This window comes from Actinomadura livida (assembly GCF_014648675.1).
Taxonomy (GTDB): Bacteria; Actinomycetota; Actinomycetes; order Streptosporangiales; family Streptosporangiaceae; genus Spirillospora; species Spirillospora livida.
This window is the reverse complement of the sequence record NZ_BMRO01000012.1, coordinates 132419-189419: the sequence shown is the minus strand read 5'-3', so window position 1 is coordinate 189419 and position 57001 is coordinate 132419. Positions and strand designations below refer to the sequence as shown.

General features: G+C 71.5%; 45 protein-coding genes, 2 tRNA genes and 2 pseudogenes (1 of these 49 only partly in view). 20 read left to right on the top strand and 29 right to left on the bottom strand.

The genetic code is table 11. The features are described from left to right. Nucleotides 1-171, bottom strand: the 5' end (the start) of a protein-coding gene (locus IEZ03_RS27235) for an alpha/beta hydrolase (RefSeq protein WP_184879824.1). Its footprint begins 675 nt before the window's first position; the window shows 171 of its 846 coding nt (coding positions 1-171); its start codon is at nucleotides 169-171; the stop codon falls past the left edge of the window. Then, nucleotides 171-983 carry an SDR family NAD(P)-dependent oxidoreductase gene (locus IEZ03_RS27230; RefSeq protein WP_221480541.1) on the bottom strand — a complete coding sequence of 271 codons (813 nt, stop codon included), beginning with the start codon at nucleotides 981-983 and terminating at the stop codon, nucleotides 171-173. The genes IEZ03_RS27235 and IEZ03_RS27230 overlap by 1 nt, the downstream gene beginning before the upstream one ends. A 197-nt stretch (nucleotides 984-1180) precedes the next feature. On the opposite strand from IEZ03_RS27230, the gene IEZ03_RS27225 reads away from it, so the two are divergent. Next, nucleotides 1181-1957 carry a tryptophan 2,3-dioxygenase gene (locus tag IEZ03_RS27225; protein WP_229808612.1) on the top strand — a complete coding sequence of 259 codons (777 nt, stop codon included), beginning with the start codon at nucleotides 1181-1183 and terminating at the stop codon, nucleotides 1955-1957. Between the two features lie 85 nt (nucleotides 1958-2042). Here the strand turns inward: IEZ03_RS27225 and IEZ03_RS27220 are convergent, their stop codons facing one another. Then, nucleotides 2043-2507, bottom strand: coding sequence for a peroxiredoxin (locus tag IEZ03_RS27220; RefSeq protein WP_184879828.1), 465 nt, complete (start codon nucleotides 2505-2507; stop codon nucleotides 2043-2045). 218 nt (nucleotides 2508-2725) lie between these two features. Between IEZ03_RS27220 and IEZ03_RS27215 the strand changes: the two genes are divergently transcribed. Next, the gene (locus IEZ03_RS27215) at nucleotides 2726-3907 is read left to right on the top strand and encodes an acyl-CoA dehydrogenase family protein (RefSeq protein WP_229808611.1); all 1182 of its coding nucleotides are present in this window, start codon (nucleotides 2726-2728) and stop codon (nucleotides 3905-3907) included. Nucleotides 3908-4032: 125 nt separating this feature from the next. Then, a complete protein-coding gene (locus tag IEZ03_RS27210; RefSeq protein ID WP_184879830.1) occupies nucleotides 4033-5625 on the top strand; it encodes a GMC family oxidoreductase in 1593 nt (530 codons plus the stop codon). A gap of 163 nt (nucleotides 5626-5788) precedes the next feature. On the opposite strand, the gene IEZ03_RS27205 is transcribed toward IEZ03_RS27210, so the two are convergent. Next, nucleotides 5789-6244 (bottom strand): SgcJ/EcaC family oxidoreductase, encoded by a 456-nt coding sequence (locus tag IEZ03_RS27205; RefSeq protein WP_184879833.1) that lies wholly within the window; start codon nucleotides 6242-6244, stop codon nucleotides 5789-5791. A 30-nt stretch (nucleotides 6245-6274) separates the two neighbouring features. Then, complete coding sequence (locus IEZ03_RS27200; RefSeq protein WP_132043017.1) at nucleotides 6275-6751, bottom strand: SgcJ/EcaC family oxidoreductase; 477 nt, start codon at nucleotides 6749-6751, stop codon at nucleotides 6275-6277. Between the two features lie 244 nt (nucleotides 6752-6995). On the opposite strand from IEZ03_RS27200, the gene IEZ03_RS27195 reads away from it, so the two are divergent. Next, nucleotides 6996-8576, top strand: coding sequence for a 4-hydroxyphenylacetate 3-hydroxylase family protein (locus tag IEZ03_RS27195; protein ID WP_229808610.1), 1581 nt, complete (start codon nucleotides 6996-6998; stop codon nucleotides 8574-8576). A 43-nt stretch (nucleotides 8577-8619) separates the two neighbouring features. Here IEZ03_RS27195 and IEZ03_RS27190 read toward each other — a convergent pair. Next, nucleotides 8620-8693 (bottom strand) — tRNA-Leu (locus IEZ03_RS27190). 334 nt (nucleotides 8694-9027) lie between these two features. Here IEZ03_RS27190 and IEZ03_RS27185 point away from each other — a divergent pair. Further along, complete coding sequence (locus IEZ03_RS27185; RefSeq protein ID WP_268248563.1) at nucleotides 9028-9915, top strand: helix-turn-helix transcriptional regulator; 888 nt, start codon at nucleotides 9028-9030, stop codon at nucleotides 9913-9915. Nucleotides 9916-10002: 87 nt separating this feature from the next. Here the strand turns inward: IEZ03_RS27185 and IEZ03_RS27180 are convergent, their stop codons facing one another. Genes IEZ03_RS27180 through IEZ03_RS27145 form a run of 8 tightly spaced genes read right to left on the bottom strand, consistent with a single transcriptional unit; the run spans nucleotide 10003 to nucleotide 23276 of the window. Beyond that, nucleotides 10003-11367: a cytochrome P450 gene (locus IEZ03_RS27180; protein ID WP_184879839.1), complete on the bottom strand. Its 1365-nt coding sequence runs from the start codon at nucleotides 11365-11367 to the stop codon at nucleotides 10003-10005. Next, nucleotides 11364-11915, bottom strand: a complete 552-nt coding sequence (locus IEZ03_RS27175) for a flavin reductase family protein (RefSeq protein WP_184890309.1) — start codon at nucleotides 11913-11915, stop codon at nucleotides 11364-11366. Before IEZ03_RS27175 ends, IEZ03_RS27180 begins: the two co-directional genes overlap by 4 nt. Nucleotides 11916-11920: 5 nt before the next feature. Further along, entirely contained in the window at nucleotides 11921-12361 is a 441-nt protein-coding gene (locus IEZ03_RS27170; RefSeq protein ID WP_132043023.1) for an acyl-CoA thioesterase, read from the bottom strand. A gap of 3 nt (nucleotides 12362-12364) precedes the next feature. Beyond that, on the bottom strand, nucleotides 12365-18154 hold the full coding sequence (locus tag IEZ03_RS27165; RefSeq protein ID WP_184879841.1) for a type I polyketide synthase: 5790 nt from the start codon (nucleotides 18152-18154) through the stop codon (nucleotides 12365-12367). Beyond that, nucleotides 18151-19191, bottom strand: a complete 1041-nt coding sequence (locus IEZ03_RS27160; RefSeq protein WP_184879843.1) for an enediyne biosynthesis protein — start codon at nucleotides 19189-19191, stop codon at nucleotides 18151-18153. Before IEZ03_RS27160 ends, IEZ03_RS27165 begins: the two co-directional genes overlap by 4 nt. Nucleotides 19192-19196: 5 nt before the next feature. Beyond that, a complete protein-coding gene (locus IEZ03_RS27155; protein WP_184879845.1) occupies nucleotides 19197-21191 on the bottom strand; it encodes a CRTAC1 family protein in 1995 nt (664 codons plus the stop codon). Further along, nucleotides 21188-22168 (bottom strand): DUF1702 family protein, encoded by a 981-nt coding sequence (locus IEZ03_RS27150; protein WP_184879847.1) that lies wholly within the window; start codon nucleotides 22166-22168, stop codon nucleotides 21188-21190. Before IEZ03_RS27150 ends, IEZ03_RS27155 begins: the two co-directional genes overlap by 4 nt. 52 nt (nucleotides 22169-22220) lie before the next feature. Next, nucleotides 22221-23276 (bottom strand): DUF1702 family protein, encoded by a 1056-nt coding sequence (locus IEZ03_RS27145; protein WP_229808609.1) that lies wholly within the window; start codon nucleotides 23274-23276, stop codon nucleotides 22221-22223. A gap of 189 nt (nucleotides 23277-23465) precedes the next feature. Here IEZ03_RS27145 and IEZ03_RS27140 point away from each other — a divergent pair, with 189 nt between their 5' ends. Genes IEZ03_RS27140 through IEZ03_RS27125 form a run of 4 tightly spaced genes read left to right on the top strand, consistent with a single transcriptional unit; the run spans nucleotide 23466 to nucleotide 27602 of the window. Beyond that, nucleotides 23466-24035 (top strand): DUF5987 family protein, encoded by a 570-nt coding sequence (locus tag IEZ03_RS27140; RefSeq protein ID WP_184879849.1) that lies wholly within the window; start codon nucleotides 23466-23468, stop codon nucleotides 24033-24035. Continuing rightward, nucleotides 24032-25687 (top strand): GMC family oxidoreductase N-terminal domain-containing protein, encoded by a 1656-nt coding sequence (locus tag IEZ03_RS27135; protein ID WP_184879851.1) that lies wholly within the window; start codon nucleotides 24032-24034, stop codon nucleotides 25685-25687. Before IEZ03_RS27140 ends, IEZ03_RS27135 begins: the two co-directional genes overlap by 4 nt. A 14-nt stretch (nucleotides 25688-25701) precedes the next feature. Beyond that, nucleotides 25702-26805, top strand: coding sequence for a carboxymuconolactone decarboxylase family protein (locus IEZ03_RS27130; RefSeq protein WP_184879853.1), 1104 nt, complete (start codon nucleotides 25702-25704; stop codon nucleotides 26803-26805). Then, nucleotides 26802-27602 carry a TIGR03084 family metal-binding protein gene (locus IEZ03_RS27125; RefSeq protein ID WP_184879855.1) on the top strand — a complete coding sequence of 267 codons (801 nt, stop codon included), beginning with the start codon at nucleotides 26802-26804 and terminating at the stop codon, nucleotides 27600-27602. Before IEZ03_RS27130 ends, IEZ03_RS27125 begins: the two co-directional genes overlap by 4 nt. Nucleotides 27603-27726: 124 nt before the next feature. On the opposite strand, the gene IEZ03_RS27120 is transcribed toward IEZ03_RS27125, so the two are convergent. Continuing rightward, on the bottom strand, nucleotides 27727-28662 hold the full coding sequence (locus IEZ03_RS27120; protein WP_184879857.1) for a prephenate dehydrogenase: 936 nt from the start codon (nucleotides 28660-28662) through the stop codon (nucleotides 27727-27729). A 150-nt stretch (nucleotides 28663-28812) separates the two neighbouring features. Then, nucleotides 28813-30489 carry a 2-isopropylmalate synthase gene (locus IEZ03_RS27115; RefSeq protein ID WP_184879859.1) on the bottom strand — a complete coding sequence of 559 codons (1677 nt, stop codon included), beginning with the start codon at nucleotides 30487-30489 and terminating at the stop codon, nucleotides 28813-28815. Between the two features lie 334 nt (nucleotides 30490-30823). Here IEZ03_RS27115 and IEZ03_RS27110 point away from each other — a divergent pair, with 334 nt between their 5' ends. Further along, a complete protein-coding gene (locus tag IEZ03_RS27110) occupies nucleotides 30824-31807 on the top strand; it encodes a UbiA family prenyltransferase (protein WP_184879861.1) in 984 nt (327 codons plus the stop codon). 23 nt (nucleotides 31808-31830) lie between these two features. Here IEZ03_RS27110 and IEZ03_RS27105 read toward each other — a convergent pair. The 4 genes and pseudogenes from IEZ03_RS27105 to IEZ03_RS27090 form a co-directional block, all read right to left on the bottom strand. Then, a pseudogene (locus IEZ03_RS27105) lies at nucleotides 31831-32121 on the bottom strand (alpha/beta fold hydrolase); the annotation flags it as partial. A 41-nt stretch (nucleotides 32122-32162) separates the two neighbouring features. Further along, nucleotides 32163-33095: a protein kinase domain-containing protein gene (locus IEZ03_RS27100; RefSeq protein WP_184879863.1), complete on the bottom strand. Its 933-nt coding sequence runs from the start codon at nucleotides 33093-33095 to the stop codon at nucleotides 32163-32165. After that, the gene (locus tag IEZ03_RS27095; protein ID WP_184879865.1) at nucleotides 33092-33811 is read right to left on the bottom strand and encodes an ABC transporter permease; all 720 of its coding nucleotides are present in this window, start codon (nucleotides 33809-33811) and stop codon (nucleotides 33092-33094) included. The genes IEZ03_RS27100 and IEZ03_RS27095 overlap by 4 nt, the downstream gene beginning before the upstream one ends. A 37-nt stretch (nucleotides 33812-33848) precedes the next feature. Further along, nucleotides 33849-34727, bottom strand: coding sequence for an ABC transporter ATP-binding protein (locus IEZ03_RS27090; RefSeq protein WP_184879867.1), 879 nt, complete (start codon nucleotides 34725-34727; stop codon nucleotides 33849-33851). A gap of 190 nt (nucleotides 34728-34917) precedes the next feature. On the opposite strand from IEZ03_RS27090, the gene IEZ03_RS27085 reads away from it, so the two are divergent. Next, entirely contained in the window at nucleotides 34918-37650 is a 2733-nt protein-coding gene (locus IEZ03_RS27085; RefSeq protein WP_184879869.1) for an ATP-binding protein, read from the top strand. A gap of 147 nt (nucleotides 37651-37797) precedes the next feature. Beyond that, entirely contained in the window at nucleotides 37798-38112 is a 315-nt protein-coding gene (locus IEZ03_RS27080; protein ID WP_184879871.1) for a GNAT family N-acetyltransferase, read from the top strand. A 672-nt stretch (nucleotides 38113-38784) separates the two neighbouring features. On the opposite strand, the gene IEZ03_RS27075 is transcribed toward IEZ03_RS27080, so the two are convergent. Further along, nucleotides 38785-39183 (bottom strand): hypothetical protein, encoded by a 399-nt coding sequence (locus IEZ03_RS27075; protein ID WP_184879873.1) that lies wholly within the window; start codon nucleotides 39181-39183, stop codon nucleotides 38785-38787. Between the two features lie 62 nt (nucleotides 39184-39245). Here IEZ03_RS27075 and IEZ03_RS27070 point away from each other — a divergent pair, with 62 nt between their 5' ends. Together IEZ03_RS27070 and IEZ03_RS27065 are read left to right on the top strand one after the other, a co-directional pair. Further along, nucleotides 39246-39776, top strand: coding sequence for a pyridoxamine 5'-phosphate oxidase family protein (locus IEZ03_RS27070; RefSeq protein WP_184879875.1), 531 nt, complete (start codon nucleotides 39246-39248; stop codon nucleotides 39774-39776). A gap of 203 nt (nucleotides 39777-39979) precedes the next feature. Then, on the top strand, nucleotides 39980-42469 hold the full coding sequence (locus IEZ03_RS27065; RefSeq protein WP_184879877.1) for an excinuclease ABC subunit UvrA: 2490 nt from the start codon (nucleotides 39980-39982) through the stop codon (nucleotides 42467-42469). A 377-nt stretch (nucleotides 42470-42846) separates the two neighbouring features. Here the strand turns inward: IEZ03_RS27065 and IEZ03_RS27060 are convergent. Both IEZ03_RS27060 and IEZ03_RS27055 read right to left on the bottom strand, forming a co-directional pair. Beyond that, nucleotides 42847-42922, bottom strand: a tRNA-Glu gene (locus tag IEZ03_RS27060). A 73-nt stretch (nucleotides 42923-42995) separates the two neighbouring features. Continuing rightward, nucleotides 42996-44675: a metallophosphoesterase family protein gene (locus tag IEZ03_RS27055; protein ID WP_229808608.1), complete on the bottom strand. Its 1680-nt coding sequence runs from the start codon at nucleotides 44673-44675 to the stop codon at nucleotides 42996-42998. 23 nt (nucleotides 44676-44698) lie between these two features. On the opposite strand from IEZ03_RS27055, the gene IEZ03_RS27050 reads away from it, so the two are divergent. Next, entirely contained in the window at nucleotides 44699-45049 is a 351-nt protein-coding gene (locus IEZ03_RS27050) for a metallopeptidase family protein (RefSeq protein WP_221480542.1), read from the top strand. A gap of 95 nt (nucleotides 45050-45144) precedes the next feature. Further along, nucleotides 45145-46485 (top strand): MFS transporter, encoded by a 1341-nt coding sequence (locus IEZ03_RS27045; protein WP_184879881.1) that lies wholly within the window; start codon nucleotides 45145-45147, stop codon nucleotides 46483-46485. On the opposite strand, the gene IEZ03_RS27040 is transcribed toward IEZ03_RS27045, so the two are convergent. Next, nucleotides 46482-46808 carry a PspC domain-containing protein gene (locus IEZ03_RS27040; RefSeq protein WP_184879883.1) on the bottom strand — a complete coding sequence of 109 codons (327 nt, stop codon included), beginning with the start codon at nucleotides 46806-46808 and terminating at the stop codon, nucleotides 46482-46484. The genes IEZ03_RS27045 and IEZ03_RS27040 overlap by 4 nt on opposite strands. A gap of 137 nt (nucleotides 46809-46945) precedes the next feature. Between IEZ03_RS27040 and IEZ03_RS27035 the strand changes: the two genes are divergently transcribed. Together IEZ03_RS27035 and IEZ03_RS27030 are read left to right on the top strand one after the other, a co-directional pair. Next, a complete protein-coding gene (locus IEZ03_RS27035; RefSeq protein WP_184879885.1) occupies nucleotides 46946-48097 on the top strand; it encodes an acyl-CoA dehydrogenase family protein in 1152 nt (383 codons plus the stop codon). Between the two features lie 98 nt (nucleotides 48098-48195). After that, nucleotides 48196-49215 (top strand): aspartate-semialdehyde dehydrogenase, encoded by a 1020-nt coding sequence (locus IEZ03_RS27030; RefSeq protein WP_184879887.1) that lies wholly within the window; start codon nucleotides 48196-48198, stop codon nucleotides 49213-49215. Here the strand turns inward: IEZ03_RS27030 and IEZ03_RS27025 are convergent. From IEZ03_RS27025 to IEZ03_RS27010, 4 genes are all read right to left on the bottom strand, one after another. Beyond that, the gene (locus tag IEZ03_RS27025) at nucleotides 49212-49430 is read right to left on the bottom strand and encodes a DUF2277 domain-containing protein (protein ID WP_184879889.1); all 219 of its coding nucleotides are present in this window, start codon (nucleotides 49428-49430) and stop codon (nucleotides 49212-49214) included. The two genes, IEZ03_RS27030 and IEZ03_RS27025, sit on opposite strands and share 4 nt — an antisense overlap. Nucleotides 49431-49956: 526 nt before the next feature. Further along, nucleotides 49957-51480 (bottom strand): M28 family metallopeptidase, encoded by a 1524-nt coding sequence (locus tag IEZ03_RS27020; protein ID WP_184879891.1) that lies wholly within the window; start codon nucleotides 51478-51480, stop codon nucleotides 49957-49959. 73 nt (nucleotides 51481-51553) lie between these two features. Further along, nucleotides 51554-53668, bottom strand: a complete 2115-nt coding sequence (locus IEZ03_RS27015) for a M4 family metallopeptidase (RefSeq protein ID WP_184879893.1) — start codon at nucleotides 53666-53668, stop codon at nucleotides 51554-51556. A 322-nt stretch (nucleotides 53669-53990) separates the two neighbouring features. Further along, the gene (locus IEZ03_RS27010) at nucleotides 53991-55019 is read right to left on the bottom strand and encodes an alpha/beta hydrolase (RefSeq protein ID WP_184879895.1); all 1029 of its coding nucleotides are present in this window, start codon (nucleotides 55017-55019) and stop codon (nucleotides 53991-53993) included. A 120-nt stretch (nucleotides 55020-55139) separates the two neighbouring features. Between IEZ03_RS27010 and IEZ03_RS27005 the strand changes: the two genes are divergently transcribed. Beyond that, nucleotides 55140-55871, top strand: a complete 732-nt coding sequence (locus IEZ03_RS27005) for an isocitrate lyase/PEP mutase family protein (protein ID WP_184879897.1) — start codon at nucleotides 55140-55142, stop codon at nucleotides 55869-55871. 102 nt (nucleotides 55872-55973) lie between these two features. After that, a complete protein-coding gene (locus tag IEZ03_RS27000; RefSeq protein WP_184879899.1) occupies nucleotides 55974-56798 on the top strand; it encodes an oxygenase MpaB family protein in 825 nt (274 codons plus the stop codon). Between the two features lie 3 nt (nucleotides 56799-56801). On the opposite strand, the pseudogene IEZ03_RS38200 reads toward IEZ03_RS27000, so the two are convergent. Continuing rightward, nucleotides 56802-57001, bottom strand: a pseudogene (locus tag IEZ03_RS38200) (hypothetical protein); the annotation flags it as partial.

The following is a 57001-nucleotide window of genomic DNA, read 5'->3' as shown; positions in this document are numbered from 1 at the left end:
GAAGAACAGCAGCCGTTCCGCGGGGTCCGGGCCGTAGGCGTGCTCGACCCAGGGCAGCATCGCGCGGGCGTCCTCGGACCGCCGCGCGTACTCGCGCACGTACCAGTCCATGTCGGGGACGAAGCGGCTGGGCGTGTAGAGCAGGTCCCGCAGCCCCATGGCGGTCGCCATCAGTCGGCCCGGACGGGTTCGGCGGCCCTCGCCCCGGTCACCAGCCCCGGATGGACGCCGAGCCCCAGCGAGGCGTCGAGCACGGCGCCGTGCAGGGCGCGGGCCCCGTCACCGCACACCCACCACGCCAGCTCGGCGATCTCCTCCGGCTGGAGCAGCCGCCCCTTGGGCAGCCCGGCCTCCAGGTCGCGGCGCTCCTCCGGGCCGAGGGCGGCCAGCGTGCTGGCCTCCAGCATGCCGGTCTCCACCGCGCCGGGGCACACCGCGAACACCTCCACCGGGGCGTGCGACAGCTGCGCCGCGAGGTGCCGGGTGAGGTAGGCCAGGGCGGCCTTGCTCATCCCGTCGGCCACGTGGAAGCCGGGGAACTGGGCGATGCCGCCGCCGACGCTCGCGATGTTCACGATCTTGCCGTAGCCGCGTTCCAGCATCGCCGGCAGCAGCTCCCGGATGAGCCAGAGCGGTCCGACGCTGTTCACCCGCAGGAACGCCTCGTCGTGCCGGTGCACGGCGTCGGGGGCGTAGCGCTCCACCGTCTTGGTGCCGACCGCGGCGTTGTTGACCAGGACGTCGACCGGCCCGGGCAGCGAGGCCAGCAGCCGCTGGTGGCTCTGCCAGTCGCCCTGCTCGAACTCGAACGCCAGCGGGGGGTGGCCGGTCCCGCCGGCCAGTTCGGCGAGCAGGCCCTCGGCGCGGTCCCGGCCGTGGTTGTAGGTGAACCACACCCGGTCTCCCGCGCGGGCGAAGCGCCGCACGGTGGCCCGGCCGATTCCGCTGGAACCGCCGGTGACGAGCACGTTCCGTGGCTGCACGGTAATTCTCCCATCATTGTCGGTTCCACTCTGCTGCCACGGGCGGCGGGCCCACCACTCGCTGCTTGCTGTATTTCGGCCGAAATACGCGATCGTTCCTTTCAAAGTGCCCAATCGCCGACCGCGTCTTCTCTTATGAGCCCGCTTCGGGAATCGTGAGAAGGAACCGAGCGAACGGAATGGTGATCGTGGACGAGATGTCGGTATCGGACTACCACTCCTATCTGGCACTGGACGAACTCCTGGCGCTGCAGCAGCCGCGTTCCGACGAACATGACGAGCTCCTGTTCGTCGTGGCGCACCAGGTCCACGAGCTGTGGTTCAAGCTGCTGCGGCACGAGCTCGACCATCTCCAGAAGCAGTTCGTCGAGGGCGCCGCCACGGGCGCGATCCACACGCTGCGGCGCGCGGTGGGCATCCTGCGCGCCCTGACCGCGCCCACCGAGGTCTTCGAGACCCTCACCCCGCGCCAGTTCAACAGCTTCCGGCACAAGCTCGGCGGCAGCGGCGCGCAGTCCGCGCAGTTCCGGCAGATCGAGGCGGTCCTCGGCCGCCGGGACCCGCGCATGTTCGAGACCTTCCAGCTCGGCGGCCAGGAGCGGACCCAGATCGAGGCCGACCTGCGCCGGCCGACGGTCTACGACGCGCTGCTGCGGTTCCTCGGGACGCAGGGCTACGAGGTGCCGCGGCACCTGCTGGAACGGGACGTGACCCGGCCGCTGGAGCCCTCGCCCGAACTGCAGGAGGTGCTGCTGCAGGTCTACCTGGACGACACCCTCGCCGCGCAGGTCTGCGACCGGCTGATCGAGATCGACCAGGGAGTGCAGGAGTGGCGGTACCGGCACGTGGCGCTGGCCGCGCGCATCATCGGCGACAAGCCGGGGACCGGCGGTACCTCCGGGGCGCCCTACCTGCGGACCACCCTGTTCCACCAGCTGTACCCCGACCTGTGGGCCGTGCGCAGCCGGCTGTGACGGCGCGTACCGCGGCGGGCCGGAAACGGCCGAGGCGCCGGGGCGGTGACAGCCGGCCCGGCGCCTCACCCGTCCCGGAGCCCGGTCAGAGCGCCGCGTGGGCCTTCCGGTACTCCTCCAGGTCACGGGCCTCGGGGATGCCCTTGACCACCGACCACCGCACCACGCCGGCCTTGTCGATGAGGAAGGTGCCGCGGACGGCCACGCCCCGCTCCTCGTCGAAGACGCCGTAGTCCTGCGCCACCTTCCCGTGCGGCCAGAAGTCGGCGAGCAGCGGGAACTTGTAGCCCTGCTGGTCGGCCCACGCGCGGTGGGCGAACATCGAGTCGACCGAGACCGTGAGCACCTGCGGGTCGCCGTCCGGCCCGGCCAGGGCCGCCGGGTCGTCCCGCAGCGCGCACAGCTCGCCCTCGCAGATGCCGCTGAACGCGAGCGGATAGAACACGAGCAGCACGTTCTTGCCGCCCCGGAAATCCGATAGCCGCACGGGTGTGCCGTCCTGGTCCGGCAGAGTGAAATCCGGTGCCTCGTCTCCGACCTGTACTGCCATTGGCCCGTCCTTTCCTGGGGTTGCGGTGGACACCTGTCGATGGTGACCCGGAACGGCCCGGCCGGCATCTCCGGTTTTGCCGAATTTCGCCGCGAAAAATCGCCGAGCTTCGCAACGGTGGAGATGCCCCGGGAAAGCGCGAAGCACAGGATGCCCTTTAAAGGGATTTTTCGAGACCGCGGCTCACCACGTCTCGAAGACTTCGACAGGAGGACCTGGTGACCACGATTCAACGGCTCTCCCATGCGGAAATCGTCGAGCGCGCGGCGGGCCTGGTGCCGCTGCTGCGCAAGCACGCCGGCTGGGCGGACGAGAACCGCCGCCTGCACGACGAGGTGATCGAGGCGCTGGCCGACGCCGGAGTGTTCCGGCTGCGCGTCCCGGCCCGCTACGGCGGCTTCGAGGCCGGCACCCGCACCGCGGTCGACGTGGCGGTCGAGCTCGGCCGCGGCGACGGGGCGGTCGGCTGGACCACCTCGGTCTGGCAGATCCCCGGCTGGATGGTCGGCCTGTTCCCGGACGAGGTCCAGGACGAGGTCTACGCCACCCCGGACGTGCGGGTGTGCGGCACGCTGAGCCCCAGCGCCATGGCGACCCCCCGTCCCGGCGGCTACACGCTGACCGGCCGCTGGGGGTTCATGAGCGGCGCGCTGCACAGCCACTGGCAGGTGGCCATCGCCCTGGTGGAGCGGCCGGGCGGGGAGATGGAGCCGGTCCTGGCGCTGGTCCCGATGGCCGACCTGGAGATCGTGGACGACTGGCACACCACCGGGCTGCGCGGCTCCGGCAGCGTGACCACGGTGGCCGAGGACGTCTTCGTCCCGGAGGCGCGGGTGCTGCCGATGATGGCGCTGATGACGCAGCAGTCGGCGTCGGTGCGCAACGCCGACATCGCCATGTACAAGGTGCCGGTGGCCGCCGTCGCCTCGGCGTGCTCGGTCGGCAACGTGGTCGGCATGGCGCGCGGCGCCTGGGACTGCTTCTTCGAGCGGCTGCCGGACCGGAAGATCACCTACACCGGCTACGCCAGCCAGCGGGAGGCCGCGATCACCCACCTGCAGGTGGCCGAGGCCAGGGTCACGATCGACGAGGCGGAGTTCCACGCGCGCCGGATCGCCGACTTCGTCGACGCCAAGGCGGCCGAGGCCGCGCCGTGGACCGACCAGGAGCGCGCCGAGGCGCGCCTGGCGATGGGCGCGACCTGCAAGCGGGCCCTGGAGGCGGTGGACGTCCTCTACGGCGCCAGCGGCGGCTCGTCCATCTTCGCCGACGTGGCCATCCAGCGGAGCTGGCGCGACCTGCACGCGCTGACCCAGCACGCGCTCAACACGCCGCACATCCTCTACGAGATCTACGGCCGGGTCGAGTGCGGGCTGGAGCCCAACACGCAGTTCTTCTAACCCACCGGCAGCCGACCGCGAGCGGGCCGCCGCCGGAGGCCCGGTGACCTCTCCGGGCCCCCGGCGCCCGGCCCGCTCGCCCTATCCAGGCAAGGCACCATCCAGGCAAGACAGAGAAGGTGGAGATGTACGACTACGTGATCGTCGGTGCGGGATCGGCCGGCTGCGTGCTCGCCGCGCGGCTGAGCGAGGATCCCGCCGTCCGGGTCTGCCTGGTCGAGGCGGGCCCGGTCGACAGCCATCCGAACATCCACATCCCGGCCATGTTCGCCAGGCTCTTCCGCACCCAGGTCGACTGGGACTACGACACCCACGACGAGCGGTTCCTGAACCGCCGCCGCGTCTTCCTGCCGCGCGGCCGGGTGCTGGGCGGCACCAGCTCGATGAACGCGATGGCCTACGCGCGCGGCAACCCGCTGGACTACGACTCCTGGAACCAGCCGGGCTGGAGCTACGCCGAACTGCTGCCCTACTTCAAGCGGTCGGAGGACAACGAGCGGGGCGAGTCGCCATACCACGGCGCGGGCGGCCCGCTCACCGTGTCGGAGAACCGCTCCAAGAACCCCAGCACGGCGGCGTTCATCCAGGCCGCCGTGGAACTGGGCTACTCCGCCAACGACGACTTCAACGGCCCGGTCCAGGACGGGTTCGGCTTCTACCAGGTCACCCAGCGGGACGGGCGGCGGTGCAGCACGGCGTCCGCGTTCCTGCACCCGGTGCTGGACCGTCCCAACCTCACGGTGGAGACCGACCTGCAGGTGCACCGGGTCCTCATCGAGGGCGGCCGTGCCGTCGGCGTGGCCGGCGGCCGGGCCGGGGCGGAGGTCACCCTGCACGCGGAGCGGGAGGTCATCGTCTCGGGCGGGGTGTACAACTCGCCGCAGCTGCTCATGCTGTCGGGCGTCGGCCCGGCGGACGTGCTCGGCAAGCTGGGCATCCCCGTCGCGCTGGACCTGCCCGAGGTCGGGCAGAACCTGCAGGACCACGCGCTGGTACCGCTGATCTACACCCACTCGCAGCCGGTCAGCCTGCTGGTCGCCGGCGCGCCGGAGAACCAGCGGCTGTTCGCCGAGGAGGGGCGCGGGCCGCTGACCTCCAACGGGCCCGAGGCGGGCGGGTTCGTCCGCACGGACCCCGCGCTGCCGGCGCCCGACCTGCAGTTCTTCGCGGCTCCGGGGATGCTCGCCGACAGCGGGCTGGCCCCGCCGACCGCCCACGCGATCTCCTTCGGCCCGGCCGTGGCCACGCCGCGCAGCCGCGGCTTCGTGGCGCTGGCCTCGCCGGACCCGACGGCCAAGCCCCGGATCGTCCACGACTACTACGCCGATCCGGCCGACATGGACCTCGCCGTCGCGGGGATCCGGATCGCGATGGAGGTGGGGCGGCAGCCGGCGATGCGGCTCTACAACGAGGGGGCGTTCCGGGCGCCGGAGAACGACTCGGACGCCGAGCTGCGCGAGTACGCCCGCCGCTACACCCAGTCCATCTTCCACCCGACCAGCACCTGCGCGATGGGGACGGTCGTGGACGCCGAGCTGCGGGTGCGGGGGATCGAGGGCCTGCGGGTCGCCGACGTCTCCGTCATGCCGGAGGTCGGCCGCGGCATCCCGAACGCCTCCGCGATCGTCATCGCCGAGAAGGCGGCCGACCTGGTGCGCGGGATCCCCGCCCCGCCCGCCGAGGTGCCGACCGCCGTCGGTGACGCCGCCATGGCCTGACCTCCCCGCTCCCCACCGAGACGTGGGCCGCTCCGTCACCGGCGGAGCGGCCCACGTTTCTCGTCGCGCTGGGGATGACCGGGCAGAACTGGGATGACCGGGCAGAAAACGACGGTGCGCGGCGGTGCCCCGGCACCACCGCGCATCCGCGATCTAGGGTGGGTCAGCCCCCGATGGGGCTGGTCTGGTGGGAGACGATGTGCCAGTCGCCGTCGCGCTTGGCGACCACGTACACGGAGCGGACCGCGTGCCCGGCGGGGACCTCGGCGTCCCCCGGCCTGACGATGCCGCCCTCCATGATCGCGACCGCGACCGAGTCGTTCAGCAGCTTGACCTCCAGGGGCTTCTCGGAGAGCTTGGAGCCCTTGAAGCCACCGGCGAAGGCCTTCGACATGTAGTCGCGGATGCCATCCTTGTCGGTCAGCTGCTCGTCGCCCACGAGCATGCTGCCGTTCTCGACGAACAGGTCGGCGAAGGCGTCGGCGTCGTTGGCGTCCCACGCGCCCCGCAGGCGCAGCGGGGCGGTGAGCACGGCGCCCTCCTCGCCGTTGGCGAAGTCACCGTAGAGGCTCGCCCATTCCTTGGCGCCCTCGACGAGCGCGGCGGCGTCTTTAGACATGACAGCTCCCTTGCTTCGTTGTGGTCCGCGTTACCAGCGGAGGGTCGCGCCCTCACCGCGCGGGCTGTTCTGGTAGCTGGCCAGGTACCACTGGCCGTCGTCCTTCTTGACGACGACCCAGGTGGAACGCACCGCCAGCTCGGGGGCGATCTCGGTCTGGCCGGGGGCGAGGATCCCGCCGTGGGTGCGCAGCAGCGCCACGTCGTCGCCGACGAAACGGACGTCCACCGGGCGCCCGGTCACGCCGGTGCCCTTGAAGGGGCCGGCGTACGCGGCGGCCATGAAGGCGTTGATCTCCTCGCGGCCCCGCTTGTAGACGTCGCCGGGCAGGATCAGCACGCCGTCCTCGGTGAACGCGTCGGCGACGCCCTGGGCGTCGTTGCGCGCCCAGGCGGCCACGAGGCGCAGCGGCACGCTCAGGGCCTCCTTCTCCCGGGGCGAGGTGAACGGACCATAGTAGGCGTCCAAGTCGCTCTTGGCCGCGGTCTGTTCGGCGGTCGTGGTCATTTCGGCGGTCCTTTCTCTGTGACACCGAATGACGGACGGCCCGGATGACCAGGCCTATCGTCGTCATTTCTATTTTTCCTTATTCGCGCACCGCTGCATCTTCCCGATTGCGGGCGCCGCCGCCCGGCGTCCGCCGATAAGTGCGCACGTCAGAAGAGGAGACACCGGCCCGGCCATGTCACAATCGAGGCCCAGGCGCAATTCTGGCCACAGCGGTACCTTTCCGAGTGGAGGATTCGGTCCGGTGACGAACGTGCACGACGTAACGACCGAGGTGGGCCCGCAACGGCGGCAGACCCGTCCGCTGACCGGCCAGGAGTACATCGAGTCCCTGCGGGACGGCAGGGAGATCTATATCTACGGCGAGCGCGTGAAAGACGTGACCGCGCATGCCGCTTTTCGCAATCCCGTCCGTATGACGGCGCGCCTTTATGACGCCCTGCACGAGGGGGAGCACCGCGATGTGCTCACCTGCCCGACCGACACCGGCGGCGACGGATACACGCACCGCTTCTTCACCACCGCGCGCAGCGCCGAGGACCTGGTCGCCCACCAGCGGGCGATCGCGGCGTGGGCGCGGCTGAGCTACGGCTGGATGGGGCGGTCTCCCGACTACAAGGCGTCCTTCCTCGGCACGCTCGGCGCCAACGCCGAGTACTACGAGCCGTTCGCCGACAACGCGCGACGCTGGTACCGGGAGTCGCAGGAGAAGGTCCTCTACTGGAACCACGCCATCGTGCATCCCCCAGTGGACCGCAAGCTGCGCGCCGACCAGGTCGAGGACGTCTTCGTCCACGTGGAGCGGGAGACCGACGCGGGCGTCGTGGTGAGCGGCGCCAAGGTGGTCGCGACCGCGTCGGCGCTGACGCACTACAACTTCATCGCGCACTACGGGCTGCCGATCAAGGACCGCCGGTTCGCGCTGGTCGCGACCGTGCCGATGGACGCGCCGGGCATGAAGCTGATCTGCCGGCCGTCCTATGCCGCCACCGCCGCGGTGATGGGGAGCCCGTTCGACTACCCGCTCTCGTCCCGCATGGACGAGAACGACACGGTGCTGGTGCTGGACAAGGTCTTCATCCCCTGGGAGAACGTGTTCATCTACGGCGACCTCGGCAAGGTGCAGCTCTTCACCGGCCGTTCCGGTTTCCCGGAGAGGTTCACCTTCCACGGCTGCACCCGCCTCGCGGTCAAGCTGGAGTTCATCGCGGGTCTGCTGGCCAAGGCCCTGGACATCACCGGCACCAAGGACTTCCGCGGGGTGCAGTCCCGGCTCGGTGAGGTGCTGGCCTGGCGCAACCTGTTCTGGGCCTTCTCGGACGCCGCGGCGCGCAACCCCGTCGAATGGAAGAACGGGGCGGTGCTGCCGAACCCGCAGTACGGCCTGGCCTACCGGTGGTTCATGCAGGTCGGCTACCCGAGGGTCAAGGAGATCGTCGAGCAGGACGTGGCCAGCGGGCTCATCTACCTCAATTCCAGCGCCGAGGATTTCCGGAACCCGGACGTGCGCCCCTACCTGGACAAGTACCTGCGCGGTTCCAACGGCGCCGACGCGGTGCAGCGGGTCAAGGTGATGAAGCTGCTCTGGGACGCGGTGGGCACCGAGTTCGGCGGCCGCCACGAGCTCTACGAGCGCAACTACGCCGGCAACCACGAGGACACCAGGGTGGCGCTCGTGTCGGCGCAGACGGCGGGCGGCGAACTGGCGGACTTCGAGGCGTTCGCCGACGCCTGCCTCGACGAGTACGACCTGGACGGCTGGACCGTCCCCGACCTGGAGTCCTTCGGCGACCTGCGCGCCGCCAGGAAGCTGCTGAACGACTGACGGCCCGTGCCGGGCCCGGCCGGACCGGGCCCGGTGGGGCCGGTGCCTCCGGTCGGATTCGAACCGACAGTTCAACCCTTTTAAGGGGCTTGCCTCTGCCAGTTGGGCTACGGAGGCCGGTGGGTGTCGCGCAATGGCTCCGTGTCGCTATGGAACCACTCCATAAATGATGCAACGCGCCGTCCGTATTGTGCATCTCCTGTTGTGCTGGCGGCGCCGGCGGGTCCACACCGCACTTTGGAAGAATGTCTCCGGAAGTGCTGTCCTATTATTTGACTTCCGCGGCAGAGGCAACCCCGCCCATGTGGCTAGGGTCCCCCCTGCCCAAGTGGCTACCCCCGGGCATGGCCAATGTGCTACGTCGACCGGGTCTTGGCGCGTTAAAGGTCCTCGGTGAGCCTGAAAGAGGTTGTTCCGGCAACGCTGGGCGTGAACTCTGGAGGGCGGGCACGTGCGCGAGGACGAGCGGGTAGTCGAAAGGGTCATCCAAACCCTTCACGAGAATTACGGGGAGCCGATCACGATCGACGACATGGCACGGACGGCCATGTACAGCAAGTTCCACTTCACACGCATATTCCAGCGCGTCACGGGGCTGACCCCCGGCCGCTTCCTGTCGGCCGTGCGGCTGGAGAAGGCCAAGCAGCTGCTGGCCGCGACGCAGCTGATGGTCACCGACATCAGCCACCTGGTCGGCTACTCCAGCGTCGGAACGTTCAGCTCCCGGTTCACCTACAACGTCGGTATGTCCCCGACCCTGTACCGCCGCTTCGGCGGCTTCCTGCCGTGGTCCGCCCTCGACTCCCGCCCGGCCATCGCCGAGGCCGGCCGTGCCTCCTCGGGACGGGCCGCCCCGGGCCGGAGCCGCACCGTCATCCGCGGCAACCTGTCGTACACCGAGCCGGGCTGGGACGGCCCGGCGTTCATCGGTTTATTCGGCGAGCTCGTGCCCCGCGGCCAGCCGGTGGCCTGGTCCGTGGTCGACGGGCCGGGGCCGTACGCGATCGAGGACGTGCCGGAGGGCGTGTGGCACCTGATGGCGTGCGCCCAGCAGCACGACCAGGGGCGGGCCGGGGCGCACGGCGGCCCCGCGAACGGGGCCGGCCGTTCCGCGCACCGCGGCGGCCACGCCATGTTCCACGAGGTGCGGTCGTGGCCACCGCACCACCAGGGGCTCTCAGTGGCCGCTGAGGGCCCGATCGTGGTCCGGCCGGGGCTGGGCCGCCTGGCCGACGTCCGGATGCGTCCCATGACGCTCCTGGACCCGCCCATCCTGCCGGCGCTGCCCGACATGCGTCCCGGGGCCCTGCTGGCGCAGGGCTTCAGGCCCGCGGGCTGACCGTCACGAAAGGCCCGGCGCGAGAACTCGCGCCGGGCCTTTCGCATGCCGGTCCGGGCCCGCCCGCGGCGGACCCGGTACGGCCGGTCAGAGCGGTGTCACGGTCATCGGCAGCCCGCCGCGCATCCGCAGGGACAGCATCGGCTCGGCCGACGCCCTGTACCCCTGGACGGGGGCCAGCCGCAGTTCCCGGGCGAGCATGGCGATGACGAAGGTGGCCTCCATCATGCCGAGATGGTTGCCGACGCAGAACCGGGGCCCGGCCCCGAAGGGGATGTAGGCGTACCGGGGCCGGCCGGCGTGGACCTCGGGGGCGAACCGGTCCGGGTCGAACCGCTCCGGGTCGTCCCAGAACGCCGGGTGCCGGTGCAGGGTGTACGGGCACACCATGACGTTCGCCCCCGCCGGGATCGGCAGCCCGTCGATCCTGTCGTCGGCCTGCGCGAGCCGGGACAGCATCCACACCGGCGGGTAGAGCCGCATCACCTCCTGGATCACCGTGGAGGTGTAGGTCAGCCCGTGCAGGTCCTCGTACTTCGGTGCGCGGTCGCCGAGCACCTGGACGGCCTCCGCGCGCACCCGCTCCAGCACCTCCGGGTGCCGGTCGAGCAGCCAGAGCGTCCACCCGAGCGTGCTCGCGGTGGTCTCGTGCCCCGCGAGCAGGAGCGTGACCAGCTCGTCCCGCATGCGCTGGCGGCCGACGCGGTGGTCGGTCTCCTGCCGGGTGGACACGATCAGGCGGGACAGCACGTCGTCGTCCGCCCCGCCGTCCCGCACCTCGCGGCCGGTCACCAGCCGGTCCACGACCCGCTGCAGGTCGCGGCGGGCCCGGCGCAGCCGCACCTGCTTGGGCAGCGGCACCCACACCGGCACCTTGCTGAGCGTCGTGGCCTCGAACATGGCCTGGTCCTGGACGGCCTCGAACGACGCCCCGAGCGAATCGAAGTCCCCGAGGTCGGCGTCGAGCAGGGTGCGGCCGAGCACGCCCAGCGTGAGGCCGGTCAGCTCGTCCGTCATCTGGACCGGCCCGCCGCCGCCGCGCTCGCGCAGCCGCGCGACCAGCTTCGCCGCCTCGTCGGTGATGACGTCGGCGTACCGCGCCATCCGCCGATGCTGGAACGCGGGCTGGATCACCTTGCGCTGCTTGCGCCACAGCTCGCCCTCGCTGGTGAGCAGCCCGTCGCCCAGGGCGCGCTTGGCCTGGGCGAGCCCGAACCCCTTGTGGTAGTTGTCCGCGTTGTCGGTGAGGACGTGCTTGGCGTGGTCGGGATGGTTGACGAAATACAGCGTGACCGGCCCGATGGACAGCTTGACCGCGTCGCCGTAGGTGTTCGCGGCCCACGACATCAGCCCGATCCGGTCCTTGAGCAGTTTGCGCAGCATCGCGGGCGTCGCCGTGCGCGGCGGTCCCGTCCAGGCCCGCCGCGCGGTGGCGGGCACGGTGGTGGTCATGCCGACAGCTCCCTTGGCTCGGGGTCGAGGCGGTGGAACCGCCCGTGGCAGAACAGCAGGCCCGACTCGTCGGGTTCGCGGGCCAGCGAGAGCAGCCGGCCGAGGAAGATGGTGTGGTCGCCGCCGTCGTAGGAGCGCCACAGGTCGCATTCGAAATGGGCGACCGCGTCCTCGATCATCGGGGCCCCGGTGCGCCGGCCCGGCCGCCACCGGATCCCCTCGAACTGGCCGATCCCCAGCGGGCGGCGCCGGTTGGCGAAATGCCGCGCCACCGACTCCTGGTGGGAGGCCAGCACGGAGATCCCGAAGGAGCCCGCCGCGGCGAGGGTCCGGTGCATGACCGCGCTGCGGTCCACGCAGACCAGGACCAGCGGCGGGTCCAGGGACACCGAGGAGAAGGAGTTCGCGGTCATGCCGTGCGGCGCGGGGCCCCCGGTGGTGATCACCGTGACGCCGGTGGCGAAGGCCCCGAACGCCTCGCGCAGCTTCTTGATCTCAGTGGGGCTCGATAAAGGCCCGTCCGTGCGGTCGCTCGTCGTCTCGGCCATCGCCGTCACGCCGCTCGACGTTGCCGCGTGTACGGTTCGAGCGCCTGCACCAGCGAGTCGGGGACGCGGCTGGGCACGGTCCGGGTGTTCGGGCCGCGCATGCACGCCACCCGCTGCCGCCCCCGCGCGACCAGCCGCTCGCCGCCCTCGCCGAGATGGACGTAGTCGAAGGCGAACTCCAGCTGCGTCTGGGCCAGCTCGACCAGCCGCATCCGGATCGACAGGCGGTCGAACGCGGTGATCTCCGCGAAGAACTCGCAGTCCACCCGCAGCGTGAACAGCTTGAGGTCGGACTGCAGGTCCTCCAGGACGGCGGGGGCGCGCTCCTGCAGGAACATCTCCCGGCACCGGCCCTGCCAGCGCAGGTAGTTGACGTAGTACACGTTGCCGACGAGGTTGGTCTCCTCGAAACCCACGGTGTGCAGGTATTCGAAGTAGGTGTCCATCGGTCAGCCCCTTCCCTTGATGAGTACGGCGAGCACCACGGGCTCGGGCACGTCGCGAAGGCGGGTGACCAGCGTCGCGATCCGCAGGTCCCCGGAGGCGAGCAGCGTCCAGCCGTCCTGCCGGACCGGTGTCAGGGTCAGCGGCGCCCCCGGGGGGACGCCGGCCTTCTGGAGGCACTCCAGGGCCGTCCACACGCGGGTCGCGGAGACGTCCGCCCCTTCACCTGTCTCCGCGGCGAGCAGCCCGGCGAGCGCGGTGTGCGGGCCCAGCAGGCCCTGCCACGCCGCCTCCGGCCGTTCCGCCACGGTCTCCACGTCGCAGCCGACGACCGCTCCCTCCGCCGCGACGCACAGGGTGACCCCCGCGCCGTGCGATGCGGAGACCGCCGTCTCGCCGTCGAGCTCGGGTTTGCCGTCCGTCCGGTACCGGAGCGCGACCTCGCGGCCGAGCGCCCGGCTCGCGGCGAGCGCGGTGCGCGCCCGGCGATCGCCCTCGTCCGCCGCCCCGGAGGGGGCGTCGGGTTCGACGGCGACCCGCACCGGAACGTCCTCGAAGAGGTCGTCCAGCGACCGCTCCATGTAGGGCCCGACGAGCGCGGGAACCCAGGGGCCCCGGCCGTCGCCCTTGCGGACGGCCCGCAGGCGCAGGCCCTCCCAGCGCTCGACCACGGCGCCGTCGCCGTCGCGCACCGCGATGTCGTACACGTAGGTGTCGCCGTCGCGGAGCCGCTCGGTGGCGCAGTACCTGAGGTCGCCCGCCTCGGCCATCCGGGCGCCGCCCGGGTGGAGCCGGTCGATGCCGGACGGCAGCAGCGTCCCGTGGGGGACGCACACCTGGTTGCCGTGCATGAGCGCGTCCCGCGCGCCGGGATCGCCCAGCAGCAGCTCGCCGGGAAGGAAGCCGGCGAACCAGTCGGTGGTGTCGTCGGCGGCGATGTCGGCGTCGACGTCCTTGGCGGCGGCGCGGTGGTAGCCGCGCAGCCGCTGGAAGCGCCGGCCTTGGAAGAGCAGGCCGTCGTACAGGTCCGCGGCCGGGTCGAGCGGCACCGCGGGCAGGCCGTCGGCCACCTGGTCGGGCGGGCCGTCGGGGACGGCCGCCGAGCCGTAGCGGAGCCGGGCGCGGAAGTGGTCGGCGGCGAAGTCGGTCTCCGCGCTGCGGATGGCCACGTCCACCGCGTCGTCGGACGTGACGACCGCCGCGATCCGGACCGTCCTGCCGCCGTCCGCGGGCACCACGATGGGCCGCAGGAACTCCGCGCCCTCGATCACCGGGGTGCCGGTCCATCCGGTGGTGGCCGCGGCCACCTGGGCCATGGCCTCCATGCCGAACACGGCCGGGAACAGCATGTTGCCGTCCAGCAGGTGGTCCTCCAGGTAGCGGTCGGTCCCCGCGTTGAGCTCGACCTCGGTGACCAGCTCGACGCCGTGGTAGCGGATCAGGGGGCGCTCCACGAACCGCAGCAGCGGCAGCGCGGGCAGGTCCCGCCGGACCGTGTCGACGCCCTCCGCGCGGCCGCTGACCACCACGACGGGGGGAGCGTCCGGGTCGGCGACCAGCCGCCGCATGATCCGCACGCCCTCGTCGGGGTAGATCGGCGCGATGCCCTCGCGGGACAGCGACTCCACGACCGAGAGCCGTTCGCCCATGCCGACGCCGCCCCAGACCGACCACTCCACGCACAGGACCCGGCATTCGGGATTCCTGTCGCCGAATTCGCGGGTCAGTCCGGCGAGCCACTCGTTGGCGGTGGCGTAGTGGGCCTCGCCGCGCAGCCCCGAGCGTCCGATGATGCTGCCGAACGTCACCAGCAGCCGCAGCCGCTCCGGCCGCACCGCGTCCAGGACGTTGCGCAGGCCGTCCACCTTGGGGGCGAAGGTGCGCTGGAAGTGCTCGATCTCGAGCCCGGCGAGCCCGTTGGGCTCGTTGCGTCCGGCGCCGTGCAGGACGGCGGTGACCGGCCCGAGCGCCCCGGACGCCTCCGCGACCGCCGCCCGCACCTGCTCCGCGTCGGTCACGTCGGCCCTGGCGTAGTGCACCTGGACGCCCGCGTCCCGCATCCGCTGCAGGTTGGCGGCCAGTTCGGCATCGTCGGCCGGGTCCGAGCGGCCGAGCACGGCCAGGCTCGCGCCCGCGTCGGTGGCCACGGCCAGCGCGCACTCGGCCGTGATGCCCTTCCCGCCACCGGTGACCAGCAGGACGTCGTCCTGCCCGAGCGGTTGCCGCGGCCGCTCCGGCGCCACGGGCATGGCGCGCAGGGTGGGGACCCTCCGCACGCCCTCGGCGTCGTAGTAGCACTCGGTGAAGCTCGTGGTCGCCGCGACCTCGGCCACCACCCGGTCGACCGTTTCCGGCCCGGCCGGGGCGTGCACGATCGTGACGCGCAGGTGGGGCGCCTCCAGCCGCAGCGTCTTGGCCAGCCCCGCCGCGCCGCGGTCGTGTTCGAGGTCGTGCTGCAGCAGCACGAACCGGGTTCCCGGCGTGCCGCCGAGCGCCGTCTTCGCGCCCTGCAGGGCCGCCTCCACGTCCCGCTCCGCGCACCCTTCGGGCAGGCAGACCAGGACGCCCGCGCCGACGTGCTCGCGTTCGAGCGCGCGGCGCAGCCGCTCGGCCGGCTCGCCCCCGCCGGGCGCGAAGACCTGCCAGGCGGCGTTGTCGTCCGGCGTGCCGCGCGGCGGCAGCGGCAGCTCGTCGAGATCCACGCGGAACGCCCTGGACCAGGTCGCGGCGCCCGTGACCAGGTCGGCGGGCCCGCTGTCGGGGGCGCCGGCCGCGGCCAGCTCGTCCAGTGCCTCCGCCAGCTCCTTCAGCGTCGCGGTGGCGAAGTTGGTGGGCGCGTGCGCGGCGCCCAGTCCCTTCTGCGTGACAGCGTCGTTGACGAGCTGCCCCACGGTGATGGAGCTGAGGTGCAGCTCGTCGAGCAGGTGGCTGTCGTCCCGGACGAGCTCCACCGGCAGTTCGGCGCGGGTGGCCGCCAGCCGGCGCAGCATCTCCAGGGTGCTCTCGCCGGTCGCGGCGCCCTGCGGCCCGCCCGCGCCGTCCGCCGGCGCGCCGGCCGGACGCGGCGCGGCGACCTCGAACTCGGGCGCCTGCTCGCAGGGGCTGGCGAAGAACGAGAACTCCGCCCCGATCTCCAGCGGCCGCAGCAGCCGCCCGTGGAACAGCGGGGTGAGGTCGACGTCCGCGCCGAGCGTGTACGCCGCGCCCGCCACCGCCAGCAGCCCGCCGATGGACTCGGCGTCGGTGTCCAGCGCCAGCGTGGGCACATCGGTGATCGCCGAGGCCAGGCCGGTGAGGACCCGGCCCGGGCCGACCTCGACCAGCAGGTCGCTGTCCTTGGCCGCCAGCTCCACCGCCTCGGCGAACAGCACCGGATCGGTGATCTGCCGGTACAGCAGGTCCCGCACGTCGGTGCCCGGGGGCAGCCGGTCCGCCGTGACCGTGGAGATCACCCGTCCGGCGACCGGCCCGAAGTCCTCGCCGGCGAGCGCGTCGCGGAAGGCGTCCGCCGACGGCGCCATCTGCGGCGAGTGGAAGGCGTGCGAGACCCGCAGCCGCGTCGAGGAGACCCCGGCCGCCTCCGCCGTCCGGACGAACGCCTCGATGGCATCGTCGGGACCGGCGACGGCGGTCTGGTGCGGGCCGTTGTGCCCGGCGATCGCCACCGGCAGGTCGCCGATCAGCTCGCGCACCCGGTCCGCGGGCGCCGCCACACCGGCCATGGAGCCGGTCGCGGACCGCTCGGTCATGACCTCGCCGCGGATCCGGGCCAGCCGCAGCACGCGGCCGGCGTCCATCACACCGGCCCAGTGCAGCGCCGCGAGCTCGCCGAGGCTGTGCCCGACCGCGACGCCGGCTTGCAGGCCCAGCAGCGACAGCGCCCGCAGGCCCGCCAGCGAGCCGGTGATGATGCGGGGCTGGGCGACGGCGGTGGCGACCGTGGAGCCGTTGACCGGCAGCGCCGCCCCCGCGTACACCTCGGCCACCTCGGCGAAACGGCGGCGCAGTGCGCCGCCGCCGCTGCCGCCGCCCGAGCCCTGCCCGGGGAAGAGGAAGCCGATCCGTCCTTCCGTGCTCGCGTGCCCGTAGAAGACGCGGCCGTCGTTGCCCGCCAGGGCGGTCTCGCCGGCGTCCAGGGCGGAGCGCACCTGGCTCAGCCGCGCCACGGCGTCCTCGGGGGACGAGACGACCACCGCCGCCCGGTAGGGCAGCCCGCGTAATCGGCCCTGGAGCACGCCGGCCAGGTCGGCGAGCTGCGCGTAGGCCAGCGCCGGGACGAAGTCGATCAGCTCGGTCAGCGCGTCCCGCAGCTCCTCGGGCGAACCGGCGTCGAGCAGCAGCAGCTCGGCGTCCTGCGCCGAGCGGGCCAGCGACCTGGTCCTGGCGTCGAGCGGGGTGCGCCGGCGCGCGCCCGCCTTGTCCAGGACGACGTGGCTGTTGATCCCGCCGAACCCCATCGCGGTGATGCCCGCCCGGACCGGGACGCCCTCGGGCCACGGCTCGGCGGCGCGCAGGGTCCGCAGCATCCGCGGCTCCTCGCCCAGCACCGGGTGCGGCTCGACGCAGCCGATCGCGGGCGGCAGCACCTCCTGCTGGACCGCCATGGCGGCCTTGATGAGCCCGGCGACCCCGGCGGCGGCCTTGGTGTGCCCGATCATGCCCTTGATCGAGCTGATCGCGGCCGGCCGGGCGGCGTCGGCCGCCGCCCGGGACTGCGTCAGCGCCGTCAGCTCGGTCTTGTCGCCGACCTCGGTGCCGGTGCCGTGGCCCTCGAACAGCTCGACCGTGTCGATGCCGAACCCGGCGCGCTCGTAGGCGCGCCGCAGCGCCAGCCGGTACCCGTCGATCTCCGGGCGGGTGATGCCGCCCTTGCCGTCGGAGGAGATCCCCCAGCCCGCGATGGTGGCGTAGATGCGGCGCCCGGCCGCCAGCGCGTCCTCCTCGCGCATGAGGACGACGATGCCGCAGCCCTCGCCGGGCCAGAACCCGTTGGAGTTGCGGTCGTACACGCGCATCTCGCTCCGGGCCAGGGCCCCGGTCTTGGCGAACCCGATGAGCTCGAACGGGTCGATCGACAGGTCGACGCCGCCGGCGACGGCGACGTCGATGTCACCGTCGGCGAGCAGGCCGCCCGCCGTCGCCACCGACAGCAGCGAGGACGAGCAGGCCCCGTCGACGGTGTAGCCGCCGCCGTTGAAATCGAAGTAGTTGCACAGCCGGCCGGCGATGGTGTTGGCCAGGCCGCCCGCCAGGGAGTCCTCGTCGATGGGCGGGAACGAGCTCTTGTACCGCTCTTCGAGCTCGGACAGGAAGTCCGTGAGCCGGTCGTCCTCCCATCCCTGCTCCTTGAGCGCGGCGGACACCGTCCGGCTGACGTAGGGCCAGCGCAGCCGCATCACGTTCGCGCGGGAGAACTCCCCGGTGAGCGTGTTGCCCACGATCGCGCCGACGCGCTCGCGCGGCAGGCCCTCGCCCATCGGGAACCCCGCGTCGGACAGGGCCTGTGCCGCGGTGTCCAGCGCCAGCCAGTGCGTCAGGTCGGTGGAGCGGTAGGTGCTGCCCGCGACCCGGTAGCCGATGCGGTCGAACTCGTAGCCTTCGATCACCGCGGCCATGCGGGCGTAGAAGCGGTCCGGCGCGGCCGGGTCCGCGTCCCAGTAGTCGGCCAGGCGCATCCGCACATCGGGCAGGCGGCGGAACGCGCGGCGCCCGGCCAGCGCGTTTTCCCAGAGTTCCTTCGGTGACGTGGCGTCCGGATAGCGGCACGCCATGCCCACGATCGCGATCCTGGTCATGCAGGAACGACCTCCTTCTCAGAGCCGGGCGTCCCGGGCGCGGACGCCCCGTTGGCCGAGCTGAGGAATGTGGCCGCGGGGGTCTCCACCCCGGCCGGCGGCGCCGAGCGCTTGCGGGCCTGCTCGATGAAGTGCAGCGACCAGTGGAAAAGGCCCCGGCCCAGGCAGACGATCGCGGTGGCGAAGAAGATGCCGTAGGCGATGCTGGCGCCGGTGAGGAAGCCGTAGACGATCGCGACCGCGCCGCCGAAGGCGAACTGGGCGGCCGGGTGGGACGGGGTGGTGCCGGGGTCGGTGATCATGTAGTTGGTGAACAGCACGAACGCGACGCCGGACATCATGATCAGGGCGCCCGCGGTCGAGACGTCCAGGATCAGCCCGCGCACGATGCTCTGCACCGCGAAGATGCTGACCCAGCCCATGATCAGCCACATCCGGCCGGTCAGCTTGCCGTTGATCATGGTGCCGCCGACGATGATGATCGCCGGGACCAGCCAGTCGATGACGCCGGTGACGTTCTCGGTGAAGTGGTAGGGCGGCGCGATGCTGGCCCAGGGGAACAGCAGGAGCACGATCGTGATCCCGAAGTTCGAGGGGTTCATGTAGTGCCGCAGCCTGCCGCGCACCGGCGCCCGCAGGACCCACTTGGTGCCGACGGCCACCAGCACGCCGAACATCATGACCTCGACCCGGTCGTTGACGTACAGCAGCATGTTCATGGCCAGGCTGGTGATGTGCGCGGGGAAGAGGAACTCGATCAGCCCGCGGGGGCCGTTGCCCTTGTAGCGCGGCGCGCGGGCCTCGATCCGCGACGCCAGCGCCTCCAGGGCGATCTCCACCGTGTAGCCGGTGGCCAGCGCGATGAACGGCCACAGCCAGGGCTGCTCGAAGCCCAGGATGGTGTACCCGAAGAGGTTGAAGATGCTGATCGAGATCGCGAAGCGGCGCAGGGCCGTGGTGACCTTCGGGTCGTGGCGCGGTGCCGGCTTCGCCTCGGGCGGTTGCTCGGTCTGGGGCGACTGCTTGGTCTCGGGCATGTTCGTCACCTCTCGGTGGCCTCGGTGCCCAGGACGAGCGTGTGCGTGCCCGCCGTGAGCTGGATGTGCTGTTCTCGGGGCTGACCGGTGCGATCGCGCCAGCAGAGCATCACCGTCACCGGTCCCTCGGTCTCGCCCAGCCCCAGGTGGATCTCGTGGCTGCGCTTGCCGGAGTGGCCGCTGCCGCCGTCGACCTGGCCGATCACCTTGCGCCCGTCGGCCGTCGTGGCGGTCACCTGGGCGCCGACCACCGGGGAGCCGGGGGCCGGCATGCCGCCGTCGGCGGGCTCGTCCGCGTCCTTCTGGCCGTCGTGCTTCTGACCGGCATGGATCAGCCGCAGATTCAGGTGGGACCCGGGGGAGGGGCTCACGTTGGAGTAGAAGACCGGGTCCTCCCACTGCCGGGCGACGGCGAAGTCCAGCCGCCCGTCCCCGTCGGCGTCGCCGGTGGCGATGCCGCGGGTGGGCACGGGGACCGCGAGGCCGAGTTCGTGGGCCAGGTTCACGAAGCGGCCGTCCTCGCCCTTGACGAAGAAGTGCAGCCGCTGGCTGCCGCCGATGTCGTCACCCGCGGTGACGTTCGGCCACCACATCGGGTGCTCCAGCACGCCGTCGTTGGACGCGGCCAGCTCCTGCAGCTGCGGCCACCGGTTGACCTCGCCCTTGATGAAGCCCGTGGCCTGGGCGACCACGGGGGTGCCGCTGTTGTCGAAGTCGGCGATCTTCGCGTCCCAGCCCCAGCCGGACCAGGCCAGGCCGAGCGGGGCGCTGCGGTCCTCCCAGGTCGACTCGCCCGCGTTCAGCCTGGCGCGCACGACGTTCTGGTTCTTGGCCGCGTTGACGAACGCGAAGTGGCTCTCCTCGAGGCCGAACGAGGTGGTGATGTTGCTGACGAACATGTCGTAGAGGCCGTCGCCGTTGAGGTCGCCGAAGTCGACGCCCATGCCCTTGAAGGAGTCGGTGCCGACCTGCTTGGACTTGGGCACGAGCGCCGGCCGGCGCTTGCCCTCCACCACCGAGAACTGGAACCGGCCCGGCACCGAGCGGTTGTACAGCAGCCGGTCGGGGCCGAAGTCGTGCGCCACGTACAGCTCGGGCAGCTGGTCGCCGTCCAGGTCGTTGGACGCGGCGGCCAGCGCCCAGCCCTTGGACACCTTCTTGGGGAGCACGTCGTCGTGCCGCTGGAAGGCGATCGTCGGCCGGGCGCCGCCCGTGCCGGCGGTCCAGCGGAAGAGGTAGTCCTCGCCGCCGTTGTAGGCGTGCGACATCGACCGGTTCATCGACACGCCGCCGTCGGCCGCGGGGTCGAGCACCGGGCTGTGCGGGAAGTAGTTGGCGATGAAGATGTCGGCGTGCCCGTCACCGTCGAAGTCGGCCACGGTGGCGGCGTTGCTGTGCCACTGCGGGCCGATGTACCTGGAGCCGCTGGCGACACCGGGGACCAGTTCGGTCGCCTGGTAGGCGGACGCGTCCAGCGCCTTGGCGTCCGACCGCGCCAGGTGGACGATCGGGGTGCGGCCCCACATGTAGACCAGCAGGTCCATCCGGCCGTCCTCGTTGAAGTCGCCCGGGACGCAGCCCATCGGGGCCATCAGGTCGTTCATCGGCAGCGAGCCGGCGCTCAGCGCGAACGGCTTGTACCGGTCGCCCTTCGCGTTGGGGACGGGCGTCACCACGACCTGGTCGATGCGCGGGTCGGTGATGCACAGGTCGTTGGGCAGGCCGTCGCCGTCGAGGTCGTTCATCGCGACGGCCGAGCCGACCGAGGAGATCCACGCGTCGATGTGCTTGTACGCCTTGTTCACCTTGCGGATGGACTGCTGCGTGTACCCGCCGGGTAACGCGATCGAGTGCGGCTCGAACGCGTAGCGTTTCGCCAGGTCGTCCTTTTCGGCCCTGGAGGCGGAGGGCAGCCGGACCGCGAAGAACACGCTCACCATCAATGCGAGCGCGATGACTCCGGGCAGCTGCCGGTACAGGAACCGGAGCGATGTGGTCACCTTCGAACACCTCCGCGGGTGATGAGTGTTTCCGCGATGCGCGCGCGCCACAGTTCGTAGGCGGGCAGCTCGCCGTCGGTCGCCGCCGTCTCCGGCAGCAGTTCATGGGTCACCTGCGCCGCCAGCTCGGGCGTCATGCCGCAGAGCACCTGGGTGGCGGTGGCGGTGTTGGGGGTCGCGAGCCCTGCCCGCAACCGGGCCTCGGCGGCGAACGCGCTGCCCTGGGCGAGGTGGGGGCGGTGCTCCCCGGCGCGCTCGCGCAGCAGCTGGAGCTCGTCCTCGCCGGCACCGCCCGCGTAGGTCGCGGCCAGGCCGAGACCGGCGAAGAGGTCCGGGTGGCGTTCCGGGGCGAACCGCTCGATCAGGTCGACGGCCTCCCGTACATCGGTGCCCGCCACGAACCACATCGCGCGTCCGACGCCCTGGTCGATCGCGCGGGGAGCGTACCCGCGGTGCTCGGCGGGCCAGGGGAACGCGGTCTCCTGGTACTGCTCGTGCACGTACTTGCGGGTGTGGAAATAGGCCTGGTGGAAGCCGTAGCCGTCGAGCGCGAGCCACCGCAGCAGCGGGTCGGTCCTCTCGCTCTCGGGCCAGCGGAACCTGGGCAGCCGGGCCATCGCCCAGCCGATCCCCACGTAGACCATGTAGACGTGCCTGCCGCCCTCGCCCGCGAGGAGGCGGTCGACCCTCCCGCCACGGGAGAAGGGCAACCCGTCCCGGACGGCCAGCCCCATCGCCGCGCCCTCGTAGGCGAAGCCCTGGAAGTCCCGTGGGAGCGCTTCCAAATGGCGTTCGAGAGCGGGGATGTCGTCTTCCTCGGCGGCGTGGCCGTAACCCGTGAGAAACATTTCCCCAACGGTCTCGAGAATCTCGCGTGCGGCCGGGTTCTTCTCCCGGAAACCGCGTTTGTCGAGCTTGGTCTCATCCATGCTCGGGGTCAGGATCCGGCGCCTGAGCGAGCGCCAGCCGTTGGCCATCTCTACTCCTTCAATCCGCGGTTTGCAGCACTCTCATCGCCTGTCCGAATGGTCAGGCGGTGCGGTTCTCGACGACGGAGAGAAAATGCCTCCGTACGTTCGTCCGCCACATCTCGTAGGCGGGGAGGTCGGCGCCTCCCGCGGTTTCCGGGACGGCCGAGTCGTCGGCGAGGGTGGTCGCGGCCTCGGGGGAGAGCCCGGTGAGCGCCAGCGTGGCCGCCGCGCCGTACTCGGGCACGTGGCCCGCGTAGGTGCGGGCCTTCGCCGCGAACACCGAGCCCTGGGCCAGGTCGGCGGCGTGGGCGCCGGCCAGCCGGCGCAGCGTCTCCAGCCCGGCGGCGTCGGCGCCGCCGGCGAACGTCGCGGCCAGGCCGACCCCGCTCCACAGGTCCGGCCGGCGCTCCGGGGCGAACTTCTCGATGCGCGCCGCGACGTCCGCGGCCTGCGCGCCGTGGATGAACCACAGGCAGCGGCCGATGCCCTGGTCGACGGCCCGGTTGAAGTAGTCGGGCGAGCCCAGCCAGGGATACGGCTTGGGCCGGTGCTGCCGGTCGACCCACCGCTCGGTGTCGAAGTAGGCGCGGTCGAACCCGTAGCCGTCGACGGCCAGCCAGCTCATCGTCGGGTGGTAGGGCGAGCCGTGCAGGTCGGGAAGGACCTTCTTCCACAGCGGCCGGGGCAGCCGCGCCATCGCGAAGCCGATCCCGATGTAGGCGAGGAAGATGTGCGGGCTCCCCGGTCCCTCCAGCAGCTCGCGGGTGCGGTGGCCACGCCGCCCCATCGTGTCCACGATGGTGAAGGCCATCGTCGCGCCCTCGTAGGCGAAGCCGCGCAGTTCCGGCTGGATCTGGCTCAGCCGGCGTTCGACCTCCCACAGCCCGCGCGCGTCGATGCCCCATTCGAAGCCGCAGATCACCGATTGCGGGATCGCCTCCAGATGGCGTGTGATCTCCGATTCCCGTACCGGAAAACCGCGCTTTGCCGCGGTCACGTCCGCCAGTGCGGGAGTCATGATCAATCTTCGAATCGAGCCAAGGGCGGTCGGCATCGAGTATCCCTCCTTGGCCATCCCCATGACCTTGTCGGCGGTCGGCTTGCGCCATGCCATCGTCAGCTTTCCGGGTCGGAGTAACATCCTCCGTATTGCTGCGATATGTAGCCGGTTACTCCCGTATTGCGCCATCGCCTATTGCCGTTCTCGGGCCGTACCCAAGCAATTGTGAAGATGCCTGCGGAAGGCGGGGCGCCACACCCTGAAACGGCCGGACGACGTGGCCCAGGACGAAGGGAAGAGGCCGTGAGACCAGATCCGCCGGGTGCGGAACAGACCAGGGTCCTGACGCTGGAGGCGTTCGCGGACACCATCGTCCCGGGCGAGAAGCGGTCGCCCGACGACCGCGCGATCGCGGGTGCCGCCCCCGGGCCCGGAGCGGTCGAGGCGGGAGCGCTGGAGCTGCTGGCGTGGGACGCGACGGGGATCACCGACGCCCTGCCCGAGCTGGTCGGCCTGCTGAACGAGCACGCCCGGGCCTTCGCCGCCGAACACGGAGCGGAACTGGACGACGATGTGCCGCCGTTCGTCGCGCTGGACTTCGGTCAGCGCACCGCCCTCGTCCAGCGGCTGCTGGACCCCGGGCACCCGGAGAAGGAGTTCTGGGTGCTGCTGGCGCTGTTCAGCAACATGGCCTACGACAGCGCCGCGCACCGGCACACCGCCGAGGCGCTCGCGGACGGGCACCCCGGCCTGACCGCCATGGGGTTCGCCCACCCCGACTCCGACGGGCTGTGGCGCTTCCCCGAGTACTCCTACGGCCGCGCACTGGCGGACCTCCACCCCGACACGATCGAATCAGGGAGCCTGGGATGAGCGCCGCCGAACAGACCGACGTCCTCGTGATCGGCAGTGGCTTCGGCGGCGCGATCGCCGCCTACCACCTGGCCGCGGGCGGCGCGAAAGTGGAGGTGCTGGAGCGCGGACCCTGGCTGGAGGGCAAGGACTTCGACCAGGACTACCTGCTCGGCTCGTCCTACACCAAGGTGTTCGACTTCGTCGCCGGGGACGGGATGAGCCTGCTCGGCGGCAACTGCGTCGGCGGGGGCAGCGTCGTCTACTTCGCCGCACTGCCCCGGGCGCCGCGGTTCGTCTTCGAACGGCACGGCGGCATCGGCCGGCGCATGTGGCCGGCGATGATCGACCGGGACGCCCTCGACCCCTGGTACGACCGGGTCGCCGAGGCGATCCCCGCCCGCACCCAGGACTGGAACGACGTCAGCTATCCCGGCGGCCTGTGGGCTGCGGCCTGCGCGCACGCCGGGCACACCGCCAACCCCGTCCCGGTCGGCATCGACACCGCCACGTGCACGAACTGCAACTGGATGATGGCCGGATGCCGCTTCGACGCCAAGCGGTCGCTGCTGTTCAACTACCTGCCCGCGGCCATCGCGCACGGGACGCGGATCCGCCCGCTGCACGAGGTCCAGTACCTGTCCAGGACGGACGACGGCGGGTACCGCGTCCACTACAACGTCATCGACGACGAGGACTACCGGGTCACCGTCGGCGGGGGCGTGATCGACGCCAAGCTCGTCATCGTGGCCGCCGGGGCGGGCGCGACGCCGGTGATCCTGCAGCGCTCCGAGCCGCACCTGGGCTCCATGCCGCACGCCGTCGGCCGGTACTTCTCCGGCAACGGCGAACGGCTCAACACCGCCGTGTTCGACGAGGACCGGGTGCGGGACGTGCTGGGGCTCACCGGCCCGGGCGGGCGGCCCTACGGCGCCTTCCAGGTCGGCAAGGGCCCGACCGTCGCGTGCTGGGACTACCTCGACGGCTCGCGTCCCGAGTACAGCCGGTTCTCGCTGGAGCAGCTCTACTTCCCGCCCGGCCTCGGCACCATCCTCGCGCAGGCGCCCGGCGCGGACGCCCCGACCTTCTTCGGCGTGGAGAAGAAGAAGATGCTCGACCAGTGGCGGAACTGGCTGATCATCTTCCAGATGACCGAGGACGACAACGAGGGCGTCTTCGGCCCGCCGCCGCCGACCGGCAACGCCGTCCGCATCTCCCAGCAGATGCTGGGCCGCGGCCCGCTCCGCTACAACCCGACGCCCAACACGCTGCGCGGCTGGGCGGAGGCGGACGCGGCCTGCAAGGACATCCTGGAGCGGGACGGGCTGGCCAAGGTCGCGCCCTGGACCAACGACCTGGTGGGCGCCTACACCGTCCACCCGCTGGCGTCCTGCCGCATCGGCGACGACCCGGCCACCTCCGCGCTCGACGACCGGCACGAGCTGCGCGGCCACCCGGGAATCTTCGTCACCGACGGGTCCGCGGTCCCCGGCGCCCTCACCGTCAACCCCGCGATGACCATCGCGGCGCTGGCCGAGCGGGCCATGCCCGGGATCGTCGAGGCCGCGCGGCGGCGCGGGATCGAGGTCTCCTACGGGGCGCCCGCCCCGGACGGGTCCACCGCGGGACGCCGCGGCGTGCGGGACCTGCTGCCCGGCCTGGTCCGCGGTTGAGGAGGGGGAACGGCATGTTCATCCGCGTCGCCCGCCGCAGTTCGCTGGGGCAGGCCAGGCACGTCACGCCGGTGCCGCCGCCCGCCGCCGGGGACCTGGTGGCCCAGGTCTACGCCCAGGTCGAACGCGACTTCGGCATGCTGGCCCCGCCGATCGCCCTGCACTCGCCGTCGCCGCAGGCGCTCGCCGCGTCGTGGGTGATCCTGCGCGAGACGCTGGTGGCCACCGGCGTGACCGGCCGCGCGGTCAAGGAGGCGGTGGGCGCCGCCGTGTCCCGGTCCAACACCTGCCCGTACTGCGTGGACGTGCACGCGGCGACCTTGCGCGGCCTGGCGGACGACGGGTCCGCCGCCCGGGACGCCACCGCCGTCGCCACCGGCGGCGCCGAAGCGATCGGGGACACCGGGCTGCGCGAGATCGTCCGGTGGGCGGGCGCGTCCGGGCGGCGCGACCTGGCGCGGCGCAGCCAGCCGCCGGGGTCCCCCGCGGAGGCCGCGGAGCTGGCCGGTGTGGCGGTCACGTTCCACTACCTGAACCGCATGGTCAACGTGTTCCTGCGGGAGTCGCCGTTCCCCCCGGGGCTGCCGGCGGCCGCGCGCGGGGGGCTGCTGCGCCTGCTCGTCAGGGTGCTGCGGGGCGCCACGCTCGGCACGCATCCGCCCGGCGCCTCGCTGGACCTGCTCCCGCCGGCCGAACCGGCGGCGCCGCTCGGCTGGGCGGCCGGGTCGCCCACCGTGACCGAGGCGTTCGCGCGGGCGTCCACCGCCGTCGAGGCCGCGGGCGTCCGCTCGGTGCCCGGCTCGGTCCGGGAACTGGTGACGGCGACGCTGGCGGACTGGGACGGCACGGAGCCGCCGCTGTCCGGCGGCTGGCCCGGCAACCTGGTGACCGGGCTGCCTCCCGCCGACCGGCCCGCCGGCCGGCTGGCGCTCCTCACGGCGCTGGCCTCCTACCGCGCGGGCCCCGGGGCGGTCGAGGCGTTCCGGCGGACCGGATCGGACGACCGGGCCCTGATCGAACTCACCTCATGGGCCGCCATGACCGCCGCGCTGACCGTGGGCGGCTGGTCGAACACCGTATCGGCGGAGCCGATCAACACCGAGAGGACGGACCGATGAACGACGTTTTCGCCGACCTGGCGACCGAGACCGAGCTGGTGGACAGGATGGTGGCCGCCCTGGACGAGCGGCAGTGGGCGCTGGAGACGCCCGCGCCGGGATGGACGATCGCCAAGCAGGTCGCCCACCTGTCCTTCGTGTTCCGGCTGGCCGGGCTCGCCGCCTCCGACCCCGACACCTTCACCGCGCTCACCTCGAACATCGACGACTTCAACGCCGCCGTGAACGGCGCGCTCGAGGGCTACCCGCTCGACTCGCCCGCCGAGCTGCTGGCCCGCTGGCGGCAGGAGAGCGCCGAGGCCGTCCGCGCGCTCACCGACCTGCCGGAGGGCGCGATCGTGCCGTGGCTGGTCCGCCCGCTGCCCGCGACGGTCCTGGCCTGCGCCGGGATGATGGAGCTGTTCGCGCACGGCCAGGACATCGCCGACACCCTGCGGATCCGCCCCGAGCGCACCGACCGCATCGGCCACGTGGTCATCTTCGCGACGCTGACCTGGGACTTCGGCTACCTGTCGCGCGGCCTGCCGACCCCGCCCGTGCAGCTGCGCTACGAGATCACCGCCCCTTCCGGCGAGGTGTGGGAGTACGGCCCGGCCGACTCCGCGGAGCGCGTCACCGGCCCCGCCGTCGACTTCGCGCTCCTGGTCACCCGCCGCCGCCACCGCGCCGACCTCGCGGTGACCGCGACCGGCGCCGAGGCCGACCGCTGGCTCGACATCGCGCAGGCGTACCGCGGCCCCGCCGGCGAGGGCCGCGCCCCCGGCCAGTTCGACCACCTCAAGACCCTCGCCGGCTGATCCCCCACCACCCGAAGGCGCGCCGACACCGGCGCGCCTTTCGGCGTGCCCCCACCGGCACGACCGCAGAATGTGGGGGCCGCATCGCGGGCGCGGGTCCGCGGGGACGCCGTGGCGTTGCGGGTCAGGCGCCGCGGGGCCAGGCGGGGGCGGGGGCCGGGTGGTCCGCCGGGCGCGGGGCGGCCTTGGCGGCCTTGATGCGGGCCCGGCCGCGGTTGCCGCGGCTGAGCAGGTCGGTCAGCGTCGCGAGGTCGGCGGTGGCGGCGTCGCGGAGACCGGTGGCGGCGGCGCTGCGCAGGTCGGCGGCGACCGAGGCCAGATCGTCGACCACCGCCTCCAGGACCGTCGCCACGGCGCCGGCGTTGCCCCTGAGAATGTCGGTCCACAGCCCCGGAGGGCCGTGCGCGATCCGGGTGGTGTCGTGCAGGCCCCGTCCGGCCAGCTCCAGCGTCGTGTCGTCGGCGGTGGTGAACCGCGCCGCCAACGCGGCCGAGACCACGTGCGGGGCGTGCGACACCGCGGCCACCACCCGGTCGTGCGTGTCGGCGGTGAGCAGCCTGGGGACGGCCCGGCAGGCTCTGATCACCTGCATCGCCGTCCGGACCGCGCCCAGTTCCGTCGCGGGGTGCGGGCACAGCAGCCACGGCCGCCCGGCGAACAGTCCGGCGTTCGCGGCGGCGGGACCGGCCAGCTCGCGTCCCGCCAGCGGGTGGCCGGGGACGTAGCGGGCCAGGTCGCAGCCGGCCCGCGCGGCGTCCGCGACCACCCCTGCCTTGGTGCTGGCGACATCGGTGTAGACCGATCCCAGGCCGCGGGCCTGCGCCTGCTTCAGGACCTCGGCGACCGTGGACGGCGGGGTCGCGATCACCACCACGTCGGCGGGCGGATCACTCGGCCGCCGCGCCGCCCCGGCCCCCATCCGCACCGCCGCCGCCACCGCGTCCGGGTCCCGGTCGGACAGCGTGACACCGGTGCCGGCCTCGCGCAGGGCGAGCGCCACCGAGGTGCCGATCATGCCGGTGCCGATGACCGCGACCCGGTGCACGACCTCAGGGCTCATCGCTTCGCCATCCTGCGGTAAGGGAAGGTGCCGTTGGCGGCCTACCTGACGCATCGTCACATCCCCGCTCACCTGCGGCACCTCCCGGATTGCCGCGTCACCGCCCCGCACACGGCTCAGTTCCGGCCCGCCCCGCGCCGCCGGGTCGGGCTACGCCGCCGGGACGGCGTGGTGGCCGTTCCGGGTGTGGGCGTGGGCGGCCGCGCTGATCGCGGCGGCGGCGGCCGTCTGGGGGTCGTCGGCGAGACCGGCGCCCCAGGTCCGCCTCCCGTCGGGTGTCCGGCACTCCGCGTAGACCGCGAACTTGCTACCGCCCTCCCCGCGCGCAAGGACGCCGGTCGGGACGGGCGGAAGGGCCGTCTCGACGAACCGGACGTCGACCGCCCCGTGGGCCGAGCGCAGGCGCCGGGCCAGTTCCTCGCGGTCGGCCGGACCGATCAGCGCGGTGCGCCCGTCGACGTGCAGCCGGACGTCCGCCCCCGCGGGGGCGTCGCCGGACCCCGGGACCATGTACCGGTCGTTGAACAGACGCCAGAGCTCCATCGGGCCGACCTCGCCGCCGGTCGCCTCGGACCGGGCCTGCACCACCTTCGCGAAGTCGTCCCGGAGCCCGGACGGCAGGTTCAGCGAGTGCCAGGCCCGCATCATGTACGCCACGCCGCCCTTGCCCGACTGGCTGGTCACGCGGACGACCGCCTCGTAGGAGCGGCCCACGTCCCGGGGGTCGATCGGCAGGTACGGCATGTTCCATTCGGCCGGTCCGGCGTCGGTTCCGGTGTCGTCCAGCGCCGCGAGGCCCTTGCCGATCGCGTCCTGGTGCGTCCCGGCGAAGGTCGTGTAGACCAGGTCGCCGGCGTAGGGATGGCGTGGATGGACGGTCTGCCGCGTGCAGTACTCGTAGGTTCTTCGGATCCGGTCGAGGTCGGAGAAGTCGATCCGGGGATCGACTCCCTGGCTGAACAGGTTGAGGCCGAGCGTCACCAGGCACACGTTGCCGGTGCGCTCGCCGTTGCCGAACAGGCAGCCCTCGACGCGGTCCGCCCCGGCGGCCACGGCCAGCTCGGCGGCGGCCACGGCGGTGCCGCGGTCGTTGTGCGGGTGGACCGACAGGCAGATGTGCTCCCGGCGGGACAGGTTGCGGTTCATCCACTCGACCTGGTCGGCGAAGAAGTGCGGCCCGGAGCGCTCGACGGTGGAGGGCAGGTTCAGGACCGTCTCACGGCCCGGACCCGGCTGCCACACGTCCATGACCGCCTCGCAGACCTCAAGCGCGAAGTCGGGCTCGGTCTCGTTGAACATCTCCAGCGTGTACTCGAACCCGAGGTCGCAATCGCCGAGCAGCTCCTCGGCGTCCCGCAGCAGCGTGGTGGCGCCCCGCACCGCGAGTTCCCGGCACTCGTCGCGGTCGATCCCGTAGACCAGCCGCCGGGCGAGCGGAGCGGTCGCGTTGAACACGCAGATGGTGGCGCTGCGCGCGCCGGCCAGCGCGGTGACGGTGCGCCGGATCAGATCGGGGCGGGCCGGGGTGCCCACGGTGATCCGGACGTCGTCGGGGACGAGGTCCTTGCCGACGAGCAGCCGCACGAAGTCGTGGTCGTCCCGGCTCGCCGCCGGGAAGCCGACCTCGATCTCCTTGTAGCCCATGTCGGTTATCAGCTCGAACAGCAGCAGCTTGCGCTCGGGTGACATCGGCCTGGCCAGCGCCTGGTTGCCGTCGCGAAGGTCGCTGGAGAGCCATCGCGGGGCCCGGGTGACCATCCGGGTGGGCCAGGTGCGGTCCGGAAGCTCGACGCGATTGAACGCCCGGTAACGCTGATGTGAATTCATCTGGTCTCTCCTTTGCCGATGTGTTACGGGTTCGGCCGGTGTGCCGTGTCATGGACGGGTCTCCGGCGCAAGGCGTGATCTTGCCAAACCGGGGGCGAATGAATGGCGATAGTCGGCGATCGCCGATGTGCTCGGCCGGTGGGCACCGAAGCGTCTCGCCCCGTTTCGGGACGCCACGGTGTCGCGTGCGGGGGACGGTCGAGGGGTCGGACAGGCGTCTGACGGTGGACTACGGCAACGCCGGATGATATTGCGAAAGCCGTGTGCCATGGCGATTGGGTATCGAAAGACGTAACGACGCCCGTGTTCGTGCGGAAACCCCGGCTTGATCTTGATGACCGGGAAGAACCGGGTGACGATCACCGGTATGACGACCACTCCGAATGCGATGCGCCCGGTTCCGGCCATGCGGGAGGCGCTGGCGATCGCCCGGTTGTGCGTGCTGGAGGCGCGGCCCTCCGTCCTGGTGATCTCACTGCTGCGCTTCCTGGCCGCCGCGGCGCTGGGGGCGGGGGTCGCGGCCGCCGGGGGCGGCGCCGGCGACGCGGGCCGCGCCTTCGTGGCGGCCGCGGCGTGGCTGGGCGGGGTGTTCGCGGTCTACCTGTTCAACGGGGTGATGGACCGCACCGAGGACCGGGTCAACGGGTCCCGCAGGCCGATCGTGCGCGGCGCGCTGCCCACCCGGCTCGCCGCCCAGGTCACCGTCGCGGCGGCCATCGTGTCGCTCGCCCTCATGGCCTCCATCGGCGCGGACGCCGTCTGGGCGCTGCTCCTGTACTTGGCCATCGGCATCGGCTATTCTGGTCCGCCACTTTACCTGAAGCGTCGGCCGATCACCTCGAGCCTTACCGGAATGTCGCTCGCGCTGCTCACCTACTATGCGGGCTTCCGCTCGCAGGCCGAGATCGGCGCGAGCTCCGTGGGCGTCGAACTGACGCTCTTCATGGCCGCGATGGTGATCTGGATCGGGACCGTCGGCATGCTGTCGAAGGATTTCTCCGATATCAGCGGTGACGTCGCCGCGGGACGAAGATCCATTCCGGCGCGAATCGGCGAAGCGGCCACCTTGCGCCTCATCGTTGTGTGCGCGTTCGTTCTCGCGATATCATTCTGCGTGGCTGCGGGGACGTTCGTGCGCCCCCTTCTGTGGCCCGGGTTCGTCATGCTGGCGGGCGCCGTGGCGATGGCGGCGATATGTCTGGGCCCGCACGCCGCGAAAATGTCGCGCAGGCGCCTCCCCTATCGGGCTTTCATGGTCACGCAGCACGCCTGCCATTCGGCGGCGTTCATCCCGCTCTGGGTGACGCCCGCGATCTGACCCGGCACCGCGAGCAGCCGGACACCGACCAGGACGACCTCGCTGAGGTCGAGGGTCTCCAGCACGGTGTCGAGGTCGGTGGCGAACGTGTCGTAGTCGTAGCCGGACCCGACCTTGGACGACCGGCCGAAGCCGCGGCGGTCGTAGGTGATGACGCGGTACCCGGCGGCGAGCAGGTCGCGCGTCTGGCGCTCCCAGCTGTGCCCGTTCAGGGGATAGCCGTGGATGAGGACCACGGGCTGTCCCGCGCCCTGATCCTCGTAGTAGAGCTCGATGGGAGTGCTGTTCTCGTTGCCGACGGTGATGAATCCCATGATGGGGTTCCCTTCCTCGTTGTTCGGTTCTGTGCTGCCGGTCAACAGCCGACGTCGGCCATACCGATGCGGCCGGCCAGGGCGAGTGCCCAGTGCCCGTCGGTGGCGAAGGTGCTCCCAGGAGCGCGGTTCTTGGTGTCCTTCACCGCGGACAGGAGCGCCTCCTCGAACGAGCGCGCGTCCTGGAAACGGTCCTCCCGCTCCTTGGCGAGGGCCTTCGCGAGTACGGCATCAAGTGCCGGCAGGGCGGTGCCGACCCGCGCGGGCTGCTTGTGGATGTGCTGGTAGGCGATGGAGAGGGGGTTCTCTCCGACGAACGGCGGCCGTCCGGCCAGGAGCTCGTAGAGCACGCAGCCCGCGGAGTAGAGGTCGCTGCGGGCGTCCGCGGTCTCACCCCGCGCCTGCTCGGGGGAAAGGTACGAGGGGGTTCCGACGAACACCTGGGCATGGGTCAGGGTCGCGGCCGGATTGCCGGTGGCACGCGAGATCCCGAAGTCCACGACCTTGACCGCGCCCGCGGGCGTGATCATCACGTTGGCCGGCTTGATGTCGCGATGGACGACGCCTGCCCGATGGCTGAAGTCGAGCGCCGAGAGGATCCCGGCCTGGTACCGGATCGTCTCGTCGAGCGTGAGCCTTCGCATCCTGAGGAGATCCCGCAAGGACCGTCCCTCGACGTACTCCATGACGATGAAGGGGACTCGGACCTTGTCCGGCGAGCCGTCTCCGACTTCCTCGTGCCCGGTGTCGAGGATGGAGACGATCGCGGGGTGGCTGAGACCGGCCACCGTCGTCGCTTCGCGCTCGAAGCGGGAATGGAACACGGGATCTCGCACCAGGTCCTTGCGGAGCATCTTTATCGCGACCGAACGGCCCGAGCGGAGGTCGCGACCACGGTGGACGTGGGCCGAGGCACCCCGCCCGATGACGTCACCCACTTCGTACCGGCCGTCGATGACTCGATCCGCATTCATCGGCGCGGCTCCCAGCGGAAGAGCCGCGCGGCCAAGGCGACGGCGACGAGGACCCAGGCCATGGTGATCGGCAGTAGGGCCAGTGAGTCGGCGAGGGGGACGCCCCCGTCCCAGGCGTTGACGACCAGTTCGGTCGCCGCGCCCCCGGGAAGCAGCCGCTTGAGCAGGGCGAGGTCCTCGGTGCCGGCGATTCCCACCCAGCTGGCCACCGCGATCACGGACAGGCTCACCGGCAGGGTGGTCACCTGGGCGTGCTCCGGAGAGTTCGTGAGTCCCGCGGTGGCCAGGGCCAGGGCGACCATCATGGCCGTCGTCGCCAGGATCGCGACCGCGAGGAGCGGAAGCTGGGCCGGTCCGGTGGCGACCGCACCGAGCACGATCAGGATCGCCACCGCCTGGACGAGCGAGATGACGGTGACCGGCAGGACCAGCCCGGCGAGGATGCCCGCGTCGCCCGCGGCGGTGGAGCGCAGCCGCTTGAGGAAGAGGTTCTGCCGGCGCGAGGCCAGCGTGGTCACCGCCGTGGTGTACAGCCCGAAGGCCAGCACGGTGAACATCACGATCGCCGCGATGTAGCCGAGGCCGCCGAGATCGGAGAAGACCTCGTGCTGGTAGACGAAGTAGCCGCCGGCGGCGACCGGGATGACGAGACCGGTGACCAGGACCAGCCGGTTCCGGAAGATCTGGATCATCTCACTGCGAGCGATCTCCAACATGCTGGTGGATCCCTTCGTGGCAAGGTGCCGGGTGGTTTCAGGCGCGGCCGATGGCGCGGAAGACGTCGTCGAGGCGGGTCGGACCGGCCTGCAGCTCCCGCAGCTCCACCCCCGTGTCGTGCGCCCAACCCAGTAGCCGGTAGAGGTCGTCCTGCAGGCTGAAGGTCTCGATGTGGAAGGCCCCGTTGAGCGCGCCCACGGTCGGCGGCTCGGGGGCGCCGGGGGGAAGCACGAAGCTGATCAGCGACGGCAGCGCCTGCGTCAGCTCCGCGACCGTGCCCTCCCGGTGGAGCGCGCCCTCGTGCATGAGGCCGATGCGGTCGGCGCGCTGCTGGGCCTCCTCCAGGTAATGGGTGGTGAGCACGATCGTGGACCCCTCGTCGCGCAGCCTGTCGACGGCGGCCCATAGAGCGTCGCGGGACTGGATGTCCAGCCCGGTGGTGGGCTCGTCGAGGATGACCAGCTCGGGCCCGCCGTACACGGCGGTGGCGAAGTCCAGGCGGCGCTTCTCGCCACCGGACAGCTGGGAGACCCGGGTGCCCGCCTTGCGGGTGAGGCCGGCGATGCCGAGCACCCGGTCGACGTCGTCGCTTCGCCCGCTCAGCGCGCCGATCAGGCCGACCGACTCCCGCACCGTCAGATCCGGGGAGAAGCCGCTCTCCTGCAGCATGACGCCCATCCGCGGCCGCACCGCGCGCCGGTCCCGCGGGCTCTCACCGAAGATCCGCACCGCGCCGGACGCGGCCCGGCGGTGCCCCTCGACGACCTCCAGAGTGGACGTCTTGCCTGCTCCGTTCGTGCCCAGCAACGCGTAGAACTCGCCGCGCCGCACGTGGAAGGACAGGTCACGGACGGCGGTGAAGTCGCCGTAGGTCACGCTCAGGCGTTCGACGTCGATGACGGGACTGGCGGGCATGGTGTTTCCCTTCGTGGGCCGTGCCATCAGACTCGCGCCGGGCGCGGTGCCCTCGCGTCGGTGGAAGCCCCGACGTCCTCGCCGGTCAGCACGCCCGCATTCCGAGCCGGGACCTGGCGGGAGGTGGTTCGCATAGGTAAGAATTACCTAGTTCGGTACGAACCCGAGGGGAGCAGACCTGACGGACCTCTTGGGCCGGCGTGCGGAGCGCGATGCGGTCGAGCAACTGCTATCGCGGGCACGGGCCGGGCGCAGCGGGACGCTCGTGCTGCGCGGGGAGGCCGGAATCGGGAAGACCGCCCTGCTCGAGTACGCCCGCGAGACCGCGGCCCCCTCGGGCTTCCGGGTGGAGAGCTCGGTCGGAGCGGAGTCCGAGACGCAGTTCGTGTTCGCGGGTCTGCACCAGCTGTGCGCGCCGCTGCTGGGCCGCGCGGACGCGCTGCCCGACCCGCAGCAGGCCGCCCTGGGCGTGGCGTTCGGACTGGCGGCCGGTACCGCGCCGGACCGTTTCCTGGTCGGGCTGGCCGTCCTCAACCTGCTGGCCGAGGTCGCCGAGGAGGGGCCTCTGCTGTGCCTCGTCGACGATGCGCAGTGGCTTGACGAAGCGTCCGCTCAGGTCCTGGCGTTCGTGGCGCGGCGGGTGGAGGCCGAGCAGGTGGCGTTGGTGTTCGCGGTGCGCGACTCCGACGAGGGTGACGTCGAGCAGTTCGCCGGGTTGCCGGAACTGCGCCTCGACAGGCTCGGAGAGGCCGACGCCCGCGTATTGCTGACCGCCGGCGTGCACGCGCCGCTGGACGACGCCGTGCGCGAGCGGATCGTCGCCGAGGCGCGCGGCAACCCCTTGGCGCTGCTGGAACTGCCCCGGAGCGCACCCCCGGCGAAGCTGGCCGGGGGGTTCGAGCTGCCGGGAGTGCCGAGCGTCCCCCGCCGCGTCGAGGACGGCTTCCAGCGCCGGTCGGCAGGCCTGCCCGCCGAGGCGCGGCTGCTGCTGCTGGTCGCGGCGGCCGATCCGACCGGCGACACGGCGCTGCTGTGGCGCGCGGCCGCCCACCTGGGCATCTCCCCCCAGGCGGCCCTGCCCGCGGAGGCCGGCGGGTTGCTGGAGATGGGCGCTCGGGTGCGGTTCCGTCATCCGCTGGTCCGCTCCGCGGTCTACCAGGCGGCCACAGCGCCGGATCAGCGTCGAGCCCACCGCGCCCTGGCCGACGCCACCGACCCGCAGGTCGACCCTGACCGGCGCGCTTGGCACCGCGGGCTGGCCGTGCTGGGCACCGACGAGGAGGCCGCCGCCGAGCTGGAGCGCTCTGCCGGGCGGGTCCGTGCCCGCGGCGGGTTGGCCGCCGCGGCCGCGTTCCTGCAGCACGCGGCCGAGCTGACCCCCGATCCCGCCGCCCGTGCGACGCGGGCGCTCGAAGCCGCGCACGCCAAGCACGACGCCGGCGCGTCCGAGACAGCCCTGGAACTACTGGCCGCCGCCGAGACCGGGCCACTGGACGCCCTGCAACACGCACGGATCGAGCTGCTGCGCGCCCAGATCGCGTTCCACCTGACGCGGGGCAGCGACATGCCGGGGATGCTGCTCGACGCCGCCAAGACGCTCGCCCCACTGGACCCGACGCTGGCCCGCGAAACACACCTGCACGCGCTCGACGCCGCGATCCACGCCGGTCACCTCGCCCGGGGCTGCGGATTGACCGAGGTGGCCGAAGCCGCGCACGACGCGCCCGCAGCACCGGCACCGCCGCGGCCGGTCGATCTGCTGCTGGACGGGCTGGCCACGCGGTTCACGCAAGGGTTCGAGGCGAGTGCTCCCACCCTGCAGCGGTCACTGACGACGCTTCTCGGCAACGAATCCCGAGTCGACGACGACGACCGCCGCTGGCTGTGGCTGGCCTGCCATGTCGCGTCGATGCTGTGGGACGACGAGGCGCTCTACGTACTGGCCGGCCACGGGGTCCGGCTCGCCCGCGAGGCCGGCGCGCTGTCCACGCTGCCCGCCGCGCTCAACGCCGTCGCCTCGATCCTCGTCCTCACCGGTGAGCTCGCCCGTGCCACCGAGCTGGCCGCCGAGGAGGCCGCGATCACGCAGGCGACCGGGGCCCCGCCGCTGCCGAACGCCCGGCTCATGCTGGCCGCCTGGCGCGGCCGGCGGTCCGAAACGCTGGAACTGCACGCGGCCATGGTCAAGGAGGCGACGGAGCGGGGCGAGGGCTCGACGGTCGACCTGGCCCAGGCCACACTGGCGGCGCTGCACAACGGCCTCGGCAACTACGACGACGCTCTCGCCGCCGCGACACCGCCTTGCGAGCACGACGACCTGGCGTACAGCAGCCTGGCCCTTCCCGAGCTCGTCGAAGCGGCGGCCCGCGCCGGCGAGCCGGAACGCGCGGCGGCCGCGCTGGAACGGCTCACCTCCCGGGCCCGCGCCAGCGGAACGGATTTCGCCCTGGGGCTGGTCGCACGATCGCGTGCCCTGACCACCACCGGCCCTGGAGCCGAGGAGCACTACCGCGAGGCGATCGTACGGCTCACCAACTGCCGGTGGGCCGTCTTCCTGGCCCGCACCCACCTCGTCTACGGCGAGTGGCTGCGCCGCGAGCGCCGCCGCCAGGACGCCCGTGAGCAGCTCCGCACCGCCCACCGGCTGCTTTCGGACATGGGCATGGAGGCGTTCGCCGACCGCGCCGCCCGCGAGCTGCGCGCCACCGGCGAGCATCCCCGCAAACGAACCGCCCAGCCGACCGACTCCCTCACCGACCACGAGTTGCACGTCGCCCGCCTAGTGGCCACCGGGGCGACCTCCCGCGAGGTCGCCGCGCAACTGTTCCTCAGCCCCCGCACGGTCGAAGCCCACCTCCGCAACATCTTCCGCAAGCTTGGCATCACCTCCCGCCGCCAGCTCAGAGAACTATCGCTCCCCTGACCACCCCGGAACCAGTTCGGTCGACGGGCTAGGTATTTCTCCCTGACGCGAACGAGCCCCCGCCGCGCGAGCCTGAGAACACACGTCGTGCTCGCCGGTTCGGTCGACCGCGCGACGACAGCACCGACCCGGGAGGCGCAACGAACAATGCCCATCGACATCAACGTGACCAGAAGCCCGGCCCGCCGCCGCTACGAAGCCATCGTCGGCGACACGACGGTAGCCGGATTCATCGACTACGAAGAGACCAGCGAACTGATCGTCCTAACCCACACCGAGGTAGCCCCGGCCTACGAGGGCCAAGGAGTAGCCAGCACCCTAGCCCGCGCAGCCCTAGACGAAATCCGCGAACGAAACCTAAAAGCCCTAGTGATCTGCCCCTACATCATCACCTGGCTACGCAAACACCCTGAATACCAACCCCTGCTCTACAACGCAGCACGCCCCAAAACCAACAAATAGCCACCAACCCTAAACAGCCGGCCCACACGACACTGAAGCGCACCACCCCCATCGACGCAGCCCACGCACCCACCTGTAAGTACCCACGGGCCTCTCCACCCCAGACTTTCGATAATCCAGAGCCCTCAAGGTGTCCACACTTCGCGGGCAAGGTCCGCGGCCGCGCACGGTGCGGGGCCGGGCGGGGCCGCGGTGCTCGCTGGAGTTGCGGGCGCCGACGGCTCGACCGTGCACGCGGTGGCCACCGCTGTCGGGGGATGTTGCCCGGTTTTCCGATGTCGACGTGCACCAGTTCGTCGGGTGCTAGTAGCGGCGCATCGGGCGGCGGACAGGTCGGCCGACAGCGGGTTCGAGGTGCAGACGAGCCAGGTCGTAGCGATCAGCACCTGGGTTCCGAAGTATGTTGGTGGAGCAATGTCGAATATCCTGCATGGGCTTGGGAGCACGGGGACTTCGGTGACAGTTTTACTGCCAACCCGATCACCGGACATACTTGCGATTGTGCGATGGTCGGTGTCGACCAGGCCGTTACAGTGACATTTCTGTCCTATGCTGATGATTGATTGGCCGGGGCAGTAATGAGACCAGGATCGCGATGCACGTGACTTTGGGTGCCGACACGAGCGTTTCATCATCCCGATTCTGCGGGACGGCGGAAGCCAGGACCTGCTGCTAGAGGCTGCCCAATCCGACCGAAAGTTCGATGTGGTGATCTGTGGGTCCGTCGACCGGACCGCCCGCCGCACTTACGTCGGAACCCAGATCGCTGCCGATCTGGAAGCCGCACAAGCCAAGCTGCGGGAGATCCGGAGTACGGCGCCAGCGCGTCCCCGGGCCGGTGCCGCGGCGGCTGATCACGATCACGTCCAGATCGTCGGTGCCCCACACGACGTGGCGGTTGCGGCGATCGGGCCGTCGAAACGGGATCGCGCGCCGGTCTACGGCGTGCCCCCTACAGGGTTCGTCCCAAACCGGCTCCAGGCCCGGCGCCACCCAACGCCCGCCTACGCCCGTGTCGTCCGCAGGACGGATGAAAACATGACGCAAGGTGTCAGGTTTTGAAGCGATCATGGGTTTACCGGTAGCGCCGATGGTGAGCGTGGACCGAGCCCTACGGATGGACAAGGAACTGCATGCGCGAAACGCGGGAAGATCTCAAAGAGTTGCAGGCCCTGCTGGACGCCTCTCTGTCCCGCTCCTCCTCGCACCTCCGGTCGATCATCAGCACCGAGAGCACACTGACCGCGGAGCAGCTCACCGGAGTCCTCACCGGCATGTGCACCCTGGCCCTGGCCACCGTGACGGCGAAGGGCGAACCGCGGATCAGCGGCGTGGACGGGCACTTCCTGCACGGCAAGTGGTACTTCGGCACGGCGCGCGGTGCCGTCAAGGCCCGCCACCTGGCCGCCCGCCCGGCCGTCAGCGTCGCGCACATGCGCGGTGAGGACCTGGGTGTGTTCACACACGGCACGGTGGAGATCCTCAACCCCCAGGACGGCGAGCCGGCCGCGGACTGGCCGGACCTGCTCTCTTATTTCAAGGATTTCTACGGCGCCGACTTCTTCGACTGGGACGAGCACGTGGTCTACTACCGGCTGCATCCGCACTGGATGAGCGTCTACGCATCCGATATCGCCAAGCTCACTGCGGTGTCCCGGCCCTGATCCGCAGCACGGGCCACATCGGGACGGCCACGTGCTGGCTGACAGATCTGGTGAAGCGGCCGCTCGGCGCCATGTGCGACGAGCGGCCGTCGCATAGTGGCGTGATCGGTTTGTTCCGCATGGTGGAGGCCTGTCGCCCATGTCCTACTGCGTTGCGAGAGGGGGGACGAAGGTTGACTGTATTCGCACGTGACGTCGCGAGTATGGGGCGCGAGACCATCGACGTGGTGGGGGCTCGAACCAACAATCTGCGTGACGTGTCGGTGAGCATCCCCAAGGGGCGGCTCGTCGCCTTCACCGGAGTGAGCGGCAGCGGCAAGACCTCGCTGGCCATCGACACTCTGCACAACGAGGCCCAACTGCGGTACCTGGAAGGACTTTCGCCGTTCGTGCGGCAGTACATCACCCAGCGCAATCGGCCGAAGGTCGATCGCATCCTGGGACTCGGCGCGACGCTCGCGGTCGACCAGCGCCGCTTGAACCGCAACCCCCGCTCCACGGTCGCGACGATCACCGGCATCGACGGGCACCTGGGGCTGCTGTACTCGCGCCTTCCGGGGATCGGCGCGGCCCCGGCGACGGAGAGCGGGGACGGGCACCTGACGACCGCTCACTTCGACCGCACTACACCAGAAGGGAGCTGCGTGGACTGCCACGGGGTGGGCGGTCGCTGGCAGGCGCAGGAGGATCTGATCATCACCCACCCGGAGCTTCCACTCTTCGAGGGCGCCTCGCCCTGGTACGCGAAGTGGCGGTCGGGGGAGCACGCGTTCGTGCCGGCGCTCGCCGAGAAGCGGGGCGTGGACCTCGGCCGGCCGTGGCAGTCGCTGCCTGAGGAGTTCCGTCACTGCGTGCTGTACGGCACGGGTGCGGAGAGGGTCGAGGCGACCGTCGACATGCCGAACAAGAATGAGACGGCCCTGATGACCTACACCTCGAGCCAGCCGCTTCGGGGTGCGCTTGCCGAGGTGGAGCGGGTGTTCGTGAACGCTCGGACCTCGGGCGCCAAGCAACGCTACCTGCCGTACATGCGCAAGCGGCCCTGCGGCGCCTGCGGCGGTAGCGGGTACGACCGGGTGGCCCGGTCCGTGCGGCTCGGTGGGCTGGCCTACCCCGACCTGCTCGCGCTGGAGGTGCGGGAGGTACGCGACTGGGCGAAGCGCGTGGGGGACGGCCTGGACGCCCGGCGGCGCGAGGTGGGTAGGCCGCTGCTGCAGGACCTGGGCCGCAGGCTCGGAATTCTTGACCGGCTCGGTTTGGCCCATCTCCAGCTGTCCCGGAGCGCGGCGACGCTGTCGGGGGGTGAGTTGCAGCGGACCCGGCTCGCCGCGCAGCTCAGCACCGAGCTGAGCGGCATCCTCTTCGTCCTGGACGAGCCCGGGGCCGGGCTGCATCCGGCGGACAAGGCGCACCTGCTCGACATCGCCCTGGAGTTGCGCGAGGCCGGCAACACGGTGCTCCTGGTCGAGCACGACCCTGAGCTGATCGCCCGAGCCGACTGGGTGATCGATATGGGGCTCGGCGCGGGCCGCCTCGGTGGCGAGGTCATGGTGTCGGGGCCTCCCGCCGACGTCGCCGCGCACCCGAAGTCGCTAACCGGGCGCTATCTGGCCGGTGGGGGGCCGCGGCTGCGCCGGACCCGCCGCCCAGCCGGGGATGACACCGGCTGGGTGGAGCTGCACGGCCTGCGTGCGCACAACGTGACCGCGGACTTGGTGCGTTTCCCCGCCGGTCGGCTCACCTGCCTGACCGGGGTGAGCGGCAGCGGCAAGAGCAGCCTGCTCGGCGCGCTCGGGGCGAGCGTGGAGGCCGCCCTGAACGGGACCGCGACCGACACGGTGCGGGAGGTGACCGGCCTCGAAGGGTTCGGCTGGGTCGCCGTCGTCGATCAGGAACCGCTCGGGCGAACGCCGCGGTCCAACCCCGCTACCTACAGCAAGGCGTTCGACATTGTCCGCAAGCTGTTCGCCGAGACCGACGTGGCGCGCGGGCGCGGAGTCAAGGCCTCCTGGTTCAGCTTCAACACCGCGGATGGCGGCCGCTGCGAGACCTGCACCGGTTACGGTCGCAAGCTGGTCGACATGCACTTTCTGCCGGATGTGTGGGTGGTCTGCGACGCGTGCGAGGGCCGACGCTACAAGCCAGAGGCATTGGAGATCAGGTATCAGGGGTTGGCCATCGATCAGGTGCTGGAGCTGACCGTCGCCGAGGCCGTAGAGCGCTTCTCCGAGCCCCGGCAGCTCGCGGAGACCCTGGGAGCCTTGAACCAGGTCGGGCTTGGCTATCTCCAACTCGGCCAGAGCGCCACAGAGTTGTCCGGCGGCGAGGCGCAGCGGCTGAAGCTGGCGTCCGCGATCCAGCGCGGTGCTGCGGGCCGCAAGGCGGGCCTCGTCCTTCTCGACGAGCCCGTCTCGGGCCTGCACCCGTCTGACGTACAGCGTGTGGTGGACGCGCTTGATGCGTTGCTCGACTCGGGCAACACCGTTGTCGTGGCCGAACATGACATCCCCGTCGCCGCGTCCGCGGACTGGGTGATCGACCTGGGGCCGGGAGCCGGTCCGGACGGGGGCACGGTGGTCGCGGAGGGCACCCCGGACACCGTCGCGGCAACGGACACCCCGACCGCCGGATTCTTCCGCCGGTACGCGGCGGATCTGCCGCTCCTGGAGGTGCGGGAGAACGCGCGCTGTTGAAGGGCCAGAGCGCGCGTGCTCGATCCGCTGGAGAACCTGGAGGAGCCGACCCCGGCACTCGTTCAGCGTGTCGACGAGCGCGCCGCCGAGATCGCCGCAGATCTGAAGGCAGAACAGGCCAGGCTCCGGGAACTCCAGGAGACGGCGCCCCTCCGCCCGGCACCCGGACTGCTGGATCTGCTGCCGACCGGACCGGTCGACCTGGAACTACTCCCTGAGCCGGCGCTGCGGCGGCTGCTGGATGTCTTCGGGGTGAAGATGCACCACGACCGGGAGAAGAGCCTCGTGAACTGCGAGGTGACGATCACATCCGAAATCGTCGATATGCAGCGCGACGCCGCAAACGCGGTGATCGGTTCCGGGCGAGCCGGTTCCGTTGGTACCCCCTACCGGATTCGAACCGGCGCTACCGCCTTGAAAGGGCGGCGTCCTAGGCCGCTAGACGAAGGGGGCCCGGGGCGTGGCGGTGTGGCTGCCACGCGACCTGGTCAAGTGTAGGGGACGCAGCGGGTCGGCGTGCAAACGGTTAGTCGGGTTCGGTGGTGCGGGCGGGGGATGCCGTGTTCAGGGGGGTCGGGCTGCGGGACGGCCAGTCGGACGGGAACTCCGACGGGAACGGGGACGTGGGGGACGGCGGCGGGGACGAGGGCGGGGGCGTGGGGTCGATCGTGCGGTCGGGGTCGGGTTCCAGGTGGCGTTCGATGTTGGCCGAGGTGAGGCCGAGGCCGCCGAGGCGGAGGTCGTCCCAGCCCTGGAGGCGGTGGGTGGCGCGGCTGAAGTAGAGGACGGAGAGTTCGATCGGGGTCGGTTCCTCGTGTTCGAGGCCGCGGAGGCCGGCGCCGCCGGTGGAGCCCTGGACGAACAGGCGGGTGCCGGTGGGGAGGAGCCTGCTGGAACGGGTGTGGGCATGGCCGGCCAGGACGAGGGGGGTTGCGCCGGAGAACGCCTCGCCCTCGGTGGGGTCGTGGGTGGCGACGATGTCGGGGGTGGTGCCGGTTTCGCGGAGTTCGGCCGCCAGGCGCTGGCCCTCGGCGCGGATCTGGTCGGCGCCGGTGAAGTCGTCGCGGGTGCTCTTGTCGGGGGTGTAGCGGGGATCGCCGACGCCGTAGATGCGCAGGCCCTTGACCTCGCGGGTCTCGTTGTCCAGGACGACGGCGTTCTTCTGGTCGTCCACGGCGTCCTCGGTGCCCTTGGAGTCGTGGTTGCCGCGGACGTAGACGTAGGGGACCTTCAGGTCGGAGATGTCGTCGGCGAAGCGGTCCTCGGCGGCGCTGCCGTGGTCCATGAGGTCGCCGGTGTCGATGATCAGGTCGACCTTGAACTGGGTGGTGACGGACTTGATGACGTTCCACGCGGCCGGGTTGAGGTGGATGTCGGAGACGTGCAGGACGCGGAGCGTGGACGGGTCCGGCTCGTAGGTCGGCAGCGTCGAGGTCGTGGTGTAGAGCTCGGAGACGTTGCCGACGAGGCGGGCGAGCTGGGCGCGGTACTCGGAGAAGCGTTCGACGATGCTGCGGGCGTCGCCGACGATCTGGGGGGCGTTGGCGAGCAGGCCGGTGTAGCGGGGCTCGGCGATCGAGTGGGGGTTGAACGTCGCCCAGGTCAGGAGGGTGACGCCGGCCAGGCCGAGGGCGGCGGAGCCCATGCCCAGGAGGGCGCGGCGCCAGGAGCGGAAGACGACGAGGCCCGCGAGGAAGCCGGCGAGGAGGGCGACCAGGGCGGCGCGGACGAGGACGGTGGCGACGCCGTCGCGGATCTGGTCGGTGATCCGGTCGGTGAGGCGGTCTAGCTCCGTGCCGTCCTCGATCAGTTTCTGGGCCTGCTCGGGCCGGACGTCGGTGAGGCTCGCCTCCAGTGAGACCGGGCCCCAGTGGGTGTCGAGCTGGAGGGAGCCGAGCGGGGGGAGTTCGAGGGTCGTCCCGCCTTGCAGGGACGGGCGGAGGGAGAGCTGGACGTCCGTGGGGCCCACCGCGGTGACGGTGCGTCCGCCTAGGAGGAGGCCGGCGTAGCCCGCGGTGAGGCCGACGGCCATCACGAGGAGGACGCGGGACGTGCGGCCGGTGACGGCGGGGCGGACGCGGCGGGTGACGGGGGAGCAGAAGTCCCGGACGGGGGCGGTCCGGTCGCGGAGGGCGCCGCGGGCTCGCGAGACGCGCTGGCGCAGGGGCGTGAGGACATCGGTCAGCGCGGTGCGGACCTTGGGCACGTGTTCCCCTTCTGTCGTGCAGGATGGCCAGTGTGATCGAGTTGTCGCAGGACGAGTTCGAGGACCTGGTGGGCGAGGCCCTCGACACCATCCCACCCGAGTTGACCGCCCACATGCGCAACGTCGTCATCGTCGTCGAGGACGAGGCGCCCGAACGCGGTCTTCTCGGGCTGTACCAAGGCGTACCCCTCACCGAGCGCGGTGACTGGTACGCCGGCGTCCTGCCCGATCACATTTCGATCTACCGGAAAGAGATTCTCGAAATCTGCGACACACCGGACGACGTGGTCGAAGAGGTGAGGATCACCGTGGTGCATGAGATCGCTCACCATTTCGGGATCGATGACCGGAGGCTACACGAGCTCGGATACTGACCTCGGGGATTGCGCACTGTAGGTCACACAACTGCCACGCAGCGTGAGTTAATAGGAGGGTCGCCCAACACCGGGCGGGCTGAACTGGAGCATGCGTGGCGGGAAGGCAGGCCGGCAGGCATCGCCGTCCGCCGGAGGAGCAGGCGACCTACCGCGAGGTTTTCGCGGTGGGTGAGTTCCGTGCCCTCTGGCTGGCGCAGGCGCTGTCGTTCGTCGGCGATCAGTTGGCGCAGGTGGCGCTGGCCGTGCTCGTGTACGACCACACGAAGTCGCCGCTGCTGACGGCGCTGGTGTACGCGCTGACCTATCTTCCGCCGATCGTGGGCGGGCCCGTGCTGTCCGGGCTGGCCGACCTGTTCCCGCGCCGCACCGTCATGATCGTCTGCGACGTGGTGCGCGCGGGGCTGGTGGCGCTGATGGCGGTGGTGCCGATGCCGGTCGGCGCCCTGTCGGTCCTGGTGTTCCTGACCGTCCTGCTGGGCGCGCCGTTCTCCGCGGCGCGCGCCGCCGTCCTGCCGGACGTCCTGGAGGGCGACCGGTTCGTGGCGGGGACGGCGATCAACAACATCACCCACCAGGGCACCCAGATGCTGGGGTTCCTCGCGGGCGGCGCGGTCGTCGCCGCCGTCGGGACGCACGAGGCCCTCGCCCTGGACGCGCTGACGTTCGGCGCGTCCGCCGTCATCCTGATCGGCGGGGTCCGGCGGAGACCGGCGTCCAAGAGACGGAGTGCCGGCGACTCGCTCGGCCTGTGGCGCGGGACGCGGGACGGCGCGCGGCTCGTGTTCGGCGACCCGGTGCTGAGGTCGCTGGTGCTGTTCGCGTGGCTGTGCGCGTTCTACGTGGTCCCCGAGGGCCTCGCCGCGCCGTACGCGGCGACGTTCGGCGGGGACGCGGTCACGGTCGGCCTGCTGCTGTCGGCGATGCCGACGGGGATGGTCATCGGCGCGTTCCTGTTCAGCCGGTTCGTGCGGCCCACGAACCGGTTGCGCGCGATGGGCTGGATGTCGATGCTCGCCTGCCTGCCGCTGATCGGGGCGGGCGTGCACCCGCCGCTGTGGGGCGTCGTCGCGCTGTGGGCGCTGTCCGGCGTCGGCAGCGCTTACCAGCTCGCGGCCAACGCGGCGTTCGTGTCCGCGGTGCCGGCGGCGGGGCGGGGGCAGGCGTTCGGCCTCGCGCAGTCCGGCATCCTCGCCGGGCAGGGCGTCGGCATCCTCGTCGGCGGCGCGGCGACGCAGGTGCTCGGGCCGGAGACGGTGGTGGCGCTCGCGGGCGTGCTGGGCCTGTCGGCCGCCGCGGTCCTCACGCTCGTGTGGAACCAGGTCCGCGGCGACGTCATCGCGGGCGTGCGCCCCCCTGGCGAACCCGTGGTCGTCACCTCGTCCCACACGGGCGACCTGACCAGCGGGGTCAGCCGCTCGGCCCCCGCCTCCTAGGCGTTCGTGCGGTTCTTGTTGAGGGCGTCCTTGGACTTCTGCACGGCGTCCTGGACGGTCGGGGAGTCGCTGGCCTTCTTGAACAGGTCCTCCGCGATCGACTTCGCGGCGCCCTCCTCGGGGATGAGCACCCACGCGATCACGTAGAGGGCGAGCCCGGCCCCGCCGAACAGCGTGAACACGGCGAGTCCGAGGCGGATGACGTTGGCGTCGACGCCGAGGTACTGCGCGGCACCCGAGCAGACGCCGGCGAGCATGCGGCCGTCATGGGTGCGGCGCAACTGCTTCTGCGGGGTACCGGTGGTGTTCTTCTCCATGTCCATGCCTCGATCATGCCCACCCCGGAGCGTCTCTGACATCCGGATTCGCCCTGATCCGCCCCTGAGTGAACCCCTGCCCGCTCCGGGCGGCGCCCCCGACGTACCCTCGTGGGCGGAACCGCCCGCTGGAGGAGGCCCGGATGGACGTGCTGCGGATCGACGACCGGCTCACCGACGAGGAGCGCATGGTCCGCGACACCGTGCGGACGTTCGTGATGGAACGGGTCGTGCCGCACGTCCCGGAATGGTTCGAGGACGGCACGTTCCCCGTCCGGGAACTCGCCCCGGAGCTGGGCAAGCTCGGGCTGCTCGGTATGCATCTGGAGGGCTACGGCTGCGCCGGGATGAGCGCCGTCGCGTACGGGGTGGCGTGCCGGGAGCTGGAGGCCGCCGACTCCGGCCTGCGCAGCTTCGTCTCCGTCCAGGGCTCCCTGTCGATGACGGCGATCCACCGGTACGGGTCGGAGGAGCAGAAGGAGCGGTGGCTGCCGCGGATGGCGGCGGGCGAGGCGCTCGGCTGCTTCGGCCTGACCGAGCCCGACCGCGGCTCCGACCCCGGCGACATGCTCACCCGCGCCCGCCGCGACGGCTCCGACTGGATCCTGAACGGCGCCAAGATGTGGATCACGAACGGGTCGGTGGCCGACGTCGCCGTCGTCTGGGCGCAGACCGACGAGGGGATCCGCGGTTTCCTCGTCCCGAAGGACACCCCCGGGTTCACGACCGGTGACATCCACCGGAAGATGTCGCTGCGCGCGTCGGTCACGTCCGAGCTCGTCCTGGAGGACGTGCGCGTCCCCGCGGACGCGATGCTCCCCGGCGCGCAGGGCCTCCGGGGGCCGCTCGGCTGCCTGTCGGAGGCGCGGTACGGCATCGTGTGGGGCGCGATCGGCGCCGGACGGTCCTGCTACGAGGCGGCGGTCGCGTACGCCAAGACCCGCGAGCAGTTCGGCAGGCCCATCGGCGCGTTCCAGCTCACGCAGGAGAAGCTCGCCTGGATGGAGGTCGCCCTGGGGCAGGCCGGCCTGACCGCCCTGCACATCGGGCGTCTCAAGGACGAGGGGAGCGTCACGCCGCAGCAGATCTCGTTCGGCAAGCTCGCCAGCGTCCGCGCCGCCCTCGACGTCGCCCGGCAGGCCCGGACGGTCCTCGGCGCGAACGGGATCACCCTCGAATATCCCGTGATCCGGCACATGAACAACCTGGAGAGCGTCCTGACCTACGAGGGGACCCAGGAGGTTCATCTGCTCACGCTCGGGAAGGCGGTGACCGGCCTGGACGCGTTCCGTTAAGTGACACTGGACCCCTCCGCGTAGGGTTACTCAGTGGACGCCCGGCCACCGAGCTGGGCAGACTCGCCAGGTCAAGAGATCAACCCAGAGGGAGCGGCATGAGAGTCGGCATCGTCGGGGCCACCGGACAGGTCGGGGCCAAGATGCTCGAAATCCTGGCCGAACGCGCATTTCCCATCGACGAGCTGCGGCTGTTCGCCTCGGCCCGGTCGGCGGGCCGCAAGCTGCCGTGGAACGGCACCGAGATCACCGTCGAGGACGCGGCGGCCGCCGACTACTCCGGCCTCGACGTAGCGCTGTTCTCCGCGGGCAAGACCACCTCGAAGGCGCTCGCCCCGAAGGTCGCCGAGGCCGGCGCCGTCGTGATCGACAACTCCTCGGGCTGGCGCCTCGACCCGGACGTGCCGCTCGTCGTCGCCGAGGTCAACCCGCACGCCGCCGCGAACCGCCCCAAGGGGATCATCGCGAACCCGAACTGCACCACGATGGCGGCCATGCCCGTCCTGCGGCCGCTGCACGACGAGGCGGGCCTCGCGGCGATGGTCGTCTCCACCTACCAGGCCGTCTCCGGCAGCGGCCTCGCGGGCGTCGCCGAACTGCACGACCAGACGTCGAAGGTCGTGCCGAGCGCCGACAAGCTCACCCACTCGGGCTCCGCCCTGGAGTTCCCCGAGTCGTCGGTGTACGTGCGGCCGATCGCGTTCAACGTCCTGCCGATGGCCGGGTCGATCGTGGACGACGGCCTCGCCGAGACCGACGAGGAGCAGAAGCTCCGCAACGAGAGCCGCAAGATCCTGGAGATCCCGGACCTGAAGGTCTCCGGCACCTGCGTCCGCGTGCCCGTGTTCACCGGCCACTCACTGCAGATCAACGCCCGCTTCGAGCGCCCGATCACCCCCGAGCGCGCCGCCGAACTGCTGGGCGCCGCACCCGGCGTGGCCCTGTCCGACGTCCCGACCCCACTCCAGGCCGCGGGCCAGGACCCGACCTACGTGGGCCGCATCCGCCGTGACGAGACCGTCGACAACGGCCTGGCCCTCTTCTGCTCCGGCGACAACCTCCGCAAGGGCGCCGCCCTCAACACCATCCAAATCGCGGAGCTGCTGGCCGGGGCCTAACTCGCGCGGCTGCCTCGGACCTCCAGGGAGTCGAGGAGGGCGGCGGTGCTGCGCGCGATCTCCTCGACGGCACGGTCGAACGCCTCCGCGTTGTGGGACGCCGGGGCGCGGAACCCCGAGATCTTGCGGACGTACTGGAGCGCCGCCGCCCGCACGTCGTCATTGGTCACGTCCTCCGAGTAAGGCGGACGGAGCGTCTTGATGCTTCGGCACATACCCCCATTGTGACCCCCGCCTACGACGTTCCACCCCGGCCCGAGCCATCGGGCGCAAGCGGGCGACGGCCGCAACGGCGGGCGCTGACGCGCACCCTCGGACGCGCTGACCTCAGCCACCACCGCAACCCCGCGACAACCTGAACCGTCGCGATTGCGTCCGAAGGCAGGTTTCGAGCGAAGCAAGAAACCTGATCGCGCAGCGAGCCGCTAGGCGAGTCGAAGCGATGCAGCAATCGCACGCTTTTGTAGGCGTGAGGGCCCCCAGGGCCCTCGCGCCTACAAAAGCAGTAAGCAGGCGCGAGGGCCCGGCGGGGGGCGGGGTCCCCGGTGTGCGGCGGTGCGCGGGACGGGCCGAGATTCGTCCCGTGCGGCCGCCTGCGGTCAGCCCTGGGGGTGGAGAGGGGCTGTCCAAAATTGCATCGCGGCGGCCGGGTGGTGTCAACGGATCAAGCCGCCACTGGATTTTCAACTGTGCTGAACGGGGCCGTTCAAAATTCTGAAACCGGCTTCTGAGCTGCGGTGATCAGCTGCTGAACGCGATGTTGTCGACGCCGGCCTCGACGAGGCTGGCGGTGCCGGCGTCGGCGGCCTCCACGAGGATGCGGACGGTCTGCCCGGCGTAGGCGGAGACGTCGGCCTCGTGCGTCCGCCAGGAGCCCGCGCGGTTGGACGCGGCGCCCGGCTGGTTCAGGACGGTCGTGGACCCGTTCGGCCCCACGACCGACACCCGCAGGTAGTCGGACGACGAGCTGTTGTTCAGGTGGGCGAGGTACCAGGAGAACGACAGGGTCCGCGTCCCGGCGGGGAGGGCGATCTGCCCCGAGCGGACGGTGCTGCTGCCGCCGTCGAGATCGTTCGCTCCGGCGTCGCTGCCCGCGGCCGCGCCGGTGGTCAGCGCGCCGCTGCCGTTCGCGGCGGCGAGCTGGAGGGCGGTGCCCGAGTAGCTCGTCGGCTGCGGTGTGCCGCGCTCCCAGGCGCCCGCCGTCGCGGTGTCGGTGCCGCCCGAGTTGGCCGTCCAGCCCGTGTTGGTCTCCAGGTCGTCGGTGTAGACGACGTCTCCGGGCGGTTCCTGGGTGCCGCCCTCGCCGCCGAGCGTCCACACGGCGTGGGCGATGGCGTCGGCATTGCGGTCCAGCGCGGTGTCGTTGATGTTGGCGGTGGTGTCGCAGGAGGCGTGGTAGCAGCGGTCGAACGCCACCCCGGCCTGGCCGCCCCAGAGCTGTGCCTGCTGGGTCGTCTTGCGTCCCTCGGCGCCCGTGAAGAGCCCGCCGGCGGGGATGCCGACGCGGATGAACGGGCCGTAGTCGGAGCGTCCGTCGAACGCGGTGTCCTGGACGGGCACGTTGATCGACGTGAAGTGGCTGCGCAGCACCCGCTCGATCTCGGCGGAGCCGGCGGGGCCGCCGCTGCCGCTGGATCCGTCGCCGTCGTAGGCGAAGTAGCCCGGGTTGGGCGAGCCGATCATGTCGAAGTTGAGGTAGCCGCCGATCCGCGACCGTTCGCTGGACGGCAGGTTGTTGACGTAGTGCGTCGAGCCGATCAGGCCGAGCTCCTCGGCGCCCCACCAGGCGAACCGGAGGTGCCGGTCGGGCTGGTAGCCGGTCCGGGCGACGGCGAGCGCGGTCTCCAGGATCGCGGCGGAGCCGGAGCCGTTGTCGTTGATGCCGGGGCCCGCGGTGACTCCGTCGAGGTGGCCGCCGACCATCAGGACGTTGTTCGCGTCCCCGCCCGGCCAGTCGGCGATCAGGTTGTAGCCGGTGGCGCTGCGGTAGGTGAACGACTGGATGGCGGTCTGGTAGCCGGCCGCGTCCAGCCTCGCCTTCACGTAGTCGAGGGAGGCGCGGTAGCCGGGGCGGCCGTGGGCGCGGTTGCCGCCGTTGGCGTTGGCGATGCTCTGGAACTGCGTCAGGTGCGCCTTGACGTTCGCGAGCGGGATGTCGGGTGCGGCGAGCGCCGCGGCGGGGGGCGCCGCCGACGCGGCGCCCGGCAGGAAGGCGGCGACGAGCAGGGCGGCCGCCCCCAGGGTGGCCATCTTGCGCGATCTCATGTGAACCTCCAGGTGGGGGACGCGGCCCGTGACGGGGGAGCGGGCCCCGTCACGGGCCGCGGGCAGGGGGCGGTCAGGAAGCGGCGATCTGGACGTTGTCGATGCCGGCCTCGACGAGGCTGGCGGCTCCGGCGTCGGCCGCCTCGACGACGAGCCGGACGCTCTGGCCCGCGTACGCCGACAGGTCGTACGTGGCGGTCTGCCACGATCCGGCCCGGTTGGTGGCGGCGCCGCTGGCGCTCAGCGCGGTGCTCGACCCGTTCGCCCCGACGACGCGGACCCGCAGGTAGTCGTCCGCGGAGCTGTTGTTGAGGTGGGCGAGGTACCAGGAGAACCGCAGCGACAGAGTTCCGGCGGGAAGGGCGATCGCCGGTGACCGGACGGTCGTCGCGCCGCCGTCGAGGTCGTTGGCGCCCGCGTCCGAGCCGGCCGCGGCGCCGGTGACCAGGCCGGCGCTGCCGCCGGCGGCGGCGAGCTGCAGGCTCGTCCCGGACCAGCTGGTCGCCTGGGGGGTGCCGCGTTCCCAGGCGCCTGCCGTCGCGGTGTCGGTGCCGTCGGGGTCGGTCGTCCAGCCCTGCGCGGACTCGAAGCCGTCCGAGAAGACGGTGTCCGGCGGCTGCTGGCCGCCGCCGCAGGACTGCTCGCCGCTCTGCTCGGGGACGCTGACCGCGCTCCAGGCCGCCTTCACCGCGTTGCACTCGGTGGCGGAGCCGGGGAACAGCTCCAGCGCGGCGTTGACGGTCTCGACGCGCGCCCTGGCGTGGCTCCAGCTCGTCACCTTGCGGTTCAGGCCGCCCATGAAGATCTGGCCGGCCTTCTGGATCCCGATTCCGGTGACGGTCGAGCCGTTGCACGTCGGGCTGGCCGGGCCGCTGGCGGGGTTCGATCCTTCGGCGAGCAGGTAGAACCAGTGGTTCTGCGGGCCCGCGGCGGCGTGCACCTCGGTGCGCGGGATCGAGGACGAGTAGCAGTTCGGGTCCCCGAGCGCGGCCGGGTTGTACATGTTGCGGATCGGGCCGCTGCCGACGAGGTCGACCTCCTCGCCCACCAGGTAGTCCGGCGGGTCCAGGCTGGCGGGCTCGTTCATGTAGTGCTCGGTCAGCGCGCCGAAGATGTCGCCGGCCGACTCGTTCATGCCGCCCTTCTCGTTGCCGTTGCCGCCGCCGGCGCCGCCGGGCGTGTTGCTGAACACGGCGTGGCCGTTCTCGTGCGCGACGACGTCGGCGCTCGTGGCCTGGCGGGTGCCGGCCGAGTTGCGGCCGTAGTTGGTGTAGCTGCCGTTCCAGAACGCGTTGGCCTGGTTCAGGCCCACCCGCATGGGGAAGCCGCCGCCGCTGCCGTTGAGGCCGTTGCGGCCGAGCCAGCTGCCCAGCATGTCCCACTGCTTCTGGACGGCGTACATGGCGTCGACGCAGGCGGTCTCCAGGTTGGTGCCGCTGCCGTTGCCCCAGGCGCTGTCGGTGCCGGTGTAGGTGGAGCCGTTCTGGCCGCCGCAGCGGACGCCGGAGCGCAGCGGGTCGGTCATCGACGTCGCCGCCGTGCTGATGTCGACGGTGCCGTGGTAGTGGCTCTGGTCGTCGGCCACGGCGGCGCCGGCGGCGTCGCGGACCTCGTCCCAGGTCTCGGTGACCTTGCCGGTCTTGGCGTCCACGTACACGTGCAGCTTCGTCGGCGCCTTCTCGTGGGTGCCGGTGACGACGGTCTCGTAGACGAGGCGTCCCGACCCCTCGGCCATGACCATCAGGCGGGGCGCGGACGCGCTCTCGACCTCGGACACCTGGGCGCGGGACGTCTTCGCGGCCTGCGCCGCCGAGATCTCGGCGTCGGTCGAGACGTCGAGCTTCCGCGTCTGGCCGAGGGACGTGCTGAGCACCCCGCCCCCGGCGTCGGTGGTGACGACGAAGTCACCGCCGTAGACGGGCAGGTCGTCGTAGTAGCGGTCGTAGGAGACGTGCTGGAGGCCGCGCAGGCCGGAGGTGACTCCGCGCCGGACGATCTTCTCTTCGGGGGCCTTCTTGAACTCCGCGGGCTTCGCTGCGACGAGGCGGTCGGCCGCGTCGGCGGCGAGGGTGCGGGGATCCGGACGGGCGGGGGCGGTGCGGGCGGCCGCACCTGTGGCGGGAACGGACAACGCCACGGCGAGGCCGACGGACAGTGCCGCCGCCCCGATCGCGGTCTGGTGTCTCACGGGGGGTGCTCCTTCCACGTACCGGGCGGGGCAGCGGCCGCGGAGGTCCTTGTGGGAGCGCCCCGCGGGGTCCGTCACCCGTCCGGCTGGGGGTGTGGTGGGTGGGGAACTCATCCGGATGAGCTGCCCGAAGTGCACTCCCAATTGTGAAAAGTGTCAATAATTACAATTCATATTGGATTTTCAGTTCGTCGGGGGCTTTGAATGAAAACTCGGAAAACGGGCTTCAGGCAGCGCGAACGGGCCGGGCCGGTGGTGCCGGCCCGGCCCGTCCGGTCGGGAACCTTCGCGGAGGGATGAGCGTTCGCCGCCCCCTCCGGGGTCAGGGGGAGATCATGCGGCAGAGCCAGGAGAGGGCGAGCGGATACCGGTAGTCGATGCCGCCGTGCCCCGCGTCGAACAGCTCGAAGTGGACCACGTCCTCCTGCACGCCCGCGTCCAGCAGGGCCTTGTGGAATGCCTGCGCGCCCACGTCCAGGTACCACTCGTCGCGCGTCCCGCCGTCGATCCAGATCGCCCGCTGCGAGCGCATCGCCTCGGCGTGGGCGGGCACCATCCGCACCGGGTCCCACGCCAGCCACCGCTCCCACACGTCCTGCCTCAGGACGCCGCTGACCGGGTCGAACGGCAGCTCCGGCGTCCCGTCGTCGCGCGCGGAGTAGCAGACCGCCATGCCGAGGATGTTGAGCAGTTCCATGTCCTCGGGCTTGGTGAACGCCACGCGCCCGTTGAAGTCGTCCCACCACCGCCAGATGTCGCCGCCGTACTTGCGCAGGTGCCGGACGCACTTGGGGAACTCGGTCAGGTAGCAGTACTCGAACAGGGCGTCGCCCGCGTGCGTCGCGAGCGCCCCGAACAGGTCGGGGCGCAGCATCGGCGTGATCATCGCACCGTAGCCGCCGCTGGACTTGCCGCTGATCGCCCGGTGCTCGGGCGCGTCGAGCGTGCGGTAGCGCCCGTCCACCCAGGGGACGACCTCGTCGCAGATGTAGGAGTGGTAGCGGCCGGTGCCGGGGGAGTCGACGTACTGGCTGCCGCCGTGCGCGGTCCAGGCGTCCACGAACACCACGATCGCGGGCGGGGCCTCGCCGGAGGCGAACACGGCGTCGGCCGTCTCGGGGAACGGCTGGCGGTAGGGCGTCCGGTTGCGCCAGATGCCCACGTGCCCGGTGAACCCGGTGATGACGTACACGCTGGGATAGCGGCGTTCCGGCTCGTCGTCGTAGCCCGGCGGGACGTACACCAGGACGGGACGCTCGTGCGGGTCCTTCAGCGGGTTCTCGCGCAGCAGCTCACTGCTGACGACGTGCTCTTCCAGGCGTCCGGCGAACTCGGCGGACCACGGCAGCATGCGCACTCCCTCATCGGTAGTTGATCACTTCGACGCTAACCCAGCCCGCCGCCCGCCGGAACGGGTGTCACAATCCGGGGATCCGGCTCCGTCTTGCCGGAAACGGGGAAGGAGACCCACATGACCGAGAACGCCCGCCGCCTTCGTGAGCTGCACCGTCCCGGCGACCCGCTGCTGCTGCCGAACGTGTGGGACGCGGCGAGCGCCGCCACCGTCCAGGAGGCCGGATTCCCCGCCCTCGCCACCGCGAGCGCCGCCGTCTCCGCCATGCTCGGATACCCCGACCACGAGGGCGCGCCCGCCGAGGAGATGTTCGCCGCCGCGGGACGCGTCATCCGCGCCGCCTCCGTCCCCGTGACCGTGGACGCCGAGGCCGGGTACGGGCTGCAGCCCGCCGAACTGGTCGAACGGCTCCTCGCCATCGGCGCCGCCGGCTGCAACCTGGAGGACACCTACGCAGGGGAGCTCGCCGAGCCGGAGGCGCAGGCCGAGTTCCTCGCCGCGGTCCGGGAGGCGGCCGGCGACGCGCTGGTGATCAACGCCCGAGTGGACACGTTCATCAACAAGGCCCCGGATCCGCTGGACGCCGCGATCGCCCGCGGCCGCCTCTACCTGGAGGCCGGCGCCGACTGCGTCTACCCGATCACCGCGCCGATGGACGCCGTCCCGTCCCTGGTCAAGGGCCTGCCGGGGCCGGTCAACGCCAACAACTTCCCCGGCTCGTCCCTCGCGGACCTGGCCGCCGCGGGCGTCGCCCGCGTCTCCTACGGCCCGCTGCCCTTCCGCCGGACCCTGGAGGCGCTGAAGACCTTCGCGACCCGGGTGATGGCCCGCGAGGACCCTTATGCGTGATACATGTGAGCCCGCCCACTCCCGGCCACCCTTGCAAGCACTCACTTACAGTGGCACAGTGAGACGGAAATCGCCTCTATGTATCATGGAAGTGAGGTCCGAATGACCGTGACACTGGAGGAGATCCCCCCGAAGACCGTCCGGGACTCCATCAGCGGCCTGGCCCTCGCCGCCGCGGCCGCGAACGTGGTCATGCAGCTCGCCCGGCTGCCCGTCGGGCACGGAGTCGCCAACAGCAAGGTCGACAGCGGCCGCGTCGACAAGCACCCGATCAAGCGGACCCGCACGACCCTCACCTACATCGCCGTCGCGCTGCTCGGCACCGACGAGGAGCGCAAGGTGCTGCGCCAGGAGGTCAACCGCGCGCACCGGCAGGTCCGCTCCAAGGAACCCGTCCCCTACAACGCCTTCGACCCCGAACTGCAGCTCTGGGTCGCCGCGTGCCTCTACCAGGGCGTCGAGATCATCCACGACGTCCTGTACGGGAAGCCGTCCCCCGAACTCGCCGGGGAGCTGTACCGGTACGGGTCCCGCCTGGGCACGACCCTGCAGGTCAAGCCGGACATGTGGCCGGCGGACCGGGACGCCTTCGAGGAGTACTGGCAGGACGGCCTCAAGAAGATCGAGATGGACGACGTCACCCGCCGGTACCTGCGCGACCTGACCGAGCTGCGCTTCCTGCCCGCCCCGGTCCCACTGCTGTTCGGCCGCCACCACACCTTCGTGACCCTCGGCTTCCTCCCGCAGCAGTTCCGCGACGAGCTCGGCTACACGTGGACGCCCCGCGACCAGCGCCGCTTCGACCGCTACACCCGCCTGCTCGGCCGCGTCAACGGCCTCCTCCCGGCCCCGGCCCGCCTGTTCCCCTTCAACCTCTACCTCCGCGACTTCCGCCGCCGAGTAAAGACCAACCGCCCCGTCGTCTGACCCTCAGCGGGGCGGCTGATCGTCGGGTGGGGGGTCGGTGGCGGGTTTGGTCACCAGTTCGAATTCGCCTCGGTGGCGTTCGGTGCCGGCCACGACGGCGTCCTCCAGGACTTCGGCGCCCTTGTCCTGGCGCTGCATCATGGGGTCGCTGCGGACGTCCTTGGCCAGGGAGAAGCAGAGCAGGATCAGGACGAGGGTGAACG

What these genes read in the sequence shown, in the direction of transcription:
- IEZ03_RS27225 (WP_229808612.1), top strand. Translation starts at nt 1,181, where the DNA reads ATGTCGGTATCGGACTACCACTCCTATCTGGCACTGGACGAACTCCTG.
- IEZ03_RS27220 (WP_184879828.1), bottom strand. Translation starts at nt 2,507, where the DNA reads ATGGCAGTACAGGTCGGAGACGAGGCACCGGATTTCACTCTGCCGGAC.
- IEZ03_RS27210 (WP_184879830.1), top strand. Translation starts at nt 4,033, where the DNA reads ATGTACGACTACGTGATCGTCGGTGCGGGATCGGCCGGCTGCGTGCTC.
- IEZ03_RS27205 (WP_184879833.1), bottom strand. Translation starts at nt 6,244, where the DNA reads ATGTCTAAAGACGCCGCCGCGCTCGTCGAGGGCGCCAAGGAATGGGCG.
- IEZ03_RS27200 (WP_132043017.1), bottom strand. Translation starts at nt 6,751, where the DNA reads ATGACCACGACCGCCGAACAGACCGCGGCCAAGAGCGACTTGGACGCC.
- IEZ03_RS27180 (WP_184879839.1), bottom strand. Translation starts at nt 11,367, where the DNA reads ATGACCACCACCGTGCCCGCCACCGCGCGGCGGGCCTGGACGGGACCG.
- IEZ03_RS27175 (WP_184890309.1), bottom strand. Translation starts at nt 11,915, where the DNA reads ATGGCCGAGACGACGAGCGACCGCACGGACGGGCCTTTATCGAGCCCC.
- IEZ03_RS27170 (WP_132043023.1), bottom strand. Translation starts at nt 12,361, where the DNA reads ATGGACACCTACTTCGAATACCTGCACACCGTGGGTTTCGAGGAGACC.
- IEZ03_RS27165 (WP_184879841.1), bottom strand. Translation starts at nt 18,154, where the DNA reads ATGACCAGGATCGCGATCGTGGGCATGGCGTGCCGCTATCCGGACGCC.
- IEZ03_RS27160 (WP_184879843.1), bottom strand. Translation starts at nt 19,191, where the DNA reads ATGCCCGAGACCAAGCAGTCGCCCCAGACCGAGCAACCGCCCGAGGCG.
- IEZ03_RS27150 (WP_184879847.1), bottom strand. Translation starts at nt 22,168, where the DNA reads ATGGCCAACGGCTGGCGCTCGCTCAGGCGCCGGATCCTGACCCCGAGC.
- IEZ03_RS27145 (WP_229808609.1), bottom strand. Translation starts at nt 23,276, where the DNA reads ATGGCATGGCGCAAGCCGACCGCCGACAAGGTCATGGGGATGGCCAAG.
- IEZ03_RS27135 (WP_184879851.1), top strand. Translation starts at nt 24,032, where the DNA reads ATGAGCGCCGCCGAACAGACCGACGTCCTCGTGATCGGCAGTGGCTTC.
- IEZ03_RS27130 (WP_184879853.1), top strand. Translation starts at nt 25,702, where the DNA reads ATGTTCATCCGCGTCGCCCGCCGCAGTTCGCTGGGGCAGGCCAGGCAC.
- IEZ03_RS27125 (WP_184879855.1), top strand. Translation starts at nt 26,802, where the DNA reads ATGAACGACGTTTTCGCCGACCTGGCGACCGAGACCGAGCTGGTGGAC.
- IEZ03_RS27120 (WP_184879857.1), bottom strand. Translation starts at nt 28,662, where the DNA reads ATGAGCCCTGAGGTCGTGCACCGGGTCGCGGTCATCGGCACCGGCATG.
- IEZ03_RS27115 (WP_184879859.1), bottom strand. Translation starts at nt 30,489, where the DNA reads ATGAATTCACATCAGCGTTACCGGGCGTTCAATCGCGTCGAGCTTCCG.
- IEZ03_RS27110 (WP_184879861.1), top strand. Translation starts at nt 30,824, where the DNA reads ATGACCGGGAAGAACCGGGTGACGATCACCGGTATGACGACCACTCCG.
- IEZ03_RS27100 (WP_184879863.1), bottom strand. Translation starts at nt 33,095, where the DNA reads ATGAATGCGGATCGAGTCATCGACGGCCGGTACGAAGTGGGTGACGTC.
- IEZ03_RS27095 (WP_184879865.1), bottom strand. Translation starts at nt 33,811, where the DNA reads ATGTTGGAGATCGCTCGCAGTGAGATGATCCAGATCTTCCGGAACCGG.
- IEZ03_RS27090 (WP_184879867.1), bottom strand. Translation starts at nt 34,727, where the DNA reads ATGCCCGCCAGTCCCGTCATCGACGTCGAACGCCTGAGCGTGACCTAC.
- IEZ03_RS27080 (WP_184879871.1), top strand. Translation starts at nt 37,798, where the DNA reads ATGCCCATCGACATCAACGTGACCAGAAGCCCGGCCCGCCGCCGCTAC.
- IEZ03_RS27075 (WP_184879873.1), bottom strand. Translation starts at nt 39,183, where the DNA reads ATGATCGCTTCAAAACCTGACACCTTGCGTCATGTTTTCATCCGTCCT.
- IEZ03_RS27070 (WP_184879875.1), top strand. Translation starts at nt 39,246, where the DNA reads ATGCGCGAAACGCGGGAAGATCTCAAAGAGTTGCAGGCCCTGCTGGAC.
- IEZ03_RS27065 (WP_184879877.1), top strand. Translation starts at nt 39,980, where the DNA reads ATGGGGCGCGAGACCATCGACGTGGTGGGGGCTCGAACCAACAATCTG.
- IEZ03_RS27050 (WP_221480542.1), top strand. Translation starts at nt 44,699, where the DNA reads ATGGCCAGTGTGATCGAGTTGTCGCAGGACGAGTTCGAGGACCTGGTG.
- IEZ03_RS27040 (WP_184879883.1), bottom strand. Translation starts at nt 46,808, where the DNA reads ATGGACATGGAGAAGAACACCACCGGTACCCCGCAGAAGCAGTTGCGC.
- IEZ03_RS27035 (WP_184879885.1), top strand. Translation starts at nt 46,946, where the DNA reads ATGGACGTGCTGCGGATCGACGACCGGCTCACCGACGAGGAGCGCATG.
- IEZ03_RS27030 (WP_184879887.1), top strand. Translation starts at nt 48,196, where the DNA reads ATGAGAGTCGGCATCGTCGGGGCCACCGGACAGGTCGGGGCCAAGATG.
- IEZ03_RS27025 (WP_184879889.1), bottom strand. Translation starts at nt 49,430, where the DNA reads ATGTGCCGAAGCATCAAGACGCTCCGTCCGCCTTACTCGGAGGACGTG.
- IEZ03_RS27020 (WP_184879891.1), bottom strand. Translation starts at nt 51,480, where the DNA reads ATGAGATCGCGCAAGATGGCCACCCTGGGGGCGGCCGCCCTGCTCGTC.
- IEZ03_RS27010 (WP_184879895.1), bottom strand. Translation starts at nt 55,019, where the DNA reads ATGCTGCCGTGGTCCGCCGAGTTCGCCGGACGCCTGGAAGAGCACGTC.
- IEZ03_RS27005 (WP_184879897.1), top strand. Translation starts at nt 55,140, where the DNA reads ATGACCGAGAACGCCCGCCGCCTTCGTGAGCTGCACCGTCCCGGCGAC.
- IEZ03_RS27000 (WP_184879899.1), top strand. Translation starts at nt 55,974, where the DNA reads ATGACCGTGACACTGGAGGAGATCCCCCCGAAGACCGTCCGGGACTCC.